This window comes from Saccharopolyspora sp. 6V (genome assembly GCF_020176785.1).
GTDB lineage: Bacteria > Actinomycetota > Actinomycetes > Mycobacteriales > Pseudonocardiaceae > Saccharopolyspora_C > Saccharopolyspora_C gregorii.
Genome location: NZ_JAIUKB010000089.1, coordinates 1 through 56,995, shown reverse-complemented (window position 1 = coordinate 56,995; position 56,995 = coordinate 1). Strand labels below are relative to the sequence as shown.

General features: G+C 73.0%; 52 protein-coding genes. 28 read left to right on the top strand and 24 right to left on the bottom strand.

The window, feature by feature from the left end; translation table 11 throughout:
- Window positions 1-116: 116 nt before the first annotated feature.
- Window positions 117-2,435 (bottom strand): AAA family ATPase, encoded by a 2,319-nt coding sequence (locus tag LCD35_RS18050; RefSeq protein WP_224978043.1) that lies wholly within the window; start codon window positions 2,433-2,435, stop codon window positions 117-119.
- A 186-nt stretch (window positions 2,436-2,621) separates the two neighbouring features.
- Here LCD35_RS18050 and LCD35_RS18045 point away from each other — a divergent pair, with 186 nt between their 5' ends.
- Window positions 2,622-5,000, top strand: coding sequence for a Tex family protein (locus LCD35_RS18045; protein ID WP_374108102.1), 2,379 nt, complete (start codon window positions 2,622-2,624; stop codon window positions 4,998-5,000).
- Window positions 5,001-5,153: 153 nt separating this feature from the next.
- Here LCD35_RS18045 and LCD35_RS18040 read toward each other — a convergent pair whose 3' ends face one another.
- The 4 genes from LCD35_RS18040 to LCD35_RS18025 all read right to left on the bottom strand — a co-directional run bounded on the left by LCD35_RS18040 (window position 5,154) and on the right by LCD35_RS18025 (window position 9,046).
- Window positions 5,154-5,903 (bottom strand): MerR family transcriptional regulator, encoded by a 750-nt coding sequence (locus LCD35_RS18040; protein ID WP_224956498.1) that lies wholly within the window; start codon window positions 5,901-5,903, stop codon window positions 5,154-5,156.
- A gap of 110 nt (window positions 5,904-6,013) precedes the next feature.
- Window positions 6,014-7,522, bottom strand: a complete 1,509-nt coding sequence (locus LCD35_RS18035) for a tripartite tricarboxylate transporter permease (RefSeq protein WP_224956528.1) — start codon at window positions 7,520-7,522, stop codon at window positions 6,014-6,016.
- A 25-nt stretch (window positions 7,523-7,547) separates the two neighbouring features.
- Window positions 7,548-8,063, bottom strand: coding sequence for a tripartite tricarboxylate transporter TctB family protein (locus tag LCD35_RS18030; protein WP_224956499.1), 516 nt, complete (start codon window positions 8,061-8,063; stop codon window positions 7,548-7,550).
- Window positions 8,060-9,046 (bottom strand): tripartite tricarboxylate transporter substrate binding protein, encoded by a 987-nt coding sequence (locus LCD35_RS18025; RefSeq protein WP_224978041.1) that lies wholly within the window; start codon window positions 9,044-9,046, stop codon window positions 8,060-8,062. Before LCD35_RS18025 ends, LCD35_RS18030 begins: the two co-directional genes overlap by 4 nt.
- 195 nt (window positions 9,047-9,241) lie before the next feature.
- Here LCD35_RS18025 and LCD35_RS18020 point away from each other — a divergent pair, with 195 nt between their 5' ends.
- From LCD35_RS18020 to LCD35_RS18005, 4 genes are all read left to right on the top strand, one after another.
- Entirely contained in the window at window positions 9,242-10,813 is a 1,572-nt protein-coding gene (locus LCD35_RS18020) for an ATP-binding protein (RefSeq protein WP_224956502.1), read from the top strand.
- Window positions 10,810-11,499 (top strand): response regulator, encoded by a 690-nt coding sequence (locus LCD35_RS18015; protein WP_224956503.1) that lies wholly within the window; start codon window positions 10,810-10,812, stop codon window positions 11,497-11,499. Before LCD35_RS18020 ends, LCD35_RS18015 begins: the two co-directional genes overlap by 4 nt.
- A 215-nt stretch (window positions 11,500-11,714) precedes the next feature.
- Complete coding sequence (locus tag LCD35_RS18010; RefSeq protein WP_225044501.1) at window positions 11,715-12,356, top strand: DUF6084 family protein; 642 nt, start codon at window positions 11,715-11,717, stop codon at window positions 12,354-12,356.
- A gap of 41 nt (window positions 12,357-12,397) precedes the next feature.
- Window positions 12,398-13,249 carry an AIR synthase-related protein gene (locus LCD35_RS18005; protein ID WP_225044500.1) on the top strand — a complete coding sequence of 284 codons (852 nt, stop codon included), beginning with the start codon at window positions 12,398-12,400 and terminating at the stop codon, window positions 13,247-13,249.
- 129 nt (window positions 13,250-13,378) lie between these two features.
- Here LCD35_RS18005 and LCD35_RS18000 read toward each other — a convergent pair whose 3' ends face one another.
- A complete protein-coding gene (locus LCD35_RS18000) occupies window positions 13,379-14,263 on the bottom strand; it encodes an LLM class F420-dependent oxidoreductase (protein ID WP_224956506.1) in 885 nt (294 codons plus the stop codon).
- Window positions 14,264-14,597: 334 nt separating this feature from the next.
- Here LCD35_RS18000 and LCD35_RS17995 point away from each other — a divergent pair, with 334 nt between their 5' ends.
- Window positions 14,598-15,725, top strand: a complete 1,128-nt coding sequence (locus LCD35_RS17995; protein ID WP_224956507.1) for an acyltransferase — start codon at window positions 14,598-14,600, stop codon at window positions 15,723-15,725.
- Between the two features lie 315 nt (window positions 15,726-16,040).
- Here the strand turns inward: LCD35_RS17995 and LCD35_RS17990 are convergent, their stop codons facing one another.
- The 3 genes from LCD35_RS17990 to LCD35_RS17980 all read right to left on the bottom strand — a co-directional run bounded on the left by LCD35_RS17990 (window position 16,041) and on the right by LCD35_RS17980 (window position 19,410).
- Window positions 16,041-17,426, bottom strand: a complete 1,386-nt coding sequence (locus LCD35_RS17990) for a S28 family serine protease (RefSeq protein ID WP_225044499.1) — start codon at window positions 17,424-17,426, stop codon at window positions 16,041-16,043.
- Between the two features lie 124 nt (window positions 17,427-17,550).
- Window positions 17,551-18,513, bottom strand: coding sequence for a cellulose-binding protein (locus LCD35_RS17985; RefSeq protein ID WP_224956509.1), 963 nt, complete (start codon window positions 18,511-18,513; stop codon window positions 17,551-17,553).
- A 327-nt stretch (window positions 18,514-18,840) separates the two neighbouring features.
- The gene (locus LCD35_RS17980; RefSeq protein ID WP_224956511.1) at window positions 18,841-19,410 is read right to left on the bottom strand and encodes a TetR/AcrR family transcriptional regulator; all 570 of its coding nucleotides are present in this window, start codon (window positions 19,408-19,410) and stop codon (window positions 18,841-18,843) included.
- 286 nt (window positions 19,411-19,696) lie between these two features.
- Here LCD35_RS17980 and LCD35_RS17975 point away from each other — a divergent pair, with 286 nt between their 5' ends.
- The 4 genes from LCD35_RS17975 (at window position 19,697) to LCD35_RS17960 (ending at window position 25,593) form a co-directional block, all read left to right on the top strand.
- Complete coding sequence (locus LCD35_RS17975; RefSeq protein WP_224967278.1) at window positions 19,697-21,187, top strand: aldehyde dehydrogenase family protein; 1,491 nt, start codon at window positions 19,697-19,699, stop codon at window positions 21,185-21,187.
- 106 nt (window positions 21,188-21,293) lie between these two features.
- The gene (locus LCD35_RS17970) at window positions 21,294-22,835 is read left to right on the top strand and encodes an APC family permease (protein ID WP_224956515.1); all 1,542 of its coding nucleotides are present in this window, start codon (window positions 21,294-21,296) and stop codon (window positions 22,833-22,835) included.
- A 20-nt stretch (window positions 22,836-22,855) separates the two neighbouring features.
- The gene (locus tag LCD35_RS17965; RefSeq protein ID WP_224956517.1) at window positions 22,856-24,406 is read left to right on the top strand and encodes a GMC family oxidoreductase; all 1,551 of its coding nucleotides are present in this window, start codon (window positions 22,856-22,858) and stop codon (window positions 24,404-24,406) included.
- A 407-nt stretch (window positions 24,407-24,813) separates the two neighbouring features.
- Window positions 24,814-25,593, top strand: coding sequence for an MBL fold metallo-hydrolase (locus LCD35_RS17960; protein ID WP_225044498.1), 780 nt, complete (start codon window positions 24,814-24,816; stop codon window positions 25,591-25,593).
- Window positions 25,594-25,658: 65 nt separating this feature from the next.
- Here LCD35_RS17960 and LCD35_RS17955 read toward each other — a convergent pair whose 3' ends face one another.
- A complete protein-coding gene (locus LCD35_RS17955; protein ID WP_224956519.1) occupies window positions 25,659-26,495 on the bottom strand; it encodes a helix-turn-helix transcriptional regulator in 837 nt (278 codons plus the stop codon).
- A 101-nt stretch (window positions 26,496-26,596) separates the two neighbouring features.
- Between LCD35_RS17955 and LCD35_RS17950 the strand changes: the two genes are divergently transcribed.
- The 15 genes from LCD35_RS17950 (at window position 26,597) to LCD35_RS17880 (ending at window position 41,154) form a co-directional block, all read left to right on the top strand.
- Window positions 26,597-27,289 carry an SDR family NAD(P)-dependent oxidoreductase gene (locus tag LCD35_RS17950; RefSeq protein WP_224956520.1) on the top strand — a complete coding sequence of 231 codons (693 nt, stop codon included), beginning with the start codon at window positions 26,597-26,599 and terminating at the stop codon, window positions 27,287-27,289.
- 247 nt (window positions 27,290-27,536) lie between these two features.
- Window positions 27,537-28,445, top strand: coding sequence for a PDR/VanB family oxidoreductase (locus tag LCD35_RS17945; RefSeq protein WP_225044497.1), 909 nt, complete (start codon window positions 27,537-27,539; stop codon window positions 28,443-28,445).
- Window positions 28,446-28,462: 17 nt separating this feature from the next.
- Window positions 28,463-29,266 carry a siderophore-interacting protein gene (locus tag LCD35_RS17940; RefSeq protein ID WP_225044496.1) on the top strand — a complete coding sequence of 268 codons (804 nt, stop codon included), beginning with the start codon at window positions 28,463-28,465 and terminating at the stop codon, window positions 29,264-29,266.
- A 262-nt stretch (window positions 29,267-29,528) separates the two neighbouring features.
- A complete protein-coding gene (locus LCD35_RS17935; RefSeq protein WP_224956523.1) occupies window positions 29,529-30,614 on the top strand; it encodes a winged helix-turn-helix transcriptional regulator in 1,086 nt (361 codons plus the stop codon).
- A 135-nt stretch (window positions 30,615-30,749) separates the two neighbouring features.
- Window positions 30,750-32,078, top strand: a complete 1,329-nt coding sequence (locus tag LCD35_RS17930) for an aminomethyl transferase family protein (RefSeq protein WP_225044495.1) — start codon at window positions 30,750-30,752, stop codon at window positions 32,076-32,078.
- Window positions 32,079-32,173: 95 nt separating this feature from the next.
- A complete protein-coding gene (locus LCD35_RS17925; protein ID WP_225044494.1) occupies window positions 32,174-32,692 on the top strand; it encodes a DinB family protein in 519 nt (172 codons plus the stop codon).
- Between the two features lie 81 nt (window positions 32,693-32,773).
- A complete protein-coding gene (locus LCD35_RS17920) occupies window positions 32,774-33,460 on the top strand; it encodes an HNH endonuclease family protein (protein ID WP_224956526.1) in 687 nt (228 codons plus the stop codon).
- 28 nt (window positions 33,461-33,488) lie between these two features.
- On the top strand, window positions 33,489-34,382 hold the full coding sequence (locus tag LCD35_RS17915; RefSeq protein WP_224956527.1) for a TIGR03619 family F420-dependent LLM class oxidoreductase: 894 nt from the start codon (window positions 33,489-33,491) through the stop codon (window positions 34,380-34,382).
- A gap of 249 nt (window positions 34,383-34,631) precedes the next feature.
- Complete coding sequence (locus LCD35_RS17910; RefSeq protein ID WP_224967274.1) at window positions 34,632-35,291, top strand: HAD family phosphatase; 660 nt, start codon at window positions 34,632-34,634, stop codon at window positions 35,289-35,291.
- Window positions 35,288-36,316, top strand: coding sequence for a phosphotransferase family protein (locus tag LCD35_RS17905; protein WP_224956530.1), 1,029 nt, complete (start codon window positions 35,288-35,290; stop codon window positions 36,314-36,316). Before LCD35_RS17910 ends, LCD35_RS17905 begins: the two co-directional genes overlap by 4 nt.
- Window position 36,317: 1 nt before the next feature.
- Window positions 36,318-37,526, top strand: a complete 1,209-nt coding sequence (locus tag LCD35_RS17900) for an acyl-CoA dehydrogenase family protein (RefSeq protein WP_224956533.1) — start codon at window positions 36,318-36,320, stop codon at window positions 37,524-37,526.
- A gap of 35 nt (window positions 37,527-37,561) precedes the next feature.
- A complete protein-coding gene (gene fabG, locus LCD35_RS17895; RefSeq protein WP_224956534.1) occupies window positions 37,562-38,314 on the top strand; it encodes a 3-oxoacyl-ACP reductase FabG in 753 nt (250 codons plus the stop codon).
- Window positions 38,315-38,402: 88 nt separating this feature from the next.
- A complete protein-coding gene (locus LCD35_RS17890) occupies window positions 38,403-39,581 on the top strand; it encodes an acyl-CoA dehydrogenase family protein (protein ID WP_224956535.1) in 1,179 nt (392 codons plus the stop codon).
- Window positions 39,578-40,678, top strand: a complete 1,101-nt coding sequence (locus LCD35_RS17885; protein ID WP_225044493.1) for an acyl-CoA dehydrogenase family protein — start codon at window positions 39,578-39,580, stop codon at window positions 40,676-40,678. Before LCD35_RS17890 ends, LCD35_RS17885 begins: the two co-directional genes overlap by 4 nt.
- A gap of 23 nt (window positions 40,679-40,701) precedes the next feature.
- Window positions 40,702-41,154, top strand: a complete 453-nt coding sequence (locus tag LCD35_RS17880) for a MaoC family dehydratase (protein ID WP_224956537.1) — start codon at window positions 40,702-40,704, stop codon at window positions 41,152-41,154.
- 232 nt (window positions 41,155-41,386) lie between these two features.
- Here the strand turns inward: LCD35_RS17880 and LCD35_RS17875 are convergent, their stop codons facing one another.
- The 6 genes from LCD35_RS17875 to LCD35_RS17850 form a co-directional block, all read right to left on the bottom strand.
- Window positions 41,387-42,271 carry a hydroxymethylglutaryl-CoA lyase gene (locus LCD35_RS17875; RefSeq protein ID WP_224956538.1) on the bottom strand — a complete coding sequence of 295 codons (885 nt, stop codon included), beginning with the start codon at window positions 42,269-42,271 and terminating at the stop codon, window positions 41,387-41,389.
- A gap of 58 nt (window positions 42,272-42,329) precedes the next feature.
- Window positions 42,330-43,895 (bottom strand): AbgT family transporter, encoded by a 1,566-nt coding sequence (locus LCD35_RS17870; RefSeq protein WP_224956539.1) that lies wholly within the window; start codon window positions 43,893-43,895, stop codon window positions 42,330-42,332.
- A gap of 192 nt (window positions 43,896-44,087) precedes the next feature.
- Window positions 44,088-45,080, bottom strand: coding sequence for an NADPH:quinone oxidoreductase family protein (locus tag LCD35_RS17865; RefSeq protein WP_224956540.1), 993 nt, complete (start codon window positions 45,078-45,080; stop codon window positions 44,088-44,090).
- A gap of 54 nt (window positions 45,081-45,134) precedes the next feature.
- On the bottom strand, window positions 45,135-45,740 hold the full coding sequence (locus LCD35_RS17860; protein WP_224956542.1) for a TetR/AcrR family transcriptional regulator: 606 nt from the start codon (window positions 45,738-45,740) through the stop codon (window positions 45,135-45,137).
- A gap of 28 nt (window positions 45,741-45,768) precedes the next feature.
- Complete coding sequence (locus LCD35_RS17855) at window positions 45,769-46,548, bottom strand: SDR family oxidoreductase (RefSeq protein WP_224978006.1); 780 nt, start codon at window positions 46,546-46,548, stop codon at window positions 45,769-45,771.
- A complete protein-coding gene (locus LCD35_RS17850; protein WP_224956544.1) occupies window positions 46,548-47,300 on the bottom strand; it encodes an SDR family oxidoreductase in 753 nt (250 codons plus the stop codon). Before LCD35_RS17850 ends, LCD35_RS17855 begins: the two co-directional genes overlap by 1 nt.
- Window positions 47,301-47,726: 426 nt before the next feature.
- Here LCD35_RS17850 and LCD35_RS17845 point away from each other — a divergent pair, with 426 nt between their 5' ends.
- The gene (locus LCD35_RS17845) at window positions 47,727-48,311 is read left to right on the top strand and encodes a DNA-binding protein (protein WP_224956545.1); all 585 of its coding nucleotides are present in this window, start codon (window positions 47,727-47,729) and stop codon (window positions 48,309-48,311) included.
- A 34-nt stretch (window positions 48,312-48,345) separates the two neighbouring features.
- Window positions 48,346-49,002, top strand: a complete 657-nt coding sequence (locus LCD35_RS17840) for an RES family NAD+ phosphorylase (protein ID WP_224956546.1) — start codon at window positions 48,346-48,348, stop codon at window positions 49,000-49,002.
- 60 nt (window positions 49,003-49,062) lie between these two features.
- Here LCD35_RS17840 and hisG read toward each other — a convergent pair whose 3' ends face one another.
- Window positions 49,063-49,923, bottom strand: coding sequence for an ATP phosphoribosyltransferase (gene hisG / locus LCD35_RS17835; protein WP_224956547.1), 861 nt, complete (start codon window positions 49,921-49,923; stop codon window positions 49,063-49,065).
- Window positions 49,924-50,187: 264 nt separating this feature from the next.
- On the opposite strand from hisG, the gene LCD35_RS17830 reads away from it, so the two are divergent.
- Window positions 50,188-50,619 carry an NUDIX domain-containing protein gene (locus LCD35_RS17830; protein ID WP_225044492.1) on the top strand — a complete coding sequence of 144 codons (432 nt, stop codon included), beginning with the start codon at window positions 50,188-50,190 and terminating at the stop codon, window positions 50,617-50,619.
- On the opposite strand, the gene metK is transcribed toward LCD35_RS17830, so the two are convergent.
- From metK to LCD35_RS17795, 7 genes are all read right to left on the bottom strand, one after another.
- Window positions 50,620-51,792: a methionine adenosyltransferase gene (metK, locus tag LCD35_RS17825; RefSeq protein WP_224956558.1), complete on the bottom strand. Its 1,173-nt coding sequence runs from the start codon at window positions 51,790-51,792 to the stop codon at window positions 50,620-50,622.
- Window positions 51,793-51,834: 42 nt separating this feature from the next.
- The gene (gene coaBC, locus LCD35_RS17820; RefSeq protein ID WP_224956549.1) at window positions 51,835-53,085 is read right to left on the bottom strand and encodes a bifunctional phosphopantothenoylcysteine decarboxylase/phosphopantothenate--cysteine ligase CoaBC; all 1,251 of its coding nucleotides are present in this window, start codon (window positions 53,083-53,085) and stop codon (window positions 51,835-51,837) included.
- A 13-nt stretch (window positions 53,086-53,098) separates the two neighbouring features.
- Window positions 53,099-53,392: a DNA-directed RNA polymerase subunit omega gene (rpoZ, locus tag LCD35_RS17815; RefSeq protein ID WP_224956551.1), complete on the bottom strand. Its 294-nt coding sequence runs from the start codon at window positions 53,390-53,392 to the stop codon at window positions 53,099-53,101.
- A 97-nt stretch (window positions 53,393-53,489) separates the two neighbouring features.
- Window positions 53,490-54,092, bottom strand: a complete 603-nt coding sequence (gene gmk, locus LCD35_RS17810; RefSeq protein WP_224956553.1) for a guanylate kinase — start codon at window positions 54,090-54,092, stop codon at window positions 53,490-53,492.
- Window positions 54,089-54,406, bottom strand: coding sequence for an integration host factor, actinobacterial type (mihF, locus tag LCD35_RS17805; RefSeq protein WP_184484996.1), 318 nt, complete (start codon window positions 54,404-54,406; stop codon window positions 54,089-54,091). Before mihF ends, gmk begins: the two co-directional genes overlap by 4 nt.
- A 595-nt stretch (window positions 54,407-55,001) precedes the next feature.
- Window positions 55,002-55,658: a hypothetical protein gene (locus LCD35_RS17800; RefSeq protein ID WP_225044504.1), complete on the bottom strand. Its 657-nt coding sequence runs from the start codon at window positions 55,656-55,658 to the stop codon at window positions 55,002-55,004.
- Window positions 55,655-56,797: a serine/threonine-protein kinase gene (locus tag LCD35_RS17795; RefSeq protein ID WP_225044491.1), complete on the bottom strand. Its 1,143-nt coding sequence runs from the start codon at window positions 56,795-56,797 to the stop codon at window positions 55,655-55,657. Before LCD35_RS17795 ends, LCD35_RS17800 begins: the two co-directional genes overlap by 4 nt.
- Window positions 56,798-56,995: the final 198 nt, after the last annotated feature.

Below are 56,995 nucleotides of genomic sequence, written 5' to 3'. Positions count from 1 at the left end.
CCCGGGCGATCCGGAGAGGTGGCTCACTTCCGGGGGAACTCGGCGAGCCGCTCCGGAGGGCCACCGGACCGTACGATCGACCGGCGCGCCATCACCCTATCGGACGACCCCGATCGTTACGCGGAGCGCCGCCGGACCCAGCCGGCGAGCTCGTCCCGGTCGGCGAAGCCGAGCTGCTCCAGCACCTGCTCGGCCTCCACCTCCCCGGCCAGCGGTTCGACGCCGAGCCGCTCGGCGATCTCCGCCGCGGTCATCCCGGCCGCGAGCAGCACCGCCGTCTCCACCTCCCGCGGCGACAGCTCGGCCACCCCCGCGCCGAACGGCACCTCGGGCGGGGAGCCGCCTTCGCCGAGCGCGTAGGCGACCATCTCCGGCAGCTCCCACCCGGCGCCCTCGCGGGTGGCGGCCCGGAACTCCTCCTCGCCGAGCACCTGCCACGCCCACGCCATCGCCACCGCGTCGTAGTCGTCGAAGTACACCGAGTCGCCCATCTCGCCGCCGTTGGCCTTGCGCAGCGCCTCCGAGGCCCCCATCAGCCGCGCCGCCCGCCGCGGCTGGCCGGTGGAGGTGGCGCACCAGGACAGCACCTCCAGGTACACGCCGAGGCCGGCCAGGTCGTGGGCCAGCTGCTGCAACCGGATCGCCTGCTGGATCAGCAGCGACGCCTCCCGCGGGTCGCCGCCGCGCCAGCGGTGCAGGGACACCACCCACAGCACGTAGCTCTTGGTCCACGGCGCCCCGAACGTCTCGCACAGCCGCAGGCACTCGGCGGCCGATTCGGCGCCGCGCGGGTCGTGCCGGTAGAACCCGAGGCAGGCCAGCAGGATCATCGCGTTGGTGTAGCCGAACAGGTTCCCGGTGGCGGTGTTGCCGATCGCGGCGCGCTCCAGGTAGCCGGCCGCCTCGTCCAGCCGCCCGCGGAGCATCACCACCATGCCCCGGGTGCCGTCCACCCTCGCCTGCAGCCCGCGGTCCCCGATCCGCTCGGCGATCTCGACGGCCTCGGCCAGCGCGGTCTCCGCCGCGTCGAGGTCACCCACGTGCAGCGCGAGGAACGCCAGCGTGGACAGGCAGTCGGCGCGTTCGGCGACGGGCTCGGGCACCGCCGCCACCGAGCTCCGCAGCCACTCGTACCCCTCCCGCAACGCGTTGCCGGAGAACCAGAACGACCACAGCTTCGCCGCGGTCGCCGCCGCCACCCGCGCCCGCTCCGGGTCGGCGAGGTCGTGTTCCAGGACCAGCCGCAGGTTCGGGTGCACGTGGATCATGTGGTGGATCCACTCCAGCTGGCGCGGCCCGAACACCTCGTTGCTGTAGCGGTCGGCGAGCCGGTGGAAGCAGACGGCGTGCCGGGCGCGGACGGCGGCCTCCTCGCCGGTGTCGTGCAGCCGGGACAGGCCGAACTCCCGGATGCTGTCGAACATGCGGTAGTAGTCGGTGCGCGCCATCTCGTCGTGCTCGCGCACCACCACCGATTTGGACACCAGCACGTCCAGCGCCTCGTCCACGTCGGTCGCGGTGAGCCGTTCGTCGCAGCACACTTCCCGGACGGCGGCCGCGTCCCACTCGCCGACGAAGCAGGACAACCGCGCCCACAGCAGCTGCTCGCCCGGGGTGCACAACCCGAAGCTCCAGCCGATGGACTCCTCCAGCGCCTCGTCCCTGGAAGGCTGGTCCCCGCTGGTGAGCAGGGCGAACCGGTCGTCGAGCCGGTCCAGCACCTCCTCGGGCGTGGATTCGCCGAGCTGGGCGGCGGCGAGTTCGATGGCCAGCGGCATCCCGTCCAGCCTGCGGCAGATCCGCACCACCGCGTCCCGGTTCCCCTCGTCGAGGCGGAAGCCGGGAACGACGGCGGCGGCCCGGTCGGTGAACAGGCTGACCGCGTCGGCGAACACGTCGCCGTAGGCGCGGTCGGGCGCGTCGGTCTCGGCGGGCAGCGACAGCGGCGCCACCGGGAGCACCAGCTCCCCCGCCACGCCCAGCGCCTGCCTGCTGGTGGCCAGCACGTGCACGTGCTCGTGCTCGGTGAGCAGCTCGCGCGCCAGCCGGGCGGCCGCGCCGAGCACGTGGTCGCAGTCGTCGAGAATGATCAGCACCCGTTCGCCGCGGAGCCGGGACACCAGGCCCTCGGCGGGGTTGCCGGGGCCGGGCCTGCCGCCGAGCGCGGCGGCGACGGTCTGCGGCAGCAGGGCCGGGTCCTGCACGTCGGAGAGCCCGACCAGCACCACCCCGTCCGGGTAGGCCCGGCGCAGCTTGCGCGCCAGGCGCAGCGCCAGCCTGCTCTTGCCGACCCCGGCCGGTCCGGTGAGCGTGAGCAGCCGTCCCGAGTACATCTGCCTGCGAGCCTCGGCGAGCTCCCGGCGCCTGCCGATGAAGCTCGTCGTCTCGGGAGGCAGCCTGCCCCGGGAGCCACGCGTGACGTCCGCAGCTTCCACGTGCCCACCTCCCGCGCCGAGCGTATGCCCCCGCGGCCCACCGCACCGGGTGCGGAACCGCAGGCCACGGGCCGTGCCGACACGCCGACGCGCGCACCGGGCGGGCTTGATCGGGACGTCGGGCAGAATGCACGGACGGTTCTGGGCGGAGATCAGGAGAGGTGTCGGGACATCGTGACGACGGCTGTGCATCAGAGGATCGCCGAGGAGCTCGGCGTGCGGGAGCGGCAGGTCGAGGCCGCCGTCGGCCTGCTCGACGGCGGCGCCACGGTGCCGTTCGTCGCGCGGTACCGCAAGGAGGCCACCGACGGGCTCGACGACGCGCAGCTGCGCACCCTGGAGGAGCGGCTGCGCTACCTGCGCGAGCTGGAGGAGCGGCGCAGCACGGTGCTGGAGTCGATCCGCTCGCAGGGCAAGCTCGACGCCGAGCTGGAGGCCCGCATCAACGCGGCCGACTCGAAGGCCCGCCTGGAGGACATCTACCTGCCGTACAAGCCGAAGCGGCGCACCAAGGGCCAGATCGCGCGGGAGGCCGGGCTCGAACCGCTCGCCGACCTGCTGCTGTCGGACCCCGAGCAGGACCCGCAGGCCCGCGCCGCCGAGTACGTCGACGCCGACAAGGGCGTGGCCGACGCGGGCGCGGCGCTGGAGGGCGCCCGGTCGATCCTCGTGGAGCGCTTCTCCGAGGACGCCGACCTGGTGGGCGAGCTGCGCGAACGCATGTGGACCCACGGCCGGGTGACATCGCGGGTGCGCGAGGGCAAGCAGGACGAGGGCGCGAAGTTCGCCGACTACTTCGAGTTCGACGAGCCGTTCGAGCAGCTGCCCTCGCACCGCATCCTGGCGCTGTTCCGCGGGGAGAAGGAAGAGGTCCTGGACCTCGGCCTGGAACCCGACGACGGCAGCGAGCAGGAGGGCCCCACCCCGTACGAGCGGGAGATCGCGCGGCGCTTCGAGATCTCCGACCTGGGCAGGCCCGCCGACCGCTGGCTCGGCGAGGTGGTCCGCTGGGCGTGGCGCACCCGCATCCTGACCCACCTGGGCATCGACCTGCGGCTGCGGCTGCGGCAGGCCGCCGAGGACGAGGCGGTGCGGGTGTTCGCGGCGAACCTGCGGGACCTGCTGCTGGCCGCCCCGGCGGGCACCCGCGCCACGATGGGCCTGGACCCGGGCTTCCGCACCGGGGTGAAGGTCGCCGTGGTCGACGGCACCGGCAAGCTGGTGGCCACCGACACCATCTACCCGCACCAGCCGCAGCAGCGCTGGGACCAGGCGCTGGCCTCGCTGGAGAAGCTGGTCCGGGCGCACGGCGTGGACCTGATCGCCATCGGCAACGGCACCGCCTCCCGGGAGACCGACCGGCTCGCCGCCGATCTGATCAAGCGGCACCCGGACCTGGGGCTGACGAAGATCTCGGTGTCCGAGGCCGGCGCCTCGGTGTACTCGGCGTCCGCCTACGCGTCCCGGGAGCTGCCGGAGCTGGACGTGTCGCTGCGCGGCGCGGTGTCCATCGCGCGCCGGTTGCAGGACCCGCTGGCCGAGCTGGTCAAGATCGACCCGAAGTCGATCGGCGTCGGGCAGTACCAGCACGACATCACCGAGACGAAGCTGTCCCGCTCGCTGGACGCGGTGGTGGAGGACTGCGTGAACGCGGTGGGCGTGGACGTGAACACCGCATCGGTGCCGCTGCTGACCCGCGTGTCCGGCATCGGCGAGGGCCTCGCCGAGAACATCGTGGCGCACCGCGACGGAAACGGGCCGTTCCGCTCCCGCAAGGGCCTCAAGGACGTGGCGCGGCTCGGGCCGAAGGCGTTCGAGCAGTGCGCGGGCTTCCTGCGCATCCCCGACGGCGACGACCCGCTGGACTCCTCCAGCGTGCACCCCGAGTCCTACCCGGTGGTGCGGCGCATCCTGGAATCGACCGGGGCCGAGCTGGGCGCGCTGATCGGCAACGAGCGGGTGCTGCGCGGCATCAAGCCCGCCGACTTCGTCGACGACTCGGTGGGGTTGCCGACGGTCACCGACATCCTCTCCGAGCTGGAGAAGCCGGGGCGCGACCCGCGGCCGACGTTCAAGACGGCGACCTTCGCCGACGGCGTGGAGAAGATCGGTGACCTGCAGCCGGGGATGCGGCTGGAGGGCGTCGTGACGAACGTGGCCGCGTTCGGCGCGTTCGTGGACGTCGGGGTTCACCAGGACGGCCTGGTGCACGTCTCGGCGATGTCGAAGAACTTCGTCAACGACCCGCACGACGTGGTGAAGTCCGGCGACGTGGTGAAAGTGAAGGTCCTCGACGTGGACGTCCCGCGGAAGCGGATCTCGTTGACGCTGCGGCTGGACGACGAGGTCGGCGCCGAGCGCGGTCAGAGCTCCGGCGGCCAGAGCTCCGGCGAGCGCCGCGGCGGTCGCCCCGGTGGTGGCGGCGGGAACGGCCGTGGTGGCGGTAACGGTGGCGGCGGGAACGGCCGTGGCGGCAAGGGCGGCGGTCAGCGCAAGCGCGACTCCGCTCCCGCGGGCGGGGCGATGGCGGACGCGCTGCGCCGCGCCGGCTTCAACAACCGCTGAGCGGGTTCGCGAGCACCGCGCGGCGCTCCACCCCGGAGTGCCGCGCGGTCCGCGCGACCGTTCCTCGTCAGCGGCGGAACCGCTGCGCCGCCGACCGGGTTCGCAGGCCGACCACCGGCGGGTTCTCAGCCGTGCCCCCGCGAGGACGGCGGATCACCCTGCGGCGCCGGGGTCCTCCTCGTCCCGCAGCAGGGCGACGAGCCGGTCGCCGAGGATGTCGGGGATGACGCGTTCCGCGGACCGGGCCGCCGCCGCGTTCAGCGCGGACATCGCCAGCGGCCGCAGCCGCCGCACCACCTCGGTGTAGCGCTGCACCTCCGAGTCGTCCCAGGCGGTGTCCGCGGGGGCGAGGACGTGGGTGCGCACCAGCGACACCAGCGCCTCGGAGACGTGGTCCACATCGGACTGCAGCTGCTCGGCGAGTTCGAGGACCTCGGCGAGCGGCACTCCGAGCCGCACCAGTTCGCTGCCCGCGTCGAGCAGCTGCGGGCTGGGCGCGACGAACCGGGCACCCCACCGCTCCAGCAGGCCCAGCTCGATGGCCCGGCGGATGTTCTGCTGGTTGAGCTGGCCGCGGAACATCTCGCGCAGCTGCGACAGCGAGTAGACGCGCGGCGACTGCTCCGCCCACGACTCCCCCATGACCTCTTCGAGGCCGAGCACGTCGGCGAGGCTGCGCCCCGATTCCCACGCCGAGAGCATCTCGCGGATCTGCGCGAACGCGTAGCCGCGGCCCAGCATGTTGATGATCATCCGGAGGCGGACCAGGTGCGCGTCGGAGTAGATCGCCAGCCGCCCTTCGCGGCGGGGCGCGGGCAGCAGCTCCCGGTCCTGGTAGACCCGCACGTTGCGCACCGTGGTGCCCGCGGCGCGGGCCAGGTCGTCGATCCGGTATTCGGCCACCAGCCGGAGTGTAGTTCGTCCGATGATCGTTCGGGGGCGGGTGACGGAGGTCCGCGCGGCCGGGGGTGCGGCGCGGACCTCCGTCGGGAGCGGAGATCGTTCCGGGGTCGCTAGACCTCCGCCCGCTCCTCCTCCCGCTCGCCGCCCTGCTCAGCCACCTGGCGGCGGGGCAGGAAGCGGGCCAGCAGCGGCCACGCCAGGATCAGCAGGACCACGGCGTAGACCCCGATGGAGAACGGGGTGTTGATCAGACCGGTGACCTGACCGTCACTGATCTGCAACGCGCGCCGCATCTGCTGCTCGGCGGTCGGCCCCAGGATCACCGCGATGATCGCGGGCAGCACCGGCAGCCCGTAGCGGCGCATCGCGAACCCGATGAGCCCGATGATGAACAGCACCAGCAGGTCCAGCGAAGACCCACCGACGGCGTACGCCCCGATGCTGGCGAAGAACAGGATGCCCGCGTACAGGTAGGGCCGCGGGATCTGCAGCAGCTTCGCCCACACCGGTGCCAGCGGCAGGTTCAGCACCAGCAGCAGCACCGAGCCGATGAACATGCTGGCGATCAGCGCCCACACCAGGTCCGATTCGCGTTGGAACAGCAGCGGTCCCGGCTGGATGCCGTACTGCTGGAACGCGGCGAGCATGACCGCCGCGACCGCCGTGGTCGGCAGGCCCAGCGTCAGCATCGAGACCATGGTCCCGGCAGCGGAGGCGCTGGCCGTGGCCTCCGGCCCGGCGACACCTTCGATGGCGCCCTTGCCGAACTCGTGCCGGTTGCGGGACAACCGCTTCTCGGTGACGTAGGACAGGAAGGTGGGGATCTCCGCGCCACCGGCGGGGATCGCGCCGAACGGGAAGCCGATCAGCGGACCGCGCAGCCACGGCTTCCAGGAGCGCCGCAGGTCGTCCTTGCCGAGCCACGGCCGCCCCACCGGGATCGGCTTGCCGGAGGTGTGGCGCAGGTGCGCGGCAACCCACAGCGACTCGCCGATGGCGAACAACCCGACCGCGACGATGACCACGTCGATGCCGTCGGCCAGCGACAGCAGCCCGAAGGTGAGCCGCTGCTGCCCGGTCATCTCGTCCAGGCCGATCAGCCCGATGGTGAGACCGATCAGCAGCGAGGCGAACCCGCGGATCCGGGAGTTGCCCAGCACCGAGGTGACCGCGATGAACGCGAGCACCATCACCGCCAGGTAGTCCGGCGCACCGATGTTCACCGCCGCCGAGGCGACCGTCGGGGCCAGCAGGGTGAGCAGCGTGATGCCGATGACGGCGCCGATGAAGTGCCCGATGGCGGCGGCGGCCAGGGCTTGCGATCCGCGGCCCTTGCGGGCCATCGGGTTGCCCTCCATGGCGGCGACGACGGCGGCGCTCTCCCCCGGCGTGTTCAGCAGGATGGAGGTGGTGGAGCCGCCGAACATGCCGCCGAAGTAGATGCCGGCGAACATGATGAACGCCCCGGTCGGTTCCAGCGCGTAGGTGACGGGCAGCAGCAGCGCTACGGCCATCGCCGGGCCGATGCCGGGCAGCACGCCGATGGCGGTGCCCAGCAGCACGCCCAACGCGGCCCACACCAGGTTCATCGGCGTCAGCGCGGTCGCGAACCCCTGCATCAGCAGGTCGAACGAGGATTCCACTTCACAGCACCCCCATCAGCGGTCCGCCGGGCAGGGGCACACCGAGCAGCTGGTCGAACACGACGTAGGTGGCGACGGAGAGCACCGCGGAGATCAGCGGGTCGCGCACCGGGTTCCGGCTGCCCAGCGCGTACGCGGAGCCCCAGAACAGGATCATCCCGGACAGCGGGAATCCGATGATGTTGATCAGCACGGCGTTCGCGAGGAACGCCGCGGTCAGCAGCAGCACCGTGCGCCAGTCGCTGGGTGCGTCCAGGTCGACGTCCTCGCCCGCCTCCGCCGAGCCGCGTCCGCCGCGGAGCACGTCGCGGGCGAGCAGGGCGGCCACGACGAGCAGCAGCCCGCCGACGAGGAACGGCACCGTCTTCGGGCCGATCGGGCCGCGCTGGGTGAAGTCGGTGGCGATGGTGGCGGCGTCCACGAGCACGACGACGCCGAGCGCGGCCAGCAGCACGCAGATGCCGAGTTCGGAGTGGTCCTTGAGCCACTGCCTGCGGGAGGTTCCGGTGGTGTTCATGCCAGCCCCAACTCCTCCAGCACCGAGACCACGCGGTCGTTCTCCTGCTCCAGGAAGCGGCCGAACTCCGGGCCGGGCTGGAACGCGGGCGTCCAGCCGTTGCGGCGCATCGCCTCCTGCCACTCCGGCGATCCGTTGAGCCGGGTGAACAGGCCGACGAGCTTCGCTCGGTCCACTTCGGACAGCTCGGGCGGGGCGACGATGCCGCGCCAGTTGGTGAACAGCACGTCCAGCCCCGCTTCGCGCAGCGTCGGCGCGTCCACCCCGGGCAGCCGGTCCGGTCCGGTCACCGCGAGCACCCGCAGCTCCCCGGCCTCGACCTGGTCGCGGTACTCGCCGATCCCGGAGACGCCGAAGTCGACCTTGCCGCCGAGCACCGACGCCAGCAGTTCGCCACCGCCGTCGAACGGCACGTAGTTGACCTGCTTCGGGCTGAGCCCGATGGCCTTGGCGATGAGCATCGGCGCCAGGTGGTCGGGCCCGCCGGGCGAGGAACCGCCGCCGACGGGCGTCTGCCCCGGGTCGCGCTTCCAGTCCGCGACGAGCTGGTCGAACGTCCGGTACGGCGAATCCTTCGCGACGACGACCACTTCGGGTTCCTCGACGAGCTTCGCGACCGGGGTCGTGTCCTGCAGGGACACCGGCGAGTGGTTGGTGTAGACGCTGCCGACGACGCCGAGGCCCATGGACATGGCGAGCTTGCCGTTGCCCCGTTCGCCGACGACGCGGCCGAGGCCGACGGTGCCGCCCGCGCCGGGCAGGTTGAACACCTCGACGTTGCCGTTGAGCTTCGCGTCCTCCATCGCCTTCACGGCGGTGCGGGCGGTGATGTCGTAGCCGCCGCCCGGCGAGTTCGGCACCAGCATCCGCAGGCCGCGGATCTGCTGTTCGGTCTCATCGCCGGAACCGGTGCTCACCAGGGGTGGCACCAGCAGCACGAGCAGCAGGGATGCGGCCACGGACAGCGCGCTGCGCAGGCGCACGGGGATCCCGCCTCTCCGTTGTGGTGGGAAGTGACCCGGATCATGCTGCACGGCGGGGTGTGCGATGTCCTCCTTGCGAACCTAACGGTGGTTGTGTTCGTTGTGTCACCGTTCCGAAGCCACCCTTCCACCCGCCGACGCAGGTCAGCGGGTTAGCGTCGGTCGGACCACGCGACGCGGCGAGGGAGGTGGAGGATGCGCGGACCGCTTTCGCGCCAGCTCCTCGGCTGGCAGCTGGCGATCATCCTGGTGCTGCTGGCCTCGGTCGCGGTGTTCTCGGTGTCGCAGTCCAACGCCGCGTTCCGCGCCACCGAGGGCAGGCGGATGCTGTCGGTGGCCGAAGACCTCGCCGCGACCGGCGGGGTGCGGCTGAGCCTGCAGGACCCGGTGAACCGGGACGCGCTGCCGATCTTCGCGGAGAGCGCGCGCAGCCTCTCCGGCGCCGACCAGGTGATCATCACCGATGGCCGGGGCGTGGTGCTGACCTCACCGGATCCCGGGCAGCGCGGGCAACCGCTGCCGATGGGCGCGAGCACCGCGCTGCGCGGCCAGGCCTGGGTCGGGGACGTGCGCGGCGCCGACGGCGTCGACTCGCTGGTGGCGCACGTGCCGGTGATCGGCGACGACGCCCGCATCATCGGCGTGGTCGCGGCGGGACGCGAGACTCCCGACTTCTTCGCGGGCATCCGCCGCGCGCCCGGTGATCCGCTGGTGCTGCTGGCGTTCGCGACGTTCCTGGCCGTGGCCGGCTCGATCCTGCTGGCGCGGCGGGTGAAGCACCAGACGCTCGGCCTGGAACCGCAGGAGATCACGCGGCTGGTGGAGCACCGGGAGGCGATGTTGCACGGCATCCGGGAAGGCGTGCTGGGCGTGGACCAGCAGGACCGGATCACGCTGGTGAACGACCAGGCCCGCGAGCTGCTGTCGCTGCCCGCGGACTGCGTGGGCAGCCGGATCGACGCCCTGGATCTCAACGACCGGGCGCGGGACGTGCTCACCGGCCGCACCTCCGGCGTCGACCAGATCGTGCTGCGCCGCGGACGCGTGGTGGTGCTCAACCGCATGCCGATCTCCACGGTCGGCGCCGTGATCACCATGCGGGACCGGACGGAACTGGTGGACCTGCGGGAAGAACTGGCCGCGCACCGCACCACCACCGACACGCTGCGGGCGCAGGCGCACGAGTTCAGCAACCGGCTGCACACCATCTCCGGGCTGCTCGAACTCGGCGAGCACGAGGAACTGGCGCGGTTCGTGGACCGGATCAGCCACCGCCGCGGCCAGTGGCAGGCGGAGGTCTCCTCCCGCATCGCCGACCCGGCGACCGCGGCGCTGCTGATCGCGAAGGCCAGCCTCGCCGCCGAACGCGGGGTGGGCCTGCGGCTGAGCGAGGGCAGCGCGCTCGGCGAGCTCGACGAGCAGCTGTCCGCGGACGTCACCACGGTGCTGGGGAACCTGGTGGACAACGCGCTGGACGCGGTGGACGGCGCCTCCGGTGACGACCGGATCGAAGTGGACCTGCGGCACGCGGGCGACGTGGTGACGCTGGTCGTGCGGGACTCCGGCCCGGGAGTGGCGCCGGAGATCGTCGAGGAGGTCTTCCGGCACGGCTTCAGCACGAAGGCGGCCCGGGACGGCGACCGCGGGCTCGGCCTGGCGCTGACCCGGCGGATCTGCCGCCGCCGCGGCGGATCGGTGCAGGTCCGCAACGAGCACGGCGCCGTGTTCACCGCACGGCTGCCGCTGGACGCGGAGGTGACCAGGTGATCACGGTGCTGGTCGTCGACGACGACTTCATGGTCGCGAAGATCCACAGCGGTTACGTGGACCGCGTCCCCGGGTTCGAGGTGGTCGGCGTCGCGCACACCGGCGCGGAGGCGCTGCGCGAGGTGGAGCGGCTGCGACCCGACCTGGTGCTGCTGGACATCTACCTGCCGGACGTGGACGGGCTGAGCGTGCTGCGCTCGATGCGCACCGGGGCGCGGCCGTCGGCCGAGCCGGACGTGCTGGTGATCAGCGCGGCGCACGACCTGGACACGGTGCGCGGCGCGGTGCGCGGCGGGGCGCTGCACTACCTGATCAAACCGTTCAGCTTCGACGCGCTGCGCGAGCAGCTGGAGCACTTCCGGGCGCTGCACGACCGGCTCAGCGAACTGCCCGGGGACGCCCCCGCCGCGCAGCAGGACGTGGACCGGCTCTTCGGCGTCCCACCGCGGCCGGTGGTGACGCCGAAGGGGCTGGCGAGCGAAACGGCGGGGGTCGTGGAACGGGTGCTGCGCGAGGCAGCGGGCGGCGGCGAGGACCTGTCGGCGACCGAGTGCGCGGGGCTCGCCGAGCTGTCCCGGGTGTCGGCGCGCAAGTACCTGGAGCACTTCGTGGACACCGGGCGCGCCGAGGTGCGGCTGCGCTACGGCGGCACCGGCCGCCCGGAACGCCGCTACCGCTGGCTCTGATCCGGGCCGTCGTCCTGCTCGGCGGAGCCGACGGCGTGCGGGTGGCCGGCGCTCAACGACCGCCGGTGAGCGGGCCCGGGGGCCGCCGGTCCGCCCCGGCCGGGGTTCGCCCGGTGGCGGGGCCTGCGTTGCGGGTGGGTGCTCGGCGGCCGAGACTGCGGCGTGGTCGAGGCGCTGGGAGGTTGCGGGATGACGCTCACCGAGGCGGGCACGGCGTGACCGCGGTGTCCGAGGACCTGCCCGGCGCCACCGGGCCCGCCCCGGAACCCGCGTTCACCGTGGTCGCCGCCGAACCCGCCCGTTCCGGATCGGGCCCTGCGCTGCGGTTCCAGCTCGCCGTGGACGCGCCGCCGGAGGTCCGGGTCCGCTCGATCAGCCTGTCCGCGGCGGTGCGGATCGTCCCGGCCCGGCGCCGCTACGACACCGCGGAGGCGATCCGGCTGGCCGAGGTCTTCGGCACCCCCGACCAGTGGTCCACCACGATGCGCGCGCTGCCGTGGGGCCGGGTGAGCACCGTCGTCGGCCCGTTCCTCGGCAGCACCGGCGCCGGCCTGCCGGTGGCGTGCGCCGCGGATCCGGTGGCCGCCCAGTACTTCCACGCGGTGCGGGACGGGGAGGTGCCGCTGGAGTTCCGGTTCGGCGGGACGCTGTTCTACCTCGGCGCGGGCGGGACGCTGCACGCCGCCCGGCTGTCCCGGTCCGCGGTGGCCGCGTTCGCGCTGCCCGCCGCGCTGTGGCACGCCGCGGTCGCCGGGCCACCGCGGCGCAGGCTCTCCCGGACCCGCCTCGACGAGCACCGCCCGCGGCCGGAGCGCGGTGCGACGCTGGACGAGCTGCTCGGGCGGCCGGAGCGGTGAGCGGCCGCGGTGAACGCGTCCTCCCCCGGCGGGGTTCCGTGGTGTCCGGTCCGGCGCTCGCCGCGGCGGTGCTGCGCGCGGAGTTCGGCGGTGCGCCGCCCGCGCCGCCGTGCCGGGGGCCCGTGCTGGTCACCGATTCGTTCTCCTGCGCACCGCTGTTCTTCCCCGGCGGGAGCATCGGCGACCTGGCGGTCAACGGCACCGCGAACGGGCTCGCGGTCGCCGGTGCCGCACCCCGCTCGGTGTCGGCGCGGTTCGCGGTCGAGATGGGGTTTCCGGTCGCGGAGCTGCGGCGGGTGGCGCGGGCCGTGGTGGCGGCGGCCGCAGCGGCGGGCGTGCGGATCGCCGCCGGCGGGGCGTCGGTGGTCGAGCGCGGACGGGTCCACGGCTGCGCGATCGACACGACGGGGGTGGGCGCGACGGCCGGGGCCCACCGGCTCGGCGCCGCCCGTGCGCGGACCGGGGACGAGGTGCTGATCAGCGGGCCGGTCGGGGACCACGGGATCGGCGTCGCGCTCGGTGCAGGCGTCGTCTCGGACACCGCCCCGCTGCACGGGCTGGTCGCGGCGGTGCTGGCGGCGACCCCCGGCGTGCGGGTGCTGCGGGACGTGACCGGCGGCGGGGTGGCCGCCGCGCTGGACGAGATCGCGCGGGCCGCGGCCGTGCGGGTGCTGCTGGAGCGGGCCGCGGTGCCGGTGCGGCCGGAGGTGCGCCGGGCGGCGGAGCTGCTGGACACCGACCCGCTGCACGCGGCCTGCGCGGGTCGGCTCCTCGTCGTGGTCGATCCCCGCGAAGCCGCCGCGGCGCTCGCCGCCATGCGCGCGCACCCCCAGGGCCCGGCCGCCGCCCGCATCGGCCACCTCGCGGACCCCGCGACCGGACCGGCCGCCTGACCACCTCGGTTCCGGACCGGCGGCGCGGGCGCCGAGCCGCCGCTCGCGGAGGCGGGGTCCGCAGCGGGCGACCCCGCCCCGCGCGGCCCGGCGGGACGGCGGGGCGGCGGCTTGACGAGGCGGCGGGGCTCAGCCGAGGAGGACCGGGGCCAGCTCGCGCCACTGCTCCCGGGGCAGGACCGTCCCCCGGTCCAGCGGCGAACGTCCGGTGAGCACCTGCACGGCGACGTGGTCGGCCCCGGCGTCGTGGTGGGTGCGGACCCGGGCGGCGATGGCGTCGAGGTCGCCCCAGGCGACGAGGGCGTCGATGAGGCGGTCGCTGCCGCCGTCGCCGAAGTCCTCGCCGGTGTAGCCGAGGCGGCGCAGGTTGTTCAGGTAGTTCGGCAGCGCCAGGTAGGGCGCTGCCCCGGTGCGGGCGATCTCGCGCGCCTTCGCCGGATCGGTTTCGAGCACCACCTTCTGCTCGGGCGCGAGCAGCGGGCCGTCGCCGAGGACCTCGCGCGCCCACGCGGTGTGCTCGGGGGTCGTGAGGTACGGGTGCGCCCCGGCGGACCGCTCCCCGGCGAGCCGCAGCGCCTTCGGACCGAGCGCGGCCAGCACCCGGGCCTGCACGGGCAGCGGTTCGGGTGCGGCGTCGAGCTCGTCGACGAAGGAGCGCAGCTTGCTGAACGGCTTCGCGTAGGTCTGCCCGGTCCGCTCGACGATGGGGGCGTGGCTGGTGCCGAGCCCGACGAGCGCGCGACCGGGGGCGGCGCGGTCGACGCGCTGGTAGGCGGCGCCGATGTCGGCGGCCTCGTGGGTCCAGATGTTGGTGATGCCGGTGGCGACGACGAGCTTCTTGGTCCGCTCCAGCAGCCCCTGCACGAGCTGGAGGTCACCCGGGGCCATGCCGAGCCACAGCGTCCCGTACCCGAGCGCGTCCAGTTCGGCGACGGCTTCCCGGTGCTCCGCGTTCTCCAGGTCCCACGTCGGGGCCCCGGTCCACAAGCCGACCCGTCCTACGGCGATGGCCATCGTGCTCCTCCTCCAGCTCGGCGTTCCCCCGCCCCAACCACCCGTCGCGTGCGCTTGTTCCCAGTCCGGAACGGGCGAGCCCGATGCTCACCCGTTCCGGTCGGGTTCAGGCGGTCCTCCTCCTCGGCGTGCGGAGGTCGCGCGCGTCGTGTTCCGCTCACCGTCCGCCACCGTTCACCCGCTCGTGGGACGGGTGACGGGGTGCGGCCAGTCTCGGATCTCCCGCGCGCTGGAGGTCAACTTCCGCACGGGATGTCGCTGATCACTCCAACGGATGGCACTTGTCCTGCGGTTGGGTCACAACGGGCAAAACCGCGATTGGTAACGTGGCGCCGTGCCTGAAGGAACCACTGCGCCCGCACGAGCTCGCTCGGGCACGCGGAGCAACCGCAAGATCAGCTGGGATGTCGTGCGGGCCGGCTGCGTCGGGTTGGTCATGCTGTACCACGCGACGTTCCTGAGCGTGTTCCTGCATCCCGAGCTGATCCCGCGCAAGGTCGTCTTCCCGTACCAGGTCGGGGCGAGCCTGCTGCTGGTCATCTCCGCGTACTTCGCGTGCGTGACGATCGGCCGCGGAACCCTGCTGCGGTACTGGTGGGGCCGGATCGCGCGGTTGCTGCCGCCGTTCCTGGCCGCCGTCGTGCTGATCTACCTGGGGTTGCGGCTGCTGCCGATCGAGGGCTGGTTCGCGCCGACCGGCGAGGACCTGGCGGCGAACCTGCTGATGCTGTGGAACTGGCACCCCTCGGAGTACTTCTACATCGACGGCTCGCACTGGACGGTGCCGCTGCAGCTGATGGGCTTCAGCGCCGCCGCGATGCTGTACGCGAGCCGGTACGGGCACGGCCGCCGCCTGATCGCGGTGCTGTGGGCCGCGGTGCTCATCCCCGCCGCGCAGTGGCCGCTGCGCGTCTCCCAGCCGCCGGAGTGGTACCGGATGGTGGTGGACGGCTTCGGCATGCACCGCTGGCACCTGTTCGTGGTGGGCGTGGCGATCTGGATGTGGTCGACCAAGCGGATCCGCACCCCGCACTTCGCGCTGCTGCTGGCGGCCTGCATGCTCGGCCAGGCGCTGCACAACTACGCCGAGACCCCGGAGGGTCTGGTCGCGGACTGGGGCTCGACGGTGGCGGTGTGCGTGGGCATGGTGGCCGTGGCGCTGACCGCGCGCGGACCGGACTGGAACCGCGTGGTGCCGAAGTGGACGTGGCGGCCGATCCAGTGGTTCGCGGGCATCTCCTACGGCGTGTTCCTGATGCACCAGACCTTGGGCTACGTGGTGGCCCGGATGTTGCAGGACCTCGGGGTGGGGCCGACCTTGCAGACGCTGGCGTTCGTGGTGAACGGGGTGCTGCTGGGATGGGCGTTGACGAAGCTGGTGGAGCGGCCGACGCACAAGTGGCTGATGACCACCTACGACCGGCTCGCGTCGCGGCGCAGCTCCGCCAAGGCCGCCGCCTGAGCATCGCGCGCCGCGCACCCGGCGCGGCGCCTCCGTCCGGCTTCCCCGGCCCTCCCGGCGTCGCGATGCCGAGGGCCGGTGCCGCTTCCCCGTCCCCGCGTCGCGCACTCGCTGCCGGGTCCCGCCCGGCTTCCTCCGCGGCCCCCGGCTTCCCGGCGGCCCCCGGCGAGGCAGGCACCTGACGGCGACTCCCCCGCTGGAGCCGGGACCGGCCCGCCGCAGCACCACCTGACCGCGAGCACCGCGTCCGCGCAGCCGAACGGCCCACCACCCGGGGAGCCCGGGCCGGTGGGCCGTTCCAGCCGGTGCGACGGGTCAGGGCAGCATCGGCGGCGTGCGGGGGACGTCCGCCGCGCGGTCCAGCGCGGTGCGAACCTGCGCCGGCTGCTGGTCGACGCCCGCCCAGCGGCGGACCGTCGCCGCGGCCTCGGCGCGCTGCTGCGGGGGCAGGCCCTCGATCTTGGACCCGTGGTTGCCGCCCGGAACCAGGTAGCTGTAGGAGTCGCGGCTGCCCGGCCCGAGCTGGAACGGTTCCGCGCTCCACGGGTCGGCCTCGCCGTTGACGAACATCAGCTCGGAGCCCTGCGACGCGACCCACGCGGCGACGTCGGCCATCGCGCCCGGCCGGAACCGCATGTCGATCTCGCGCGGGACGAAGTTGCGCGGCTCCCCTATCGAGCGGTTGTGCAGCAGGTCGGCGAGCGGCTCGTCGGACACGTCGGGCCAGCCCAGCTGGGTGCCCGCCTGGTAGTAGTACGGCACGTACGGGTCGAGGCCCTGGTCGGTGTAGGAGAAGAAGTCGGAGGTCACCCCGAAGAACTCCCACAGGTCGTCGAGACTCGCGCCGGGCGCCGGGATCTGCGCGCAGTCCTGCTGTCCCCGGTACTGCCAGAACGCGAACGGCGCGTCGACGACCACGGCTTCCAGCGCCCGGTCCACGTCACCCATGATGCGGTCGAACGTGAACCCTCCCGCGGCCGCGGTGGCGGCGTACCGATCCCGCAGCTCGGTGCGCCGGGTCAGCGCGTCCCGCTGCACGGCCGTCAGCGCGGCGCGGCAGGACTCGTCGCCGACGTTCGCGAGGAACTCATCGTAGCGATCGTGCTCGTTGACGACGTCGTTCGGCGCCACGTACGCGATCGTCGCGTCCACGTCCTCCGGGTAGAACCGGCGGTGGTAGACGGCGGTCATGCCGCCCTTGCTGGCGCCGGTGGTGACCCAGCGGTCGGCGTAGACCGCGCGCAACGCCTCGATGACGCGGTGCTCGTCGGTGGCGGCCTGCCAGATGTTCAGGTCCGTCCAGTCCGGCTGGTCGGGGCGGGACGGGGTGAAGAAGCGGTGCTCCATCGCCACCTGGTTGCCGTCGAGCAGCCGGGTCGGCTCCGTGCGGCTCGCCTGCGCCGGCAGGTTGTAGCCGGTGGTGTAGAGGACCGTGGGCCGCGCGAGGTCGCGGTGCAGCAGCGTGAGGCGCTGCTGGAACTCCCCGGCCGCCGGGTCGCGGTGGTCGGCGGGCTGGGCGTAGGTGAGGTCGAACAGCCGGAACCCGGGTTCGGTGGGCCGTTCGCCGAGCACGGTGAGCCCGGGCACCGCCTCCAGCCGGCCGCGCAGCTCGTCGGCGGCGGGTTCCGCCGCCGCGATCGGTGTTCCCGCCAGCAGCACGCATCCCGCCGCGAGCACCGACAGCCAGCCCCGGATCCGCATCCGCGCCCCTCCCCCTGCTGATCACCGTCGGCGACCAACCTAGTGGGGATGGGGGCGGTGCGGTAGCCCCGCGCTCGCCGGGACCGGGTCGCGCGGACCCGGGCCCGGCGGTTGCGCTGCCGGATCAGCCGCTGACGACGGCGGATTCCGCTTCGGCCTCGGCGGGCGCCGGCTTGGCGCGCTGGCGCGGGACCTCGACCTCCGGGTCGTCCGCCAGCAGGCCGCCGTGCACCACGCTCGCGGCGTAGGCGTCGGAGTCCTCGGTCAGCGCGCCCGCTTCGACGTCGCCGAGGAAGGGTTCCGCGTCGGCCATGATCTGCTGCGCGGCCCGGACCCGCTTCGCGAGGTCCTGGCGCATCCGCAGCATCGCGTCGGAGTGCTCGTCGGCGCGGCGGATGCGGCGTTCGGCTTCGGCGGTGGCTTCCAGGACGCGGCGGCGGGCCTCGTCGCGGCTGCGCTGCTCGCGCTCGGCCTGGACGCGGTTCGCCTCGTCGCGGCGGGCCGCCATGGAGATCTCGAAGTCGTTCTCCACCTGGGTGCGGCGCGCCTCGGCGTCGTGGTCGAGCTTGCGCCGGTGCGCTTCGGCTTCGCGGGCCATGCGCTGGATGTCGCGGCGGGTCTCGGCGAGCGCCTCGTTGCGCTGCGTCTCGGACTGCCTGCGCCACTGGTCGGCTTCGGCGACGAGGTTCTCGTAGCGGGCGCGCAGCTCGGCGGCGGACTGCTCGGCGCGGGCCCACTCGTGCTCGGCGGCGGCCTGCGCGGAGGAGACGACCTCCTCGGCCTCGTCGTGGGCCAGCCGCACCATGCGGCGCAGCCGGTCGGACAGACCGGCCTCTTCGACGGGCTGCTTGCAGACCTCGTCGAACTGGGCGCGCAGCGCCTCGATCTCGGATCGCGCCTGTTCCAGCTGCTGCGACAGGTCGTCGACCTGGCTGAGCGCGGCGTCCCGGTCCTCGGTGAGCATGCGCACCTCGGCATCGGTCTGCTGGATGTAGAAGCGCACCTGGGATCGGCGGTAGCCGTACCAGACGGTGTCGAAATCGGACTTCAGCGGCACCAGTTCACGATCTTCGTTGTGGTAGCCCACGGTCTCACCCCACTGAGAATGTGTTGATCATCAGTTGTCCTGCTGGGAGCGAGCCACGCCCCGACGCGGCAATGTCCGTTCCACGCCGGTGGATCACCCGTGGACGTGCTCCGCCGGGGGGAACCGGCGGAAACCCGGACATCAGCACGACGACTCTGCTGGGACGACATTGCCCTGTCCGGTCACCCGGCGGGTGCTGGCGAAAAACGGATCGCTGCGCTCCATTGTTCACCCGGAACGCGCATAAGATCAACTGATCGAATTTCCGATACCGGTGGGAAAACCGCGGGGCAGCCCGGCGCGGCGGGGCCGGAAGTCGTTGCTGTGTCAGCGATTTCCGATTGGAAGCAGCACCCGCCGAAAAGTGGTTTCGATTTCGTCTCGACTCGGCACCGACTCGCGGACGATGCCCTGCAGCAGCAGCCCGCAGAATACCGCCGAAAGTGCCCTCCCGGTAACAGGATCGGTATAGGAGGTGAACAGCTCGACCAGCGCCGCGTCCCATTCGGTGCTCACGTGCGCGAGGGCCGGGCGGTGCAGCGCGGCGATGTAGAGCTCGTGCTGCACGACGGTGCGGGTGCGGTGCGGGCCGAGGTAGCGCAGCACCAGGTCACCGAGCGCGGTGGCCAGCTCGGCGCCGCCGTCGATGGCGGCGGCCCAGGCCCGCAGCTCGGCCACGTCGTCCTGCGCGGAGTGCCGCAGCGCCTCGGCGAGCAGGTCGTCGAGGGTGCGGAAGTAGTAGGTGGTGGAGCCCAGCGGCACCTCGGCGGCGGCGGCGACGGCGCGGTGGGTGAGCTTCTCGATGCCGCGCTCGGCGACGACGGTGATCGCCGCGCGGGCGATGCGCTCCCGCCTGGCCGGATCTTTGCGGCGCGGCGCGGACTCCGTCGTCGACATGGCCCCCAGCCTGCCATGCGCGGGATTCGCGGGACGTTGCGGGCCAGGTCACCCTGCTGGTGTCGGCACTGGTCATCGCGCCGGGGAACGCGCGATCCGGCGGACCGGAACCCGCGATGATGTACAGATGTACACAGCCGGTGCTAGTGTCCCCCGGCAACGCAGCCGGTCCGCCGAGCACCGGCCGAGAGCGACCCACCCCGGCTCCCGCCGCCCCCACCGGCGGCCCGCGCGACCACGCGCCGCAGTCGAGACCCGTACGGACGAAGGAACAGCAGGGACACCCATGTCGAACACCGAAGGACCGAACACGCTGTTCATCGACGGAACCTGGCAGCCCGCCGCCGCGGGCGGGGTCCGCGAGATCCGCAGCCCCGCCGACGGCACCCTCGTGACCACCGTGTCCGAGGGCGACCGCGGCGACACCGAACGCGCCGTGCGGGCCGCCCGCCGCGCCTTCGACGACGGAACCTGGCCGGACACCTCCGCCTGGGAGCGCGGTGACCTGCTGCTGCGGGTCGCCGACATCCTGGTCCGCGACAAGGACGAGTTCGCCCGCGCCGAGTCCGGCGACACCGGCAAGCGGCTGGTGGAGAGCGAATACGACATGGACGACATCGCCGCCTGCTTCCGGTACTTCGGCAAGATCGCCGGCACCGACGGCGGCAGCGTCATCGACACCGGTTCGCCCGACTCGTTCAGCCGCGTGCGCTACGAACCCGTCGGCGTCTGCGGCATGATCACGCCCTGGAACTACCCGTTGCTGCAGGTCGCGTGGAAGGTGGCTCCCGCCATCGCCGCGGGCGACACCTTCGTGCTCAAGCCCAGCGAGCTGACCCCGAGCACCGCGGTCCTGCTGATGCGCGCGCTCACCGAGGCCGGGTTGCCCGCGGGCGTCGGCAACCTGGTGCTGGGCACCGGCGCCGAGGTCGGCTCGGTGCTGTCCGAGCACCCCGACATCGACCTGGTGTCGTTCACCGGCGGCCTGCACACCGGCCGCAAGGTCGCCGCCGCGGCGGCCGCCACGGTGAAGAAGGTCGCCCTCGAACTCGGCGGCAAGAACCCCAACGTGGTGTTCGCCGACGCCGACTTCGACACCGCCGTCGACTACGCCCTGATGGCGGTGTTCCTGCACTCCGGCCAGGTCTGCTCCGCCGGGGCGCGGCTGATCGTGCAGGACGAGATCCACGACCGGTTCGTCGACGAGGTGGTGCGCCGCGCCGAGCGGATCCGCCTCGGCGGGCCGTTCGACGCCGACGCCGAGACCGGGCCGCTGATCTCCGCCGCGCACCTGGAGAAGGTGTCGGCCTACGTCGCGAAGGCCGTCGAGGAGGGCGCCGTGCTGCGCACCGGCGGCCGCCGCCCCGAGGGCGAGCAGTACCGCGACGGGCACTACTACCTGCCGACCGTGCTGGACGAGGTGCGGCAGGGCTCGTACGCCGTCGTCGAGGAGTCCTTCGGACCGGTGCTGACCGTGGAGCGGTTCACCGACGAGGACGACGCGGTGCGCATCGCCAACGACACCCACTACGGCCTGGCGGGCGCGGTGTTCAGCTCCGACGTGAGCAAGGCGCAGCGCGTCGCGCACCGGCTCCGCCACGGCACCGTGTGGATCAACGACTTCCACCCGTACCTGCCCCAGGCCGAATGGGGCGGGTTCAAGCAATCCGGCGTGGGCCGCGAACTCGGCCGCGCCGGGCTGGGCGAGTACCAGGAGGCCAAGCACATCCACCAGAACCTGCGCCCGACCCCGCCGCGGTGGTTCGACGGCCGCTGACCGGGCGGGCCAGGACACGTCACGTCCTACTTGATCTGCGCAGACGACCACCCGCTGTCCTCCCCCGCCGCTGCGGCGGGGGCGGGCGCGGGAAAGGAGTTCGGGCATGAGCGCGCCCTCCGGTGACGCCGAGCTCAGCGAGTTCGGCTACACCAACAAACTGAAGAGATCCCTCGGTTCGTTCCACACGTTCGCCGCGGGAATCAGCTACATCTCGGTGCTGACCGGCACCTTCCAGCTGTCGTACTTCGGCCTGTCCTTCGGCGGCCCCGCCTACTGGTGGTCCTGGCCGATGGTGTTCCTCGGGCAGCTGATGGTGGCGTTGAGCTTCGCGGAGCTGGCTTCGCACTACCCCATCGCCGGTTCGATCTACAACTGGTCGAAGCGGCTCGGCGGCAAGCACGTCGCCTGGCTGGCGGGCTGGATGATGCTGCTGGCCTCCATCGTCTCGATCGCGGCGACCGCGCTGGCCTACCAGCACACGCTGCCGCAGATCTGGGGCGCCTTCCAGGTCGTCGGCGACGGCACCGGCACCAGCCAGGCCGCCAACGGCGTGCTGCTGGCGACCGCGCTGATCGTGTTCACCACGCTGATCAACGCGTTCGGCGTGAAGCTGATGGCCCGGATCAACAGCGCGGGCGTGGCGATCGAGCTGATCGCCGCGGTGGTGCTCATCCTGGTGCTGGCGGTGTTCGCCACCCGCGGGCCGGACGTCGTGCTCGACACCCAGGGCACCGGCGCGGCCTACGGCGGCAGCGGCTACCTGGGCGCGTTCCTGGTCGCGGCGATCGCGTCCTCGTACGTCATGTACGGCTTCGACACCGCCTCCTCGCTCGGCGAGGAGTCCATCGACCCGCACCGCAACGCGCCGAAGGCGATCCTGCGGTCGCTGATCGCGTCGTTCGTGCTCGGCGGGCTGATCATCCTGCTGGCGCTGATGGCCGCCCGCGACCTGACCGCGCCGCAGCTCACCGAGGACGGGCTCCAGTTCGTGCTCACCGACGCCCTCGGGCCGCTGGTGGGCCGGTTGTTCCTGCTGGTGGTGTTCGTGGCGATCACGGTGTGCGTGCTGGCGGTGCACACCGCGGCGATCCGCATCGCGTTCGCGATGGCCAGGGACAACGCGCTGCCCGGCGGGTCCAAGCTGGCGCGGGTCAGCCCCCGGTTCCAGACGCCGGTGGTGCCCGCGGTCGTGATCGGCGTGATCGCGGTGGCGCTGCTGGTGGTCAACATCGGGCAGCCGCAGATCTTCTCCGCGGTGACCAGCCTGGCGATCATCCTGATCTACATCTCGTACCTGCTGGTGACGATCCCGATGCTGGTGGCGCGGCTGCGCGGCCGGTGGTCCTCGGCGAAGCAGGAGGGGCGGTTCTCGCTGGGCCGCTGGGGCCTGCCGGTGAACATCGCGGCCGTGCTGTGGGGCACCGGCATGACGATCAACCTGGCCTGGCCGCGCAACGAGGTCTACAACGCCGAACCGCCGTTCCACTGGTACCTGCAGTGGAGCTCGGTGCTGTTCGTCGGCATCGCCGCCGCCGGCGGCTTCGCCTACTACTGGTTCGTCCAGCGGCACCGCATCGGCGTGCTCGCCGACCACGCGGCGGCCGCCGCCGACGAAGACCCCGACCCGAAACCGGCCTTGTCCTGAGCGGAAACGGAGCTGTGAGCATGACCGAGGAATTCGACTACGTGGTCGTCGGAGGCGGCAGCGCCGGAGCAGCGGTCGCCGCGCGCCTGTCCGAGGACCCGGACACCACGGTGTGCCTGTTGGAAGCCGGGCCGTCCGACGTGGGCGACAAGGCGATCCTGGAACTGGACCGCTGGATGGCGCTGCTGGAATCCGGCTACGACTGGGACTACCTGGTGGAGCCGCAGGAGCAGGGCAACTCCTACATGCGCCACGCCCGCGCCCGGGTGCTCGGCGGCTGCTCCTCGCACAACTCGTGCATCGCGTTCTGGGCACCGGCCGAGGACCTCGACGAGTGGGAGTCGCTGGGCGCCACCGGCTGGGGCGCGAAGGACGTCTTCCCGCTGTACAAGCGGCTGGAGACCAACGACGGGCCCGGGGACCACCACGGCCGGAGCGGCCCGGTGACGATCCGCAGCGTGCCGCCGAAGGACCCGTCGGGCGCGGCGCTGCTGCAGGCCTGCGAGCAGGCGGGCATCCCGATCACCGAGTTCAACTCGGGCAAGACGGTCACCCACGGCGCGAACTGGTTCCAGATCAACGCCCGCGAGGACGGCACCCGCTCCTCGTCCTCGGTGTCCTACCTGCACCCGATCATCGGCGAGCGCCCGAACCTGGAGGTGCGCACCGAGGTGCGCGCCAAGAAGGTCGTGTTCGACGGCAAGCGCGCCACCGGCGTCGCCTACCTCGACCCGGACCTGATCCACACCCGCACGGTGCGGGCGCGGCGCGAGGTGGTGCTGTCCACCGGTGCGATCGACACCCCGAAGCTGCTGATGCTCTCCGGCATCGGCCCGGCCGAGCACCTGCGCGAGGTCGGGGTGGACGTGCTGGTCGACTCCCCCGGCGTCGGCTCCAACCTCCAGGACCACCCGGAGGGCGTCATCGGCTGGGACGCGAAGCAGCCGATGCCGACGGAATCGACGCAGTGGTGGGAGATCGGCATCTTCACCACCACCGAACCGGGCCTCGACCGGCCGGACCTGATGTTCCACTACGGCTCGGTGCCGTTCGACATGCACACCGCGCGGCAGGGCTACCCGACGACGGAGAACGGCTTCTGCCTGACGCCGAACGTCACCCGCAGCCGGTCCATCGGCACGGTGCGGCTGCGCACCCGGGACTTCCGGGACAAGCCGCGCGTCGACCCGCGGTACTTCACCGACGAGCACGACATCCGGGTGATGACCGAGGGCATCAAGCTCGCCCGCAAGATCGTCTCGCAGCAGGCGATGGCGGGCTGGGCCGGTGCCGAGCTGCACCCCGGGCCGGAGGTGCGCACCGACGACGAGATCGCCGACTACATCCGCAAGACGCACAACACCGTCTACCACCCGGCGGCCTCGGTGCCGATGGGCGCCGACGACGACCCGAGCAAGCCGCTGGACGCGCGGCTGCGGGTCAAGGGCGTCGAGGGCCTGCGGGTCGCGGACGCCTCGGCGATGCCGTTCCTGGTGGCGGTGAACCCGAACATCACCACGATGGCCATCGGGGAGAAGTGCTCGGACATGCTCAAGGAGGACAACGCGTAACCGCGCCTCCCGCATGCGAACGGTCCCTCCGGTCCCCCGTCCCGGAGGGACCGTTCGCGCATTCACCTCGCGGTCAGGTGCGCCGCGGAGGAGCGGCCCCGGCACCCCCGGCCACGACGGACTGCCGCGCCCGGCCGACCTCGCCGAGCGGTAGGTTGTTGATCATCCGACGGCCCGTGGCCGAACCTGCCCGGCAGAACCGCCGGAGTCTTCCTGTCAGCGGCGAAGCCGCTGAGCGGCGACCACCCGAGCAACCGGACCACCCGCGGGTTCTCAGCTGCTTCCTCGCGAGGACAGCTTTTTCCCTCGTGGCGGAGCCACTCGGGAAGAAGATCCCGCAGCGAGGAAGCAGCTGAGGTTCCGCCACCCGCTCCCCCCGCAAACCGAGCGCTCAAGGAGAACCTCACGTGCGAGTGCACCACCTCAACTGCGGCACCCTGAACCTGCCCGGAGCGCCGCTGGTGTGCCACGTGCTGCTGGTGGAGACCGAGGCCGGGCTGGTGCTGGTGGACACCGGGTTCGGGCTCGCCGACATCGCCGATCCGGCCCGGCGGCTGGGCGCGTTCCGGCACGTGGTGCGGCCCGCGCTGCACGCCGAGGAGACCGCCGCGCACCAGGTGGAACGGCTCGGCTTCCGCCGCGAGGACGTGCGGCACGTGGTGCTCACCCACTTCGACATGGACCACGCGGGCGGGCTCACCGACTTCCCGCACGCCCGGGTGCACCTGACCGCGGCGGAGGCGGCGGGCGCGCTGCACTCGCCGTCCCGCAAGGAGCGGCTGCGGTTCCGGGCCGTGCAGTGGGCGCACGGCCCGCGGCTGGTGGAGCACGGCACCGGCGGCGAATCCTGGCGCGGATTCCCAGCCGCGCAGGAGCTCACCGGCATCGCGCCCGGCCTCGTGCTGATCGCGCTGCCCGGCCACACCCGCGGGCACGCGGCGGTCGCGGTGCAGGCCGGCGATCGGTGGGTGCTGCACGCCGGGGACGCGTTCTACCACCGCGGCACCCTGGACGGGAGCGCGCCGGTGCCGATCGCGCTGCGGCTGCTGGAGACCTCGGTGGCGCACGACCTCCGGCAGGTGCGGGCGAACCACGCCCGCCTCGCCGAACTGCACGCGGGCGCCGAACCCGACGTGGACCTGATCTGCGCTCACGACCCGGAGATCTTCGCGCGGCTGCGGTCCTGACCGGTCCGGCGGCCGGGAACCCGTGCTGCGCGGCCGGGGCCCGCGCCCGCTCGCCCGCGGCGCCGCTAGGACACGGTCTGGGTGCCGAGTACCGCCAGCAGTGCGAGCCGGTCGGCGTCCTCCGTGCCGGGATCAGCCGTGTAGACCATGATGCGCAGGTCGGCGCCCGCGACGCCGAGCACGTCGCAGTCCAGCGTGATCGGACCGACGCGCGGGTGGTCGACCGTCTTGCGGGAGGCGTCGTGCTCGGCCACCGCGCCGGAATCCCAGAGCTCGGCGAACCGGTCGCTGCGCCGGTGCAGCTGCGCGATCAGGTCGCGCAACCGCGGGTCCGCCGGGTATCTGCCCGCCGTGGTGCGCAGGTCGGCGACCAGCGCGGCCTCGAACTCGCGGCGAGCCCGCGGGGTGTGGCGGACCCGGCCGCCCGGGCCCACCAGGTTGCGCCACACCGCGTTGCGCTCGTGGCCGCGCCATCCCGACGGATCCCCCATCAACGCCGCGTACAGGGGATTCGCCAGCAGCATCGTCCACGCGGCGTCGAACACCGCGACCGGAGTCCCCGCCAGCCTGTCCAGCATCCGCTGCACGCCGGGCGGGATCCGGGCGGGGACCACGTCGCGCCCCGGCGGTACGAGCCCGGCGACCTGGAACAGGTGCTCGCGCTCCGGCCCGGACAGCCGCAACGCCCGGCCCAGCGCCTCCACGACCTGCTCCGACGGGTTCCGCGCCCGGCCCTGTTCGAAGCGGGTCACGTAGTCCACCGAGATCCCGGCCAGCAGCGCCAGCTCTTCGCGGCGCAGTCCCGCGGCTCGCCGCGGGCCACCGGCGGGCAGCCCCGCCGATTCCGGGGACACCCGATCGCGCCAGCGCCGCACCGCCCGCCCGAACTCCTCCGTCGCCATGCCTCCACTGTGCGCCGATCCGCGCCGGGCCACCTGGCACTGGTGGTCCCAGGAAGACCGGACCACTGGCAGGACCCGGCGCCCGGGCCGAACGTGGAGGCATGACGACGACACTCATCACCGGGGCCAACAAGGGCCTCGGCCACGAAACCGCACGCCGGCTCGTCGAGGCGGGCCACACCGTGTACGCCGCCGCTCGTGATCCGGAACGCGGGCGGCGGGCCGCGGAGCGGATCGGAGCACGGCCCCTCGTGCTCGACATCACCGACGACGCGTCCGTCGCCGCCGCCGCCGAGACCATCGGAGCCGACGGCGGGCTCGACGTGCTCGTCAACAACGCCGGCATCGAGGACGGTCCGACGCCCACCGCCGAGGTCACGGCCGACCTGATGCGGCCGCTGTTCGAGACGAACGTGTTCGGCACCCTGCGCGTCAGCCACGCGTTCCTGCCGCTGCTGCACGCGTCCGCGAATCCGGTCGTGGTGAACGTGAGCAGCGGGCTCGCCTCGACGACCCTCGTCAGCACCCCGGGGACGCCGACGCACGGGTACCCGGGCCTCGCCTACCCGGCGTCGAAGTCCGCGGTCAACATGATCACCGTGCAGTACGCCAAGGCGTTCCCGCACATGCGGATCAACAGCGTCGAACCGGGCTTCACCGCGACCGACCTGAACGACCACCGCGGCACGCAGACCGTCGAGGAGGGCGCCGAGATCATCGTGCGGATGGCGCAGCTCGATCAGCACGGTCCCACCGGCGGCTACTTCGACGTGCACGGCTCGCTCCCCTGGTGACGGGCGAAACGCGAGCAGCCGTCGCGGGATCCCGGGTCCGGGCGAGCTCGGCCGGGATGCCGCGCGGCTGTTCGCGCGGCCCGGAGCGCCGTTCGCCGCCCACTGCGGCACCTCAGGTCCGGCGGCCGGAAAGCGAGTAGCGCCCGAAGCGAACAATTGCTCATAATCGAGCTGTGACCTGCACGTACGTAGGACACCGGCGTCGCGAAGGCGCGCTGCGAACCGCACTCGGCAAGGTGGTCCATCCGTGCAGCACCCCATCCTCGACCGCGTGGAGCGGGTCGCCGACGACGTCGTCTCCCTCGTGCTGCGCGGCGCGGACGGCCCGCTCGCACCCTGGACCCCGGGCGCGCACGTGGACCTGGCGCTGCCGAACCTGCTGACCCGGCAGTACTCGCTGTGCGGCGACCCGGCCGACCGCGGCCGCTACCGCATCGCGGTGCGCCACGACCCGCTCAGCCGCGGCGGCTCGGAGTACGTCCACCTGTTCCTGCGCGAAGGGCGCACCGTGGCGGTCTCCCCGCCCCGCAACAACTTCCCGCTGCTGCCCGCCCCCGAGTACCTGTTCCTGGCCGGCGGCAGCGGCATCACCCCGATCGCGCCGATGCTGCGCGCCGCGCTCGCCGCCGGGGCCACCGCGCGGCTGGTGTACGCGGGCCGCAGCACCGCGAGCATGCCGTTCGCCACCGAGCTCGCCGCCGCGCACGGCGACCGGGTCCGGATCGTCGCCACCGCGGCCGACGGGCGGCCCGACCTCGCCGCGCTGGCCGCCGACCTCGGTCCGGACGCGCTGGTGTACTGCTGCGGCCCCGACGCGATGCTCACCGCGGCCGAAGCCGCGTTCCCCGCCGACCGGCTGCACGTCGAACGCTTCCGCCCCGCCACCAGGACCTTCGCCCCGAACGCGGAGTTCCAGGTGCACTGCGCCCGCTCCGGGGGCAGCGTCCGGGTCGCCGCCGACGAGTCGATGCTCGACGCGTTGCACCACGCCGGGCACCCGGTGCCGAGCGGCTGCCGCGAAGGGGTCTGCGGCAGCTGCGAACTCGTCGTCCTCGCCGGCGAGCCCGAACACCGCGACGACATCGGCGCCGCACCCGGCACGATGTACCCCTGCGTGTCCCGAGCGTCGTCCCACCACCTCTCCGTGGATCTCTGAACAGAAGGGACGAAGTCGTGCTGCCCAAGATCCGCACGCCCGAACACCGCACGATGATCACGGTGGAGGTGCTGGCGAACACCGCCACCTCCCCGAACTTCACCACCCTCACCCTCGGCGGCCCCGAACTGGAACACCTGGACCACGGCGGCCACGACCAGGCGGTCCGGCTGTTCTTCCCGCGCGAGGGCCAGGACCACCTGCGGATGCCCACCCTCTCCGGCAATGCGTGGATGGCCGAACTGCTCCTGCTGCCGAAGAGCCGCCGCCCGTGGGTGCGCAACTACACGATCCGCCGCAGGCGTCCCGAACGCGGCGAGGTCGACGTCGAGTTCGCGCTGCACGACGACGCGCCCGCCGCCGACTGGGCCCGCCGCGCCCGGCCCGGCGACCCGGCCGGGATCTTCGACATCGGCGTCGGCTACCTGCCGCCGGACGACGCGCGGCACCAGCTGCTCGTCGGCGACGAGAGCGCGGTCCCCGCGATCCTCGCGATCCTCGAACACGCCCCCGACGAACTGCGCGCCGACGTGGTGCTGGAAGTTCCGGAGACCGCCGACATCCGCTCCGACGTCACCGCGCCCCCGGGCGGGCGGGTGCGCTGGCTGGCCCGCGACGGCTCCGGGGACGTGCCCGGGGTGCTGGCGCTGGCCGCGGCGAAGGAGTGGTCGCCGGGTCCGGGCCGCGGCTACGCGTGGGTGGCGGGCGAGTCGAAGCTCGCCACCGGGCTGCGCAGGCACCTGGTGCAGGAGCACGGGATGCCGAAGCAGGACATCGCGTTCTTCGGCTACTGGCGCCACGGCCGCTCCAGCCCGGGCTGAGGTGCCCGGCCGCGGCGCGCCCCGGGTCGCCGGGGTCCGCAGGGCGCTGGGGTCCACCGGGGGCACCGGGTCCGTCGGGCACCAGGTCGCCGGTCCGTCGGGCACCGGTCCGTCGGGCACCGGTCCGCCGGGCACCGGGTCGCCGGGCACCGGGTCGCCGGTCCGCCGGACCCGTTGGATCGCCGGACCCGCCGGATCATCGGATCGCCGGGCACGCCGAGGGCGCCGAGGGCCGACCGGCACGTGCTGGCACGATCCCGCCATGATCGATCCGGTCGACGGCAAGGTCCTCCGCGCGCTGCAGTGCTCACCGCGCGCCTCGTTCCGGCGGATCGCCGACGTGGCCGGGGTTTCCGAGCAGACCGCCGCCCGGTGCTACCGGGCGCTGCGCCGCGACGGCGTGGTGCGCGTCGTCGGCCTGGTCCGCCCTGGCGGGCCGGGCGACGCGCGCTGGCTCGCCCGCATCCGCTGCCGGCCGGACCGGGTGGAGCCGCTGGCGGGATCGCTGGCCCGCCGTTCCGACGTCGCCTACCTCGCGCTGGCGTCCGGCGGCTCCGAGATCGTGTGCATCGTCCGCTCCCCCGTCGGCGCCTGGCACGACGACCTGCTCCTGCAACGACTGCCCAGGGCTTCGTCCGTGCTGGACCTGAGCATCGACCTGCTGCTCCACCCGTTCGGCGAGCCCGGCACTGCCGAGTGGACCGGGTTCGCCCCGGATTTCGCACCGGACGGGCTCCGCCGCCTCGCCGCCGGTGCCTCGGGCGAACCGAGCCCGGACGGTTCGACCTCGGGCGAACCCAGCCCTGACGAGCCGAGCCCAGGCGGTTCGAGCTCGGCCGGTTCGAGCCCCGGCAGGTCGAGACCGGCCGGTTCGAGCCCGGGCGGCCCGTCCGATGCGGACGCACCGCTGCTGGCGGCGCTCGCCGAGGACGGCCGGGCCACGCGCGCCGAGCTCGCCGCGACCACCGGCTGGCCGCCGAACCGGGTGGCCCGCCGGATGGACGTGCTGCGGTCGTGCGGGGCGCTGGCCTACGGCGTCGACCTGCTCCCCGACAAGCTCGGCTTCCACCTCCACGCCACGCTGCTGCTGCGCGTCGCGCCCGCGGACCTGGAACGGGCGGGGACGGCGCTCGCCGGTCACGCCGAGACGGCGTACGCCGGTGCCATCAGCGGGGCGCACAACCTCGTCGCGATCGTGGTGTGCCGGGACGCCGAGCACCTCTACCGCTACCTGACCTCGCAGGTCGCGGCCATTCCCGGGATCCTCGGCCACCAGGTGAGCATCCGGGGCAGGCGCGTCAAGCAGGCGGGATCCCTGATCACGCACGGCCGGTTGGTGCCGATGTGACCCGGTGGCGGATTCCCTCCGCGCGGGCCGCTCGCGCAGCGGAACACCACCGCCCCCGGCCACCGCGGTGGAGGTTCCGGCCCGATCGGCACCGCGTCGTGGCGATCACGCGGGTCCCCGGCCGATCCTCGGTGGGTGACGACACCCAGCCTGCAAGACGGCATCAACGAGGCGGGTTCACCCGTCGACCTGCTGTGGCGCCCGGACGACGCACCGTGGACACCGCCGGTCGTCGAACCCGAGCACGCGGGCTGGCGGCAGGAGCAGCACGCCTGGCATTCCGCCGTCGCGCTGTCCGACCTCTCCCACCACATGTCCGACACCGTGGTCGAAGGACCGGACGCCACGCGCCTGCTGTCCGAGGTGAGCGCGAACGACTACCGCGACTTCGCGGTCGGGCGGGCCAAGCAGTTCGTCCCGGTGGCGCCGGACGGCAACATCATCACCGACGGCATCCTGCTGCGCGAAGCCGAGCAGCGCTACCTGCTCAGCGGGGTGCCCGCCGCGCAGAACTGGGTCGGGTACCACGGTGCGCGCGGCGGGTACGACGTGGAGTTCAGCACCGACCCCGATTCCCGGCATCGGGGCGGCGGCCCGCCGCGGCTGTTCCGGTACCAGGTCCAGGGGCCGCTGGCGGGCGAACTGGTGGCAGCGGTGTTCGGCGGCCCGCTGCCGCCGATCAGGTTCTTCCACACCGCCCCGGTGGAGCTGCGCGGGCGGCGGTTCCGCGCCCTGCGGCACGGGATGGCCGGGCAGCCCGGCTTCGAGTTCTTCGGCGAGTGGCGGCACGGCGCGGCCGTGGAAGAGGCGCTGCTGCGCGCCGGTGAGCGGTTCGGCCTGGTCCGCGTCGGCGGGCTCGCGTATCCGACGGCCAGCATGGACAGCGGGTGGATCCCGAGCCCGACCCCGGCGATCTACACCGCTCCGGAGCTGTCCGGGTACCGCGAGCACCTGCCGCTGCGCAGCTACGAGGGAGTCCGGCCGCTGACCGGCAGCTTCTTCTCCCCCGACATCGAAGACCACTACTGCACGCCCTACGAGCTCGGCTACGGCCGGTCGATCTCGTTCGACCACGAGTTCATCGGCCGCGACGCGCTGCGGGCGGCGAAGGACGACGTCCGCCGCACCAAGGTCACGCTGGAGTTCGATCCGGCCGACGTGCGGGCGGTGCTCGGCGACGACTTCGTGCACGGCTACGCCCGCAACCGGGTCGAGGTGGACGGCGCGCTGGTGGGCGTCACCCACCAGACCGATTCCTTCGACCCGGCCGGAACGGTCCTGTCGCTCGCGCTGGTCGACCGGGAGCACGCCCGGCCGGGCACCGGAGTGCACGTCGCCTGGGGCGAGCACCCCGGTCCCGGTACCGATCCCGACGCCGACCTCGGCTTCCCGCGCATCCGCGCGACGGTCCACCCGGCGCCCTACGGCGAGCACGCCCGCACCCGCTACCGGCTGAACCCCTGAACCGCGCGGCCGCCCCGGGACGACCGCCGCGCTCCACCTCGTCGGCGGGATCGCCGGACGGCGGCGCGCCGGGAGCGCCGATTACGCTGCGGCGCATGGACTTCCGCGACGAGGCGCTGGACCAGCTGGACCTCTACTGGGAGCAGTGGCGGCCCCGGCTGGACGGGCTCACCGACGAGGAGTACTTCCGCGAGCCGGTGCCGGGCTGCTGGTCGGTGCGCGAGACCGGGCGCGGCTGGGAGTTCGACTTCTCCTTCCCCGCTCCCGATCCGCCGCCGTTCACGACGATCGCGTGGCGGTTGTGCCACGTCGCCGACCACGTGTTCGCGATGCGGGTGTCGAACCACTTCGGCGACGGCTCGTACCGGATCGACCACCACGACTACCCGGCTTCCGCGGCGGCGGCGCTCGCCCACCTGGACCGCCAGCACGCGCTGTGGCGGGACGGGATCGGCTCGATGCCCGCCGAGCGCTGGACGCAACCGGTGGGGCCCGCGGAAGGCCCGCACGCCGACCGGACGTACCTGACGCTGGTGCTGCACCTGAACCGGGAGCTGTTCCACCACGGCGGCGAGATCGCCCTGCTGCGCGACCTGTACCGGTCCGCCGCGTGATCTCCCGCGCACGGCGGTACTGCCCGATGGCGCTCCGTGATCGAATGGGCTGCGCACAGCAACATCGGAGCCGGAGCGAGCATGTCGACAGGACAACAGAAGAAGCAGCGGACGCCGGTGTGGATCACCGTGGTGTCCGCACTGATCATCGGACTGGGCTGGTTGGTGTTCGAGTCCGGTGCGCTGGACAAGGTGCTCGCCACCGACTCCGGGGCGCCGTCCACCGCATCGGCGGGTGCGGCGTCCGAGCAGCTCGCGGACCTCCAGGTGAAGCCGGCCGGTTCGATGGACGGCTACTCGCGCAAGAGCTTCGAGCACTGGATCCCAGCGCCCGAAGCGGGGAAGAACTGCAACACCCGCGAAGCGGTGCTGGTCCGCGACGGCACGGACGTGCAGGTGGACAACTCCTGCGAGGCGACGTCCGGCAGCTGGGTCAGCACCTACAGCGGGGAGACCGTGGCCGACGACTCCGACGTGGACATCGACCACATGGTTCCGCTGGCCAACGCCTGGCGCAGCGGGGCGAACGAGTGGACCGCCGAGCGCCGCGAGCAGTTCGCCAACGACATGGACCTGCCGCAGCTCGTCGCCGCAGACAAGAGCTCCAACCGGTCGAAGGGCGACAAGGACCCGTCGAAGTGGAAGCCGGTGGAGGCCGCGTGGTGCGAGTACGCCACCGACTGGGTCACCGTGAAGCACGGATACGGGCTGTCGGTCACCGCGGAGGAGAAGTCGGCGCTGGAACAGATGCTGGCGACCTGCGGCTGATCCGCCTGCCGCGGAGAGGAGCGCGAAGATGCGCCTGGGCCTGGGACTACCGCAGTTCGGCGCGTTCGCCCACCCCGACCACGTGCGCACCGTCGCCGCGGAGGCGGAGGCGATGGGCTACGAGAGCCTGTGGGCCGGGGAACGGGTGCACGCCCCGCACCGGCTGCTCACGCCCTACCCCGGCGGGGACGGCACGTTGCCGCCGCAGATGCGGGCCGCGCTCGACCCGCTGCTGACGTTGAGCATCGCGGCGCAGGTGACGAGGTCGCCGCTGCTGGGCACCAGCACGCTCAGCGCGCCGCTGCACCCGCCGATCGCGCTGGCCCGCGCCCTCACCGGCCTGGACCTGCTCAGCTCGGGACGGCTCATCGCCGGTCTCGGGCTGAGCTGGTCCAAGGACGAGTACCTGGCGGCCGGGGTGCCGTGGGCGGAGCGCGGCGCCCGGCTGGACGAGACCCTCGACGTGCTCGCCGCGCTGTGGGGACCCGATCCGGTGCGGCACCGCGGCCGGTTCTGGACGATCAGCCCCGGCGAGTTCCAGCCGAAACCGACGCGGAAGGTGCCGGTGTACCTCGGCGGCGGTTCGGAGGCGGCGCTGCGGCGCATCGCCCGCCGCGCGGACGGGTGGCTGGCGATCGCCCTGCCGCTGGACGCGCTGCGCCGCCAGCTCGCCGCGCTGCGGGAGCACCCGCGGGAGGCCGGGCTGGACCCGGTGCGCACGGTGCTGCGCGTCAACGCCGAGTTCGGGCCGCCCGGGGACCGCCCCGCGCGGGGTTCGGTGGAGCACATCGCCGAACACCTGCACGCGGTCGCCGAGCTGGGCGTGGAGGACGCCTTCGTCGACCTGCAGTTCACCACCTGCGACACCCTCCCCGAACTCCTCGACCACGCGGCCCGCCTCCGCACCGCCTTCCCCACCTGACCAGCCCGGCGCCCCGCCTGTCAGCGGCGAAGCCGCTGAGCAGCGACCACGCACGCAGCAGGACCACCCGCGGGTTCTCAGCTGTTTTCTCGCGAGGACAGCTTTTTCCCTCGTGGCGGAGCCACTCGGGAAAACGATCCCGCAGCGAGAAGGCAGCTGAGGTTCCGCCACCCCACCCCTCGAGCAGGCCGACCACGATCCGCGGGAAGGGTCTAGCGGACATACCGGCTAGTCGGTACGGTCCGGTGCATGGCCTCCTCGATCCAAGCGGTGATCTTCGACTACGGCGGGGTCCTCACCACGCGGGGCCGGGACGCGATCGATGCCTGGACCCGCGCCGAACGGATCAAGCCGGAGACGTTCTCCGCCGCGCTGAAGGAATGGCTGTCCCGCAGCGCCCCCGCAGGCACGCCGATCCACCGGCTGGAGACGGGCGAGCTCTCCGGCGCCGAGTTCGACCGGCTGCTGGCGTCCCGGCTGCGCACCGTGGACGACGAACCCGTCGCGCCGGACGGCCTGATGGCGCGGATGTTCTCGCACATGCGCCCGGACGAGGCGATGCACCGGCTGGTCGCCGACCTGCGCGCCGCCGGGGTGCGCACGGCGATGCTGTCGAACAGCTGGGGCAACAACTACCCGTGGGAGACCTTGGAGGGGATGTTCGAGCTGGCCGTCATCTCCAGCGAGGTGGGCCTGCGCAAACCGGACCCCCGGATCTACGAGCTCACCCTGGACCGGCTCGGCCTGCGCCCGCAGGAGGCCGTGCTCGTCGACGACGGCGCACCGAACGTCGAGGTCGCCGAGCAGCTCGGCCTGCGCGCGGTGCTGCACACCGACGCCGCCAAAACCCGCGCCGAGCTCCGCGGGCTGCTGCCACGGCTGGGACTCGACACCGCGGAGGAGACATGAGCGACGACCTGCCCGGACTCGACCTGACCCGGCTGCGCGAGCACCTGGACCGGGAGCTGCCCGGCCTGGTCACCGGGCCGCTGACCGGCGAACTGGTGCAGGGCGGCCGGTCCAACCTCACCTACGTCGTCGGTGACGGCGCGCGGCGCTGGGTGGTGCGCCGGCCGCCGCTGGGCCACGTGCTGGCGACCGCGCACGACATGGGCCGCGAACACCGGGTGATGTCGGCGCTGGCGGACACCGCGGTGCCGGTGCCGCGCACCTACCTGATGTGCCAGGACGAGGACGTGCTCGGCGCCCCATTCTACGTGATGGAGCACGTGGACGGCACCGTGTACCGCTCCCCCGAGCTGACCGAGCGGCTCAGCACCGAGCAGCGGCGCGAGCTGTCGATGCGGTTGGTCGACGTGCTCGCCGACCTGCACTCGCTGGACCCGGAACAGGTGGGGTTGGGCGACTTCGGCCGCCCCGAGGGGTTCCTGGAGCGGCAGGTGCGGCGCTGGAGCAAGCAGCTCGCCGCCTCCCGCAGCCGGGACCTCGACGGCATCGAGCGGCTCGCCGAACTGCTCGGCGCCCGCATCCCGGCCACCCGGCGCACCGGCATCGTGCACGGCGACTACCGGCTGGACAACGTGCTGGTCGGCGACTCGCTGGAGATCGGCGCGGTGCTGGACTGGGAGATGGCCACGCTCGGCGATCCGCTCACCGACCTCGGGTTGCTGGCGGTGTACTGGGAGGGGCTGGACGGCGTGCAGCAGAACCCGATCGCGAAGGGCATCGGCCCGGAGTACGGGTTCCCGCCGGTCCGCGAGCTGTGGCAGCGCTACGCCGAGCGCAGCGGCACCGACCTGTCCGACGTCGAGTGGTACCGGGCGTTCGGCTTCTTCAAGCTCGCGGTGATCAGCGAGGGCATCCACTACCGCTTCACCCGCGGGCAGACCGTCGGGGACGGCTTCGAGCACATCGGGGCGCTGGTCCCGCACCTGGTCGCCCAGGGCCTGTCCGCTCTCGACGAGGAGGCATGACATGGAGTTCGGCTACGACGCCCGCACCGAGGAGTACCGCGGCAGGCTCGCGGAGTTCGTGGACGAGCACATCTACCCGTCCGAGCCGGTGCTGCACGAGCAGCTGGCCGCCGCGGGCGACCCGTGGGCGCACGCGCCGATCATCGAGGACCTGAAGGCGAAGGCCAAGGACGCGGGCCTGTGGAACCTGTTCCTGCCCGGGGAGCACGGCGCTGGCCTGACGAACCTCCAGTACGCGCCGCTCGCCGAGATCATGGGCCGCAGCCCGCACCTGGCGCCGGAGGTGTTCAACTGCTCGGCGCCGGACACCGGCAACATGGAGGTGCTGGCCGAGTTCGGCACCGACGCCCAGCGGGAGCGCTGGTTGCGGCCGCTGCTGGACGGCGAGATCCGCTCCGCGTTCTGCATGACCGAACCGGACGTGGCCTCCTCGGACGCCACGAACATCGGCACCCGCATCGTGCGCGACGGCGACCACTACGTGATCAACGGCCGCAAGTGGTGGTCGTCGGGGGCGATGAGCCCGCGCTGCAAGATCCTCATCGTGATGGGCAAGTCCGATCCGGACGCCGAACGGCACCGGCAGCAGAGCCAGATCCTGGTGCCGGTGGACACGCCGGGCGTGCGGATCGAGCGCGGGATGCACGTGTTCGGCTACCACGACGGCGACCACGGCGGGCACGCCGAGATCGTGTTCGAGGACGTACGAGTCCCGGCCGAGAACATCATCTCCGGCGAGGGCGAGGGCTTCGCGATCGCGCAGGCCCGGCTCGGGCCGGGGCGCATCCACCACTGCATGCGCGCCATCGGCATGGCCGAACGCGCGCTGGCGCTGATGTGCCGGCGCGCGCTGGCCCGCTCCGCGTTCGGCGGCCCGATCGCCGACCAGGGCGTGGTGCAGCAGTGGATCGCCGATGCGCGCATCGCGATCGAGACGAACCGGTTGCTGACGTTGAAGACGGCGTGGCTGATGGACACCGTCGGCAACCGGGGCGCGCACACCGAGATCCAGGCGATCAAGGTCGCGGTCCCGCAGATGGTCACGTCCATCATCGATCGCGCCATCCAGGCGCACGGTGCGGCCGGGGTCAGCCAGGACACGCCGCTGGCCTCGCTGTACGCGCACGCCCGCACGCTGCACATCGTGGACGGTCCGGACGAGGTGCACCGCCGTTCGCTGGCCCGCCGCGAGCTCAAGCAGTACCGCTGAAGAACTCCCCCGACGACGAAGTGAGGGAACCACCCATGTCGAACAAGACCGCGATCGTCACCGGCGCCGCCCGCGGAATCGGCGCGGCCACCGCGAAGCGGCTCGCCCAGGACGGGTTCGCCGTCGCGGTGATCGACCTCGACGAGCAGGCCTGCGCCGACACGGTCTCGGCGATCGAATCGGCGGGCGGGAAGGCGCTGGCGGTGGGCGCGGACGTCAGCGACGCCGACCAGGTCGCGGCCGCCGTGGACCGGGTCGCCACCGAGCTCGGCGCCCCGACGGCGCTGGTGAACAACGCGGGCGTGCTGCGGGACAACCTGCTGTTCAAGATGTCCGATTCGGACTGGGACACGGTGATGTCGGTGCACCTGCGCGGTGCGTTCCTGATGAGCCGGGCCGTGCAGAAGCACATGGTGGAGGCCGGGTGGGGCCGCATCGTGAACCTCTCCAGCACGTCCGCGCTGGGCAACCGCGGGCAGGCGAACTACTCGACGGCGAAGGCCGGGTTGCAGGGTCTGACGAAGACGCTGGCCATCGAGCTCGGCAAGTTCGGCGTCACCGCGAACGCGATCGCACCCGGGTTCATCGCCACCGACATGACGAAGGCGACGGCGGAGCGGGTCGGCGCGAGCTTCGAGGACTTCTCGAAGGCGGCCGTGTCCACCATCCCCGTCGGCCGGGCGGGCGAGCCGGACGACATCGCGAACGCGGCGTCGTTCTTCCTGGACGAACGGTCCGGTTTCGTCTCCGGCCAGGTCCTCTACGTGGCGGGCGGTCCCCGCGACTGAGGTTCCGGGGTGGGCGCCTCGCGGGGCGTCCACCCGCTCGTCGGGGGGTTCGCTTGCTCAGGTATCCGGGGGCAGAAGGAGTGCTGAGATGACCGATGCGGACGAATTGCGCACCGCGGTGCGGGATTTCCTCGCCGAGCACGATCCCGGCGGTGACCGGCTGGAGTTCCTGCGCGCCCGGTTCGACGCCGGGCTCGCGTGGGTGAACTACCCGGTGGGCCTCGGCGGCCGGGACGCGCCGCGGGCGCTGCAACCGGTGGTGGACGCCGAGTTCGCCGCCGCCGGCGCACCGGACAACGCCCCGTCCCGCAACGGGATCGGGCTCGGCATGGCGGCGCCGACGATCCTGCGCTTCGGCACCGACGAGCAGCGCGCCCGCTACCTCCGTCCCCTGTGGACGGGCGAGGAGGTGTGGTGCCAGCTGTTCAGCGAGCCCGGCGCGGGTTCGGACCTGGCGGCGCTGGCGACCCGGGCGGTGCGCGACGGCGACGACTGGATCGTCGAGGGCCAGAAGGTGTGGACGTCGTTCGCGCACCGCGCGCAGTGGGCGATCCTGGTGGCCCGCAGCGATCCGGACGTGCCGAAGCACCAGGGCCTGACGTACTTCGTGTGCGACATGACCGATCCGAACGTGGACGTGCGGCCGCTGCGCCAGATCACCGGTGAGGCCGAGTTCAACGAGGTGTTCCTGAACGGGGTGCGCATCCCCGATTCGCAGCGGCTCGGCGAGGTCGGCCAGGGCTGGCAGGTCGCGATGGGCACTCTGATGAACGAGCGGGTCGCCATCGGCGGCGGCAGCGCGGGCCGCGAGTCCGGCATGATCGGCGTGCTGGCCGAGCAGTGGCGCGCGCACCCGGAGGCGCGGACTCCCGGCGCGCACGACCGGCTGCTGCGGCTGTGGGTGGAGGCGGAGGCGACCCGGCTCACCGGGCAGCGGCTGCGCCAGCAGCTGGCGGTCGGCACTCCTGGCCCGGAGGGTTCGGCGGTGAAGCTGGCCTTCTCCCGGCTGAACCAGGAGATCTCCGGTTTCGAGGTGGAACTGCTCGGCGAGGAAGGCCTCGCCTACGACGACTGGACGTTGCGCCGCCCGGAGAACGTCGACTTCACCGGCCGCGGCCCCGGCTACCGGTACCTGCGGGCGAAGGGCAATTCCATCGAGGGCGGCACCTCGGAGGTGCTGCGCAACGTGATCGCCGAACGGGTCCTCGGGTTGCCGCCGGAGATCCGCACGGACAAGGACGTGCCGTGGAAGGAGCTGCCGCGATGAGCGCCGACCTGCTCTACACCGAGGTCGAGGAGGACCTGCGCGCGGCGGTGCGTCGCGTGCTGCGGGACCGCTGCGAGATCGGCTCGGTGCTCGCCCGCTGCGAATCCGGCGAGCCCTACGACCTGGCGCTGTGGCGGACGCTGGCCGGGGAGCTCGGGGTGGCCGCGCTGGCGGTGCCGGAGGAGTCCGGCGGTTCGGGCGCCGGGGTCCGCGAGCTGGCGGTGGTCGCCGAGGAGCTCGGCCGGGCGGTGGCGCCGGTGCCGTTCCTCGGGACCGCGCTGGCCACGGCCGCGCTCGACGCGGCGGGGGCGACCGGCCCGGTCCCGGACATCGCCTCCGGGGCGCGGGTGGCGACGGTCGCGGTCGGGCTCACCACGGCACCGTCCGCGCCGCTCCCGTCCGGGGTGCGCGTCGAGGGCGGGAAGCTGACCGGCTCGGTGACCGCGGTGGTCGACCTGGAGGTCGCCGATCTGGTGCTGGTGCCCGCCACCGGCCCGGACGGCACCGGACTGTACGCAGTGGACACGTCGGATCCCGGCGTCGCGCGGAATCCGGTGACGCCGCTGGACCTGACGCGCCGGTTCGGCACCCTGGAGCTGTCCGGAGCGCGCGGCGAGCTGATCGCCGCGGACGCGGAACCGGTGCTGCGCCGGGCGTTGCTCACCGCGGCCGGGGTGCTCGCCGCCGAGCAGGTCGGCCTCGCCCAGCACTGCCTCGATTCCACTGTGGACTACGTGCGGACCCGGCACCAGTTCGGCCGCGCCATCGGGTCGTTCCAGGCCGTCAAGCACCGGCTCGCCGACCTGTGGTCCGGGGTGAGCACCGCGCGCGCCACCTCGCGGGCCGCCGCCGACGCGCTGACCCGCGAGGAACCGGACGGCGAGACCGAGCTGTCCGTCGCGCTCGCGCAGGCGTACTGCTCCGACCTGGCGGTGCTCGCCGCCGAGGAATCGTTGCAGCTGCACGGCGGCATCGGCATGACCTGGGAGCACCCCGTGCACCTCTACCTGGGCCGGGCCAAGAGCGCCCAGCTCACCTTCGGCACCGCGGACCGCCACCGCGCCAGGATCGCGGAACTCGCCGACCTCCCCGCCTGAGAACCCCTCGAACAGGAGCGACCATGCGCGTGTTCACCAGCGCCGATGAAGTCCGCGCGGCCACCGGGTCCGAGCTGGGCACCAGCGACTGGCTCACCATCACCCAGGAGCAGGTGGACGGGTTCGCCGACGCGACCCTGGACCACCAGTGGATCCACGTCGACACCGACCGTGCGCAGCAGGGGCCCTTCGGCGGCACCATCGCGCACGGCTTCCTCACGCTGAGCCTGCTGTCCGCGCTCAACGCGCAGACCTACCGGTTCGAGAACGTGAAGATGGGCATCAACTACGGGCTGAACAAGGTGCGGTTCCCGAACCCGGTGCGGGTCGGGGCGCGGGTGCGGTCCCGGACCCGGCTCGCCGAGGTCACCGAGATCGACGGCGGCGTGCAGCTCACCGTCGAGTCCACGGTGGAGATCGACGGCGCGGAGAAGCCGGCCTGCGTCGCCCAGGGCCTCACCCGCGTCCTGTTCTGATCCCGGGGCATCGGTCCTCCGAATCTGCGCCGCGGATCGTGTCCGTTTCCTGTCAGCGGCGAAGCCGATGAGCGGAGACCACTCACGCAGACCGACCACCCGCGGGTTCTCAGCGGGACCCTCGCGAGGACAGCGTTTTCTCATGTGGCGGAGCCACCGGTGAAAACGATCCCGCAGCGAGGGTCCCGCTGAGGTTCCGCCACCCGACCCACTCAGCAGCAGAAGTAACGAATCAACGAGTTTTCCCCAGCATGGCGGGGACTTCGCGGTGCAGCCGTTCGCCGAGCCAGGTGCCGGTGGCGGCGAGCTCGTCGGCGTCGAGTCCGGTGTGGACTCCCATTCCCGTCAGCAGGTAGGCCAGGTCCTCGGTGGCGATGGTGCCGCCGAACCCGGGCCTGGTCGCGGAACCGCCGATCCCGCCGATGCTCGCGTCGAGCGCCGCCACCCCTTCCAGGAAGGCGGTGGCGGCGTTCGCGTAGCCGGTGTTGCGGGTGTTGTGGAAGTGGCAGCGCACCGGCACGCCCGGCGCCTCCTCGCGGACGCGTTCCAGCACCCGCACCACCTGCGTGGGCACGCCGATACCGGCGGTGTCGGCGAGCACGATCTCGGCGGGCCCGGCGTCGGCGATCCGGCGCGCCAGCGCGGCCACGTGCTCGGCGGACACCTCGCCCTCCAGCGGGCAGCCGAACGCGACCGCGATCGTGGCGATGGGCCGCAGCCCGTGGCGGTGCGCGCGGGCGGCGAGTTCCGCCCACCGGGCCAGGTCCTGCTCGGTGCTGCTGCGCCGGGTGCGGGCCGCGTGGCCGTCGGTGGCGGCGACGATCGCGTTCACCTCGTCCACTCCGGCCACGGCGGCCCGGTCGAGCCCGGGTTCGTCCAGCACCAGCGCGAGGTACCGCACCCCGTCCGGCCGGGGCAGCGCCGCCAGCAGCCGTTCCGGTTCGCCGGAGTCCGCGCCGAACGCCGCGACCTCGATGCGGCGCAGTCCGGCGGCGAGGGCGCGTTCGACGAGCTCGACGCGGTCCGGTGCGGCGATCGCGGTCCGCTCGTGCCGCAATCCGTCGCTCGGGCCCACCTCGACGACCTCGATCCGGGCCGGGACACCCGCCTGCTGCATCGCGCTCGCCTCCTGCCGCCGGGAACGGTGCGCCCGGAGGGTTCCCCGCGGCGGCGCTTCACAACCTGATGCCCATGCCCGGCCCCAGCGGCAGGTCCGCGAAGTAGAAGGAGGTCAGCACCAGGGCCCACAGCAGCCAGAACGGCACCACGAACGGCGCCATCCGCGCCACCAGCGTGCCGAGCCCCGCCTGCGGTTCGTAGCGCCGCAGGTAGCCCAGGATAATGATCATGTAAGGGTTGAGCGGCGTCATGATCTGCGTCGCCGAGTCGCCCACCCGGAACGCGGCCTGCGCGAACCCCGGTTCGAAGCCCAGCAGCGCGAACATCGGCACGAACACCGCCGCCATCAGCGTCCACAGGCTCGACCCGGAGATGATGAACAGGTTCAGCACCGACGCCAGCACCATGAACCCGAGGAACGCCGGGAAACCCGCCAATCCCAGCGCCCGCAGCAGATCGGCACCGCCGACGGCGAGCGCCGCGCCCAGGTTCGTCCAGTTGAACAGGCCGATGAACTGGCCGAGCATGAACGCCAGCACCAGGAACCCGGTCAGGTCCCGCAGCGCCGCCGCCATCAGCTTCGGCACGTCCCCGGCGCCGGTGACCGCCCCGGACGGCACGCCGAACGCGATGCCGGGCACCAGGAACGCCAGGAAGATCAGCGTGGTGACCGAGTCCAGCAGCGGCGACTCCGGCAGGAACCCGCCCGCGTCGTTGCGCAGCGGCGAACCGGCCCAGAGCACCAGCGCCAGCACCGCCACGACGAGCACGGCGGCGGCGATCCCCGCCCAGCACAGCCCGCGCCGCTCGGCGGCGGACAGGGTGGCGGTGAGCTGCTCGGGCGCTTCGCCGCCGGTCCCGGTCCCGCTCTCCTCCCGCGGCACCCCGGCCCGCACCAGCCGCGGCTCGATGATCCGGTCGATCAGGAACCCGGCCAGCAGCGCCAGCACGATCGAGGACACCGCGTTGAAGTAGTAGTTCGACACCGGCGTCACCGTCGTACCCGGGTCCGGCAGGATCGAGGCGACCTCGTTGCTGATCCCGGAGAACAGCGCGTCCAGGCTCGTCACCACCGGCGCGGTCGAGTACCCGGCGCCCGCGGCGGCGAACCCGCCGAGCAGCCCCGCCACCGGATGCCTGCCCGCCGCCTTGAACACGAGCGCGGCCAGCGGCGGCACGATGATCATCGCGGAGTCGGCCATCACGCTGGAGGTGATCCCGACGAACCCGACCGCGTAGGGAAGCACCCAGCGCGGTGCCCCGCCGAACGCGGCCCTGATCAGCGCGGTGAGCAGCCCGGTCCGCTCGGCCAGCCCCACCCCGAGCATGATCGTGACGACGGTCTCCAGCGGCGGGAAGCCGATGAAGTTCGCCGGCATCTCGGTGAACAGGAACCGCAGCCCCTCGCCGGACAGCGCCGCCCGCACCGGCGTGTCCTCGGCGGCGCCCGGGATCCGCACCGAGACGCCGAACGCGGCGACCGCGGTGGAGACCACGGCGACGAGCACGAACAGCAGGGCGAACAGCAGGAACGGTTCGGGCAGCCGGTTTCCCGCCCGTTCGACGAGGTTGAGCACCCGGTCCAGCCGGGTCTGCTTCGCGGATGCGGCGGTGTCGGCCATGCGATCTCCAGCTGCGCGGCGGCGGTCGGCTCCCCGGCACGGCCGGAGGACGCTGGGGGGGAACCTAGTCCTCCGGCCGCGCGCGGTGAAGCGTTCCGGGTCGATCGCGACGCCGTCGGCCGCCGGCGCGCGCGCCGGGTCGCCACGCCCGCCGGTGCCCGCGGGCCACCGGCCTCGTCGAGGTGCCTCCGGTCAGCTCGCCGCGGCGTCGTAGGCGACGCGCCCGACGGTGCTGCCCTCGCCGACCCGGCGGACCGCGTCGGCGACCGCGTCCAGCGGCAGCCGCTCGCTGATCAGCGGCCGGATCAGCCCCTCATCGGCCAGCCGGGTCAGGTCCCGGTGCGCGTCCACCACCAGCTGCGGGTTCCGCTCGTTGTACAGGCCCCAGTGCAGGCCCACGATCGAGTAATTCTTGATCAGCGCGTGGTTCAGCCCGGGCGTGGGGATGGTGCCGCCTGCGAAGCCGATCACGAGGATGCGGCCCTCGAACGCGATGCACTTGGTGGACTTCGCGTAGGTCTCGCCGCCCACCGGGTCGTACACCACGTCGGCGCCCTTGCCACCGGTGAACTCCTTGACGACGGGCACGAAATCCTCGCTGCGCCGGTCCACCACCAGGTCGGCGCCGAGTTCCGCGGCCACTTCGGCCTTCCGCGGCCCGCCGACGACGCCGATCACCTTCGCCCCGGCGGCCTTGCCGAGCTGGATCGCGGCGGAGCCGACCCCGCCCGCGGCGGCGTGCACCAGCAACGTCTCCCCCGCACGCAGGTTCGCGCGGCGGTGCAGTCCGAAGTGGCCGGTCTGGTAGCCGATGAACAGCGAGGCGGCTTCCGCGTCGGACAGCGACTCCGGAGCCGGGAAGGTGCGCGGCGCGTCCATCAGCGCCAGCTCCGCGAACCCGCCGGTGGGCAGCGAGGCCGAGCCGAGCACCCGGTCGCCGGGGCTGAAGTCCGCGACGCCCTCGCCGACCTCGACGACCTCGCCGCACAGCTCCACGCCCGGGGTGAACGGCAGCGGCGGCTTGATCTGGTACTCGCCGCGGCACAGCAGCACGTCCGGGAAGTTCACCGGCGTCGCCAGCACCCGCACCAGCAGCTGCCCCGGACCCGGCCGCGGGTCGTCGACCTCGTCGAGCCGGAGCACGTCCTGCGGTTCACCGTTCTCGTTGAGCCGCCACGCCTTCACACAACACCTCCGCATCGAGGAGCACCGCCGCTCCTCGGTCGTGCCCGCGACCGGTCATGGCCGCAGGGATGCCAGCAGCAGATCCGCGAAGTGCTCGCCGATCTGCTCGCCGGTCAGCTCGCCGTCCCGCCGGAACCAGGTGCCGAGGTGGTGCACGGAGCCGAAGAAGAAGTCGACGACCAGCTCCGCGGACTTGTCCGCGCGGAACACCCCGGCCGCCTGGCCCTCTTCGATCAGCGCCCGCACCCGCTCGTGGTAGCGGCGGCGCTGCGCGCGCACCTCGGTGCGCTTGTCCGGGTGCAGCAGGTGCATCGACCGGAAGAAGATCACCGTGTCGTCCAGGTTGGCCGCGGTGGTCGCCACCACGTCGGCGGCGACGGCGTGCAGCCGCTCGGCGACCGGCGAATCGCCTTCGGCCTCCTGCTCCATCCGCGCGGTCTGCACCCGCAGCAGCCGCGCGTAGATCTCGTACAGCAGGTCGTCCTTGGAGCCGAAGTAGTGGTACATGGCGCCCTTGGTGACCCCGGCGGCGTCCACGATCTGCTGCACGGAGGTCGTTTCGAACCCGTGCTCCGCGAACAGCCGCGTCGCCGCCGCCAGCAACCGCTGCGGCACCGTCTCGGCGACCTCCGGTGCCGTGCGGACCTCCGTGCCGGCCATGTGCGCCTCCTCTTCTCCGCCCACCAGGCTATCGACCGGCTGATCGGTCCAGTCCGCGCTGGAGCTTGCGCATGCCGCCGTGCCACTTGGCGGGATCGGTGGAGCGCAGCGCGTAGTAGTCGGCGACCTCGGGGTGCGGCAGGACCAGGAACCGGTCGTCGGCGAGCGCGGCCAGCACGTCGTCGGCTACCTGGTCCGGTTCGATGGCGGCGTCCGCGAGCAGCTTCCTGCCGGTCTCGCCGGTGCCGTCGAGCAGGTCGGTGCGCACGCCCTGCGGGCACAGCGCCTGCACCACGATCCCGCGGTCGGCGTAGGTGATCGCCATCCACTCGGCGAAGGCCAGCGCGGCGTGCTTGCTCACCGAGTACGGCGCGGAGCCGAGCATGGTGAGCAGCCCGGCGGCCGAGACGGTGGCCAGGAACCGGCCTTCGCCGCGCTCCAGCCACTGCGGCAGCAGCGCCCGCGCGGCCCGCACGTGCGCCATGACGTTGACCTCCATCGAGCGGGCCCACGCCGCTTCCGGCGCCTCCGGCCCGCCCTCGTCGGCGACCCCGGCGTTGGCGCAGAACAGGTCGATGCGCCCGTGCCGCTCGGTGGCGGTGCCGACGAGTTCGGCGACGCCGTCCTCGGTCGCGGCGTCCCCCGGCACGGCGAGCCCGCCGATCTCGGCGGCGACCGAGCGTGCCGCGGCGGCGTCGAGGTCGTTGACCACGACGGACGCGCCCTCGCCCGCGAACCGGCGGCACAGCGCCGCACCGATGCCGTTGCCACCGCCGGTGACGACCGCGACCGCCCCGTCCAGCCGCATCACACGCCTCCGGTGAGGGTGAGCCCGCCGTCGAGGGTGAGCACCTGCCCGGTGATCCAGGAGGCCTCGTCGGAGAGCAGGTACGCGGCGGCGGCGCCGATGTCGGCCGGCTCGCCGAGCCGCTTGAGCGGGTAGGCCCCGGTGACGCCCTCCTCGTCCTCGGCGTAGAGCGCGGTCGCGAAGCGGGTCTTCACCACGGCGGGCGCCACGGCGTTGACCCGCACGTTCGGCGCCAGTTCGACGCCGAGCTGCTGGGTCAGCAGCGACAGCATCGCCTTCGTCGCGCCGTAGTAGCCGATGCCCGGCGAGGGTCGATGACCCGCGACGGAGGACACGTTGAGCACCGAACCGCCGTGCTCGGCCATCCACGCCCGGTGCACCCGCTGCGTCCAGGTCAGCGCGGAGAGCACGTTGACCTCGAAGGTCTTGCGCGCCACCCCCGGTTCGACGTCGATGACCGGCCCGTAGGCGGGGTTGATGCCCGCGTTGTTGACCAGGACGTCGATGCGGCCGTGGTCGGCGAGGGTCCGCTCGACGACCTCGGCCTGGTGGTCGGGGTCGTCCACCTTGCCGGCGATGCCGCGGGCGTGCTCGGCGCCGAGGGCGGCGACGGCCTCGTCCAGGGGTTCGGGTTTGCGGGCGGTGAGGACGACCTGGGCGCCTTCGGACACCAGGCGTTCGGCGATGCCGAGCCCGATGCCGCGGCTGGCGCCGGTCACGATCGCCACCCGGCCGTCGAATCGCTTGCTCATGCACTGCTCCCACTCGAAAGACCGACCAGTCGGTACGGGCCAGTGAACGGCGTGCCGCGGGTTCCCGTCAAGCCCTCGGGCGCCCGCTGCGACGTTCACCCGTGGCCGCACCCCCGACCAGCCCACTACCCGACCGAACCACCCGTCCGGCCCTGGACTTCACCTCGCGCAGTCGCTCCCGCTCGGCGATCTGAGACGGTCGCGGCTGATCCACTGCGGACTCGCCAGCAAAAACGGAGATCATTTCCAGTTCCGGGCGAGGATTTTCCGCCGGAACCGCCACATCGCCCGATAGGTTCGCCCGGGTCCTCCGTCAGCCGGATGGACGCGGCACGCTGTGCGACACGCCTGCTACATATGGTGATTCACCATTGCGGAGCGCACGATCGCGCACACGTTTGGCCCAGAACGCGCTACGCTGGAGACATGACAGTCGCGCTGGAGACCATCCTGGCCCGGGCAGGACTGCGGGTCACCGCCAACGAATTCCTCTCGCTCGTGGAAGACGCAGCGAAGCGGCTCATCACGCCGCAGGTCGATCCTTCAGCGCACTTCACCACCGCCGAGCGCGAAGCCCTCGCGGAAGCCGGGCTCGACCTCGCACCGCTGGCCACCGACGAGACCGATCCGCGCGCCCGCACGGTAGCCGAGCAGGCCGTGCTGCGCGATACCGCGCTGTCGGTCAACCAGGCCGCCGAGCGCATCGGCGTGGACTCCAGCCGCATCCGGCACCGCATCGGCGACGGACGGCTCATCGGCTGGAAGGACCGCGGCGGCTGGCGGCTGCCCGCCTGGCAGTTCAGCGACGACGACGTGCTCCCCGGCCTGGAGACGGTGCTCGCCGGCATGCCGCAGGACCAGCCCGCGCTGGTGCTCGCGAAGTTCATGACGACCGCGCAGGACGACCTGGAGCTCGGCGACCGCCCCGTCAGCCCGCGCGAGTGGCTGCTCGCGGGCGGCAGCGCGCGCCGCGTCGCCGACCTCGCCTCGGCGATCGGCACCCCGGCCTGACCGGCCCCGCACCGCGAACCCACCAGGACACCAGTTGGCAAGACTCCCCCAGCCGCCGGCGCCTGCGGTACTGCAGGCGATGCTGCGCCGCACCGAGGACGTGATCGCGGTGCCCGCGGGAACCCGGCTCGCCCGGGTGTTCACCTCCGGCGGCAACCACCCGCAGCAGTGGGACAGCTTCCGCTACGCCGGACCGCTGCCGCACGCCCGCTTCGACCCGCACCTGCCCAACACCCAGGGCGGGCCGACGGTCACCCGCGAGCACGGGGTGCTGTACTTCTCGCTGTCGGTGCGCACCTGCATCGCCGAGGTCTTCCAGGCCACCTCCACGGTGGACCGCCGCACCCGCAAACCGCACCTGGTGCTGTTCCGGCCGCGGCGCACGCTGCGGCTGCTGGACCTGGCCGGGCTGTGGGCGACCCGCGCCGGCGCCTCCCAGGCGATCAGCAACGGTCCGAAGGAGCGCACCCAGGCGTGGGCGCGCAGCATCCGCGCGGCCTACCCGGAGCTCGACGGGCTCTGGTACCGGTCGGCGATGGACGGCGGCAACCCGTCGCTGTGCCTGTGGGACCCGCCGTCGGCCTCGGCGCTGCCCGACGCCCCCGACGTGCTGCTGCCGCTGGAGCACCCGGGTCTCGACGTGCCGCTGGGCCGGGTCTGCAAGGACCTGAACTACACGCTGCTGGACTGAGTCCGCAGGCGAGCGGCCGCCCCGACCGGCGTGGCCGGACGGCCGCTCACCCGACCGGGATCAGAGGCGGCAGGCTTCGAGGGGCGTGACGAGGATGGCGCGGGCGCCGGCCGCCCACAGCGAATCCATGATCGTCTGCGCCTGGTGGCGCGGCACCATCACCCGCACCGCCACCCAGCCCTGCTCGTCGAGCGGGGACACCGTCGGCGCCTCCATGCCCGGCGTGATCTTGCGGGCGGCGTCCAGGGACGCGGTCGGGCAGTTGTAGTCCATCATCACGTACTGCCGGGCGATGAGGACGCCGCGCAGCCGCTGGATCAGCTTCTCGATCGCCTGCTCGCTGTCCGCGGGCAGGTCGCGGGTACCGCGCACCAGCACCGCCTCGGAGCGCAGGATCGGTTCGCCGACGGTCTGCAACCCGGCTTCCCGCAGCGAGGCCCCGGTCTCCACCACGTCCGCGATGGCGTCGGCGAGCCCCAGCTCGACCGCGGTCTCCACCGCGCCGTCGAGCTCGATGATCTCCACCTCGATGCCCAGGTCCGCGGCGGCGGCCGAGACCAGCGGCGCGAACGAGGTGGCGATGCGCTTGCCGTCGAGCTCGGTCAGCGCACCGAGCCGCCCGGTGGGGGCGGCGAAGAAGAACCGCGACACCCCGAAGTCCAGCGGCAGCAGTTCGGTCGTGCTCACGTCGGTTCCGGCCGCCTGCAACAGGTCCTGGCCGGTGATGCCGACGTCGAGCACCCCGCTCCCGACGGTGCGGGCGATGTCGGTGGGCCGCAGGAAGACGAACTGGACGTCGTTGGCCGTGTCGGTGGCGAACAGCGCCTTGTGCTCGCGGTGCACGCGGTAGCCCGCGTCGGAGAGCAACTGGATGGCGGGACCGCTCAACGATCCCTTGTTGGGCACGGCGACCCGGAGCATGGTGGTTCCTTTGCGGATTCGGTGGTGCGGGACGGCCCCGGTTCAGGCGGGGCGGCGGGGCGTTCCACCCGCGACGCGCTGCGGGCGGAACCCGCTATGGCGTTGACCACCGCACATCGAACCGTCTCCTCCTCGCCAGCCGTTCTTCTTCCGCCTGGAATGGTGGCACACCGACCGCTCCGGACGGCCCGCGACATGTCGGTGCTCACGTCCGCCTCGTAGGCTCGGGGCTCGTTCTCCGCCCGACGGTGAGGATCCGCGCGCATGCCCGACCGCCATCTCGTCGACGCCCACGTCGCGCTGCTCCGCGGCTCACGCGTGCTGCTGAGCAAGCGCCGCGGGGACGCCTTCGACGGTTGCTGGCACCTGCCGTCCGGCAAGGTGGACGCGGGCGAGGACGTGCTCTCGGCCGCGGTGCGGGAGGCCGATGAGGAGGTCGGGGTGCGGATCGACCCGGCCGACCTGGTGCACGTGCACTCGGTGCACATCACCGGGCCGGGCCAGGAGCCGCGGTTCGGCTTCTTCTTCCGCACCTCGCGCTGGTCCGGCGAGCCGGTGAACCGGGAGCCGGAGAAGTGCCACGAGCTCGGCTGGTTCGAGCTGGACGCGCTGCCGGAGCCGATGATCGGGTACGCGGCGGTGGGCCTGCGCGCGCTGGGCGGCGGTCCCGCGTTCTCGGTGCACGGCTGGGATTGATCAGATGGCGGCGCGCAGCGCGTCGGCCCGGTCGGCGCGCTCCCAGGGGAACTCGACGTCGGTCCGTCCGAAGTGGCCGTACGCGGCGGTGGGCGCGTAGCGGACCCGCAACAGCCCGAGGTCGCGGATGATCGCCGCGGGGCGCAGGTCGAAGACGGCATCGATGGCGGCCCGGATCCGTTGCGGGGCAACGGATTCGGTGCCGAAGGTCTCCACGAACAGCCCGACCGGCGCCGCGGTGCCGATCGCGTAGGCCACCTGGACCTCGATGCGCCGGGCGAGCCCGGCGGCGACCACGTTGGTCGCGACCCAGCGCATCGCGTAAGCGCCAGATCGATCCACTTTGGACGGATCTTTGCCGGAGAAGGCGCCGCCGCCGTGCCGGGCCGCCCCGCCGTAGGTGTCCACCACGATCTTGCGCCCGGTGAGCCCGGCGTCGCCCATCGGCCCGCCGAGCACGAACCGGCCCGTCGGGTTCACCAGCGTCCGCGCCGCCGAGACGTCCAGGTCCAGCGCGGCCAGCTCGGGGCCGAGCACCAGTTCCCGCAGCTCCGCGTCGATCCGCGCCTCGTCCACGCCGTCCGCGTGCTGCGCGGAGAGCACCGCGGTGTCCAGGGCCACCGGCCGGTCCCCGTCGTAGGCGATGGTCACCTGCGTCTTGCCGTCCGGGCGCAGGTGCGGCAGCAGCCCGTCCTTGCGCACCGCGGCCAGCCGCCGGGCCAGCCGGTGCGCCAGCGCGATCGGCACCGGCAGCCGCTCCGGGGTCTCGTCGCAGGCGTAGCCGAACATGATCCCCTGATCCCCCGCTCCCTGGCGGGCCACCTCGTCGTCGACGCCCCGCACCCGGGACTCGTAGCCCCGCGCCACGCCGCGGGCGATGTCCGGGGATTGCGCGTCGATGGCGACGTTCACCCCGCAGGAGTTCCCGTCGAAGCCCTTCGCCGAGGAGTCGTAGCCGATCTCCAGCACCCGCCGCCGCACCAGGCCCGGGATGTCCACGTAGGCCTCGGTGGTGATCTCGCCGACCACGTGCACCTGCCCGGTGGTGACCATCGCCTCGACCGCCACGCGGGAGAGCGGGTCCTGGGCGAGCAGCGCGTCGAGCACCGCGTCGCTGATCGCGTCGCACACCTTGTCCGGATGACCTTCGGTCACCGATTCGCTGGTGAACAGCCGCCGCACGGTCCACCCCCTGGGAACGGGTGCGGCCCGGGCTCAGCCCTGCTCGAACCGCCGCGTCACAGCATCCCACAGCCGGGCCGAGAGCAGGGACTTCGCGCCGTGCGGTAGCGGTGTCTCGGTGCCGTCGGTGGACAGCAGCCAGCCCGCGTTGTCCTCCATCTCGAAGGCCTTGCCGTCACCGACCGCGTTGACCACGAGCAGGTCGCAGCCCTTGCGGCCGAGCTTGCGGCGGCCGTGTTCGAGGACCGTCGTGTCCGGATCGCCGGTCTCGGCGGCGAAGCCGACGACCGCGCCGACCTGGATCCGGCCGTCGCGGCGCCGCTCGACGAGCTCGGCGAGGATGTCCGGGTTCCGGGTCAGCTTCACCGGCGGCGGATCCGCGTCCACCTTCTTGATCTTGTGCTCGGCGAGGTCCACCGGCCGGAAGTCGGCGACGGCGGCGGCCATCACGACCGCGTCCGCCCCGTCCGCCTCGGTGAGCACCGCCTCGCGCAGCTGCTCCGCGGTGCCCACGTGCACCACCCGCACCCCGGCCGGTTCCACCAGGTCGGCGGTGTGCGCGGAGACGAGCACCACCTCGGCGCCGCGGTGCGCGGCCACCCGGGCCAGCGCGTAGCCCTGCCGCCCCGAGGAGCGGTTGCCCAGGTAGCGCACCGGGTCGAGGGGTTCCCGGGTACCGCCCGCGGAGATCACCACGCGGCGGCCTTCCAAGTCCCGCGGCAGCGCCGCGGCCGAGGACAGCAGCAACCTGCCCAGGTCGACGATCTCCACCGGGTCCGGCAATCGGCCCTTGCCGGTGTCCTTGCCGGTGAGCCGACCGCTGGCCGGTTCCGCGACCACCACTCCCCTGGCCCGCAACGTGGCCACGTTCTGCCGCGTCGCCGGGTGCTCCCACATCTCGGTGTGCATCGCGGGCACCACCAGCACCGGGCAACGGGCCGTGAGCAGCGTCGAGGTCAGCAGGTCGTCGGCGAGGCCGTGCGCGGCCCGCGCGAGCAGGTCCGCGGTGGCCGGCGCGACGACGACGAGATCGGCTTCCTGGCCGAGCCGGACGTGCTGGACCTGGTCGACGTCGGTGAACACGCCGGTCCGCACCGGGTGCCCGGACAGCGCCTCGAAGGTCGCGGCGCCGACGAAGTGCAACGCCGCCTCGGTGGGCACCACCCGCACGTCGTGGCCGGATTCGGTGAACCGCCGCAGCACTTCGCACGCCTTGTAGGCGGCGATGCCACCGCTGACGCCGAGCACGACCCGCGGGCGCTCCCCGGAAGGTTGCTGAGTCACGGGACTTCTCGGCTCACTCGCCTTCGGTGTGTTCCAGCACGCCGGCGTGGATCTCGCGCAGCGCGATGGACAGCGGCTTCTCCCGCGGGCCCGGCTCCACCAGCGGGCCGACGTACTCCAGCAGGCCCTCGCCGAGCTGGGCGTAGTAGTCGTTGATCTGGCGGGCGCGCTTGGCCGAGTAGATCGCCAGCGCGTACTTCGAGCTGACCTGCTCGAGCAGGTCGTCGATCGGCGGGCTGGTGATGCCCTCGGGGGAGGTCAGCGAGGACCGGCTGTTGAGGGCGGCGAGCGCGTTGGGGGTGGTCACGTGGTGGCTCCTGCTCTGAACGAAGAAGGCGGTGGACGCCGGTGCGTGGACAGCGGTGGCTGGCGGCGGGCGCCGACCCGGCGTCCGAGCGCGGGGCTCAGACCCGGCGACCGGTCACCAATCGTATCAATTCGCTGGTCGCCGACCGCACGTCGGCGTTGACCACGGTGTCGTCGAACTCCGGTTCGGCGGCCAGCTCCTCGCGCGCGGTGCGCAGCCGGGCCTCGACCACCTCGGGATCCTCGGTGCCGCGGCCGGTGAGGCGCTGCACGAGCTCTTCCCAGGACGGCGGCAGCAGCATCACGAGCCGCGCCTCCGGCATCGACCGGCGGACCTGCCGGGCTCCTTGCAGTTCGATCTCCAGCACGGCGTCCCGGCCCGCGGCGAGCGCGTCCTCGACGGGGCCGCGGGGAGTGCCGTAGCAGTTGCCCGCGTACCGCGCGTGTTCGAGCAGCTCGCCCGCGGCGACCATCCGCTCGAACTCGGAGACGCCGACGAAGTGATAGTGCGCGCCGTCCACCTCGCCCGCCCGGGGGCGGCGAGTGGTCACCGAAACGCTGAAGTAGATCTCCGGTGCCCGTTCGCGCAGTTCGTTCAAGACGCTGGACTTGCCGACGCCGGAAGGACCGGAGACGACGGTGAGCCGGGGCCCGTCCTGGCGGACCGACCCCGGCTCGACACCGGTACGGGTGTCGATCACTCGGCGGCGAACTCGGTGAGCAGCGCCTTGCGCTGACGCTCACCCAGCCCGCGGAGCCGGCGGCTGTTCGCGATCTCCAGCCGCTCCATGATCTGCTGAGCGCGGACCTTGCCCACGCCGGGAAGGGCCTCAAGCAGCGCGGACACCTTCATCTTGCCCAAGACCTCGTCGTTGTCGGCGGTGTCCAGGACCTCTGCCAGGCTGGTTCCACCGCGCTTGAGGCGCTCTTTGAGCTCGGCTCGGGCGCGACGGGCGGCAGCCGCCTTTTCCAAAGCTGCTGCCCGCTGCTCCTCGGTCAGCTGGGGAAGGGCCACCATGTCCTCCGTGATGTGGGGTTTCTCTTGATCGGTGCGGCGACGGTACCGAGTCCCGCCCACCGGGTTCCACGCGGGTCCGGCTTGTCGAGCGGGCGTTCCGGGGGAAGATCCCGCCGCCTGACCCCGGGGGCGGCGCGTACAAGGGGTGCACGAGCACTGGGGCCGCTGCAACTACTACCAACAATGGCGCTGAAGTGCACTAACCTGGCAGAAAACTCTTCCGATCTGTCCGATTTCCGGGCGGTTGAGCGACACGGGGGTCGTCCGCGCAGGTCACAGCGAGACCGATACCACGTCCCGACGAAGTCGATCAAGACCTACCGGCCGGTTCGGTCCGTTCTCGCCACCGATCCCGAGCCGGACTCGGCGGCGGCGGTTCCCGATCACCCGTCCCGAGCCCCGCGGCGGGCGTCCGGCGGGGCAATGAAATGATCTTGATCGGAGCGCGTCACCTCAGGTCGTCCCGGTGGTGCGCGCTCGCCCCCGCCCCACTTCGCGAAGGACGCACCGATGAGCCCCGACAGCGGCGTGCCGCGCGCCCTCCCGGCTCCCCAGCAGGCCGCACGAGGGGCCGCGCGGCGGAGATGACCGGTCAGCCGCCCCGACCGTTCCCGGTGGCTCCCCCGCCACCCCTGGACTCGCTCCGGTCGTCGCCGGAGCCCTGCCCGTTGCCGGTGGCACCCTCGCCGTTGCCGGTGGAGCCCTGCCCGTTCCCGGTCGAACCCCGTCCGTTGCCGGTGGAGCCCCGCCCGTCCCCGGAACCGCTCTCGTCCTTCCCCGGCGAGCCGTCGTCGTCCCCGTCGGCATCGCGGTCCGCGGCGTCGATCACGGCCTCGATCACGTCGCCGAGGGCGGGCGGCGGAGGCGCGGGCACCGGCGGCGGCACCGCGGTCCCCGGCGGTGGCTCCTGGGGAACGGGCACCGGCGGCCCCGGCACGGTGACGACGACCGGGGCGGGCGGTTCGGGTTCCGGGAAGGTGGCGACGTCGGCGGCGATCCGGTCGGCGGCCGCGAGCAGGTCGTGCGCGTAGGCGGCGTCGAGCCCGCCGGTGGCCTGCGCGGCGGCGATCTCCCGGGTGAGCGCGGCGAGCGCGTCCTCGGCGGCGGTCCAGTCGTGGCGCTGCGCGGCGTCCCGGACCTCGGCGACCGCCGCCAGCAGGTCCGCGCGCACCTCGGGCGCCATCGGCGGCGCCGGGGCGCCGCAGGAGGCGAGCAGCAGCGCGGGCACCGTCCACATCGCACGCTTCATCCGCGCACCAGCCCGTCCAGGTCCGCGAGGTCCGCGGGCAGCCGCTCCGCGCCGGGCGGCCCGGATTCGGGCGGGAGCACCGGCCGGTCCGGGACGTCCGCCCCGGGGACCAGCAGGGCGGCGCCACCGAGCAGCAGGAGCAGCAGGCCCGCAGTGCCGAGCAGGAGCGCGCGCCGGCGGCGCGGGCGCGGCGGGACGGGGTCCGCGCCGTGCTCCGCGGTGTCGGCGGAGTCCCGTCGCGGCACCACCGCGTCCGAGGTGCCCACGGGGGTGCCCGCGTCCCCCGTGGCGGCGGTGTCCGCGATGGCAGCGGTGTCCCCGCCGCCCCCGGTCTCCGCGGTTCCGGCGGCGAGCAGCCGCGCGCAGCGCGCGGCGGAGGGCCGCCGCTCCGGGTCGTACGCCGTCATGGCCGGCAGCACCTCGGCGAGCGGGTCCGGCAGCCAGTCCGGGATGCGGGGTTCGCGGGTCAGCCGGGCCACCGCGGCCTCGGTCTTGGTGCCGTCGTACTCGGCGCGCCCGGTGGCGCACTCCAGCAGCACGAGCCCGAGCGCGTACACGTCCGCGGCGTGGTCGACGTCCTCGTCGCGCACCTGCTCGGGCGCCATGTAGTGCGCGGAGCCCATGATCACGCCCGAGTCGGTCACCCGCCCCACGGCGTGCACGAGCCGCGAGATGCCGAAGTCGGCGAGGAAGACCCGCCCTTCGTCGGTGATGAGCACGTTGGAGGGCTTCACGTCTCGGTGCACGATCCCGTTGGCGTGCACGTGGGCCAGCACCTCGGCCAGCCGCCGGCCCAGCTCCACGACCTGCTCGGTCTCGAACGCGCCCGCCCGCAGGGCGGCGCTGAGGGTCCGGCCTTCGACGAGCTGCATGACGAGGTACGGATCGCCGTCGCCGGACTCGGCGCCCGCGTCGTGCACGGCCACCAGACCGGGGTGGCTCAGCCGCGCCAGCAGCCGCGCCTCGTCCTCGAAGCGCCGCCGGGAGGCTTCGTCCGCGTCGGAGCGGAAGATCTTCACCGCGACCGGTCGCCCCAGCCGGGTGCCCCCCGCGCGGTAGACGACGGACATGCCGCCGCGTCCCAGGCGCCTGCCCAGCCGGTACCGCCCGCCCAGCAGCTTCGGAGCCGCGTCGTCCATCCGTCCCTCCGCGGTGCCCGCCCGGACCCACCCGGGCCGCCGATGGGCGCCGACCCTAGCCGATGTGGATCACGCGCAGGAGGCGGAACGACAACGGGGGGGGGGCCCCGGGGGGCCCCCCCGGCCCGTGGCGTTCCTCCGGGGCTCATTCCGGCCACGGAGAATCCCGGATCACCTCGACGAAGTCGCCGCGCACGA

Coding starts and splice junctions, on each gene's coding strand:
- LCD35_RS18030 (WP_224956499.1), bottom strand. CDS start 8,063: ATGAACACCACCGGAACCTCCCGCAGGCAGTGGCTCAAGGACCACTCC.
- LCD35_RS17890 (WP_224956535.1), top strand. CDS start 38,403: ATGACCGATGCGGACGAATTGCGCACCGCGGTGCGGGATTTCCTCGCC.
- LCD35_RS17880 (WP_224956537.1), top strand. CDS start 40,702: ATGCGCGTGTTCACCAGCGCCGATGAAGTCCGCGCGGCCACCGGGTCC.
- LCD35_RS17845 (WP_224956545.1), top strand. CDS start 47,727: ATGACAGTCGCGCTGGAGACCATCCTGGCCCGGGCAGGACTGCGGGTC.
- LCD35_RS17875 (WP_224956538.1), bottom strand. CDS start 42,271: ATGCAGCAGGCGGGTGTCCCGGCCCGGATCGAGGTCGTCGAGGTGGGC.
- LCD35_RS17955 (WP_224956519.1), bottom strand. CDS start 26,495: ATGGCGACGGAGGAGTTCGGGCGGGCGGTGCGGCGCTGGCGCGATCGG.
- LCD35_RS17950 (WP_224956520.1), top strand. CDS start 26,597: ATGACGACGACACTCATCACCGGGGCCAACAAGGGCCTCGGCCACGAA.
- LCD35_RS17905 (WP_224956530.1), top strand. CDS start 35,288: ATGAGCGACGACCTGCCCGGACTCGACCTGACCCGGCTGCGCGAGCAC.
- fabG (WP_224956534.1), top strand. CDS start 37,562: ATGTCGAACAAGACCGCGATCGTCACCGGCGCCGCCCGCGGAATCGGC.
- LCD35_RS17860 (WP_224956542.1), bottom strand. CDS start 45,740: ATGGCCGGCACGGAGGTCCGCACGGCACCGGAGGTCGCCGAGACGGTG.
- LCD35_RS18035 (WP_224956528.1), bottom strand. CDS start 7,522: ATGCAGGGGTTCGCGACCGCGCTGACGCCGATGAACCTGGTGTGGGCC.
- LCD35_RS17915 (WP_224956527.1), top strand. CDS start 33,489: ATGCGCCTGGGCCTGGGACTACCGCAGTTCGGCGCGTTCGCCCACCCC.
- LCD35_RS17990 (WP_225044499.1), bottom strand. CDS start 17,426: ATGCGGATCCGGGGCTGGCTGTCGGTGCTCGCGGCGGGATGCGTGCTG.
- LCD35_RS17885 (WP_225044493.1), top strand. CDS start 39,578: ATGAGCGCCGACCTGCTCTACACCGAGGTCGAGGAGGACCTGCGCGCG.
- LCD35_RS17800 (WP_225044504.1), bottom strand. CDS start 55,658: ATGAAGCGTGCGATGTGGACGGTGCCCGCGCTGCTGCTCGCCTCCTGC.
- LCD35_RS17850 (WP_224956544.1), bottom strand. CDS start 47,300: ATGAGCAAGCGATTCGACGGCCGGGTGGCGATCGTGACCGGCGCCAGC.
- LCD35_RS17925 (WP_225044494.1), top strand. CDS start 32,174: ATGGACTTCCGCGACGAGGCGCTGGACCAGCTGGACCTCTACTGGGAG.
- LCD35_RS17910 (WP_224967274.1), top strand. CDS start 34,632: ATGGCCTCCTCGATCCAAGCGGTGATCTTCGACTACGGCGGGGTCCTC.
- LCD35_RS17855 (WP_224978006.1), bottom strand. CDS start 46,548: ATGCGGCTGGACGGGGCGGTCGCGGTCGTCACCGGCGGTGGCAACGGC.
- hisG (WP_224956547.1), bottom strand. CDS start 49,923: ATGCTCCGGGTCGCCGTGCCCAACAAGGGATCGTTGAGCGGTCCCGCC.
- LCD35_RS17975 (WP_224967278.1), top strand. CDS start 19,697: ATGTCGAACACCGAAGGACCGAACACGCTGTTCATCGACGGAACCTGG.
- LCD35_RS17920 (WP_224956526.1), top strand. CDS start 32,774: ATGTCGACAGGACAACAGAAGAAGCAGCGGACGCCGGTGTGGATCACC.
- LCD35_RS17965 (WP_224956517.1), top strand. CDS start 22,856: ATGACCGAGGAATTCGACTACGTGGTCGTCGGAGGCGGCAGCGCCGGA.
- LCD35_RS17830 (WP_225044492.1), top strand. CDS start 50,188: ATGCCCGACCGCCATCTCGTCGACGCCCACGTCGCGCTGCTCCGCGGC.
- LCD35_RS18000 (WP_224956506.1), bottom strand. CDS start 14,263: ATGGCCATCGCCGTAGGACGGGTCGGCTTGTGGACCGGGGCCCCGACG.
- LCD35_RS17795 (WP_225044491.1), bottom strand. CDS start 56,797: ATGGACGACGCGGCTCCGAAGCTGCTGGGCGGGCGGTACCGGCTGGGC.
- LCD35_RS17870 (WP_224956539.1), bottom strand. CDS start 43,895: ATGGCCGACACCGCCGCATCCGCGAAGCAGACCCGGCTGGACCGGGTG.
- LCD35_RS18020 (WP_224956502.1), top strand. CDS start 9,242: ATGCGCGGACCGCTTTCGCGCCAGCTCCTCGGCTGGCAGCTGGCGATC.
- LCD35_RS17970 (WP_224956515.1), top strand. CDS start 21,294: ATGAGCGCGCCCTCCGGTGACGCCGAGCTCAGCGAGTTCGGCTACACC.
- LCD35_RS17980 (WP_224956511.1), bottom strand. CDS start 19,410: ATGTCGACGACGGAGTCCGCGCCGCGCCGCAAAGATCCGGCCAGGCGG.
- LCD35_RS17900 (WP_224956533.1), top strand. CDS start 36,318: ATGGAGTTCGGCTACGACGCCCGCACCGAGGAGTACCGCGGCAGGCTC.
- LCD35_RS17935 (WP_224956523.1), top strand. CDS start 29,529: ATGATCGATCCGGTCGACGGCAAGGTCCTCCGCGCGCTGCAGTGCTCA.